This window comes from Curtobacterium sp. TXMA1, from assembly GCF_020162095.1.
GTDB lineage: Bacteria > Actinomycetota > Actinomycetes > Actinomycetales > Microbacteriaceae > Curtobacterium.
In genome coordinates this window covers 390930-448600 of the sequence record NZ_CP083910.1, presented here as the reverse complement: position 1 = coordinate 448600, position 57671 = coordinate 390930, and the positions used below count along the sequence as shown (strand labels likewise).

Sequence of the window (57671 nt, the reverse complement as noted above, 5' to 3'; positions counted from 1 at the left end):
AGTCGATCAGTGTGCGCGCCTACTCCTGGTGGTCCGGATCCAACGTTGCGTCTTGCAACGGCCAGGAGAACGGAGGTCTCGGCCCGGTCTCCCGGATCTCGGTGACACGTCCACGGACGTTCGCGGCGTCGTCGGCGTACGACAAGGCGGATGACTCGTTCACGATCTCGGGGCGCACGGTGGCGTCTTCGTCGCAGATCCAGGTCAGCGCGGACAACGGGAACACGTGGGAGACGGTCGGGAACGCCTCGAGCTACAAGTACGAGTTCAAGCTCGACCGGAAGTACACCAGTGGCACGTCGATCCGTCTGCGCGAGGGCAGCTCCGGGACCGGCTCCCCGGTCACCCTTCACTCGGCTGCCCTGACCGACGTCTCGGTCAGGAGGGACGGCCCGAAGCGGACGCTGACCGCGAAGGCGACCGCGAACGGCGAGGTGCACGTATCGAAGTCCGACGTCGCCGCGGATGACTACCAGGTGATCAAGGCCGGTGCCGACGGGTGGATCCGCGGCGCCGAGCTCGACAAGGTCCCCGGGACGGCGAACACCGCGACGATGTGGATCGGCGACAAGGGTGTGCGGACCGAGGTGAACCTGCCGCTGACCCTCGGCGCGAACGCGATCGATGTGAACGTCGAGAAGGGGACAGCGAACCTCGAGGGCTTCGTCCCCGAGGGCACCAACCTCCTCCAGGTCGAGTGGGGTTCCAAGACGAAGACGGTCACCGAGTTCACCGACGGGATGTTCCAGCAGGCACTCGACGACCTTGCGCTCGGCTCGAACCCGGTCAAGATCACCGCGCTCAAGGGCGCCACACAGCTCGGGACGTTCTCGCTCGACGTCGACCTGAAGGTCGAGGACGTCACCGCCAAGGCCACGTTCGACAAGGAGAACGTGGAGCGGACCGTCGAGCTGCGCGGAACCGCCACGCCCGGCGCGAAGATCGAGGTTCGTCGCGGCATGAATGTCGAGGCGACCGAGACCGTCGGCGCGGACGGTTCCTGGAGCGGAACGGTGAACCCGCCGAACATGACGGGCGTCGACACGCTCGACGTCGTCCAGGTGATCCGCGGCCAGGACAACGGCGCGATGGAGCTGCCGGTCAATTACGGCATCGGCACGACCATCACCTCGCCCGCCGACGACTTCGTCCTCCAACCCGGCAACGACCTGGTGCTCAAGGGCGTCTCCCAGCAAAATTCCCTGCTGCGCGTCTTCGAGAAGGACAACAAGGGGACCATCCTCGGCTCGACGACGGCGGACCCCGACGACGGTGGGTGGGCCATCCCGGTGCGCGGCCTCGAAGACCGCGAGTACGAGCTGGTCGTCGCGACGACCAGCATCGGCTACAACCTCACCACCACCGAGATCACGATCAACCCCGGCAAGAGTGTGGAGCTCGACCCGGCGACTGTGACCACGGAGTCCGTGAAGCCGGGTACGACGAACACCATCGAAGGCTCTGCGACGCCGGGCTCGTCCCTACGGATCCAGAACAAGTGGGGCACCGACCTGCTCGGTGAGGACGTACCCGTCGACAACAACGGCCGGTGGTCCTTCGATCGCGTGATCTCCGCCTCGGCGACGAACTTCGCGTTCAAGATCGTGCAGACCAAGGGCAGCCTCACCACCACCAGCGAGCTGTTCACGGTCACCGCTGACGACCCGGCAGCCAGCCTGGTCGACCCGACCGTGACGGCACCGACCGAGGTCGCCCTCGGCGTGAACAACACCTTCACCGGCACGGCCACCCCCGGCGCCTCCCTGAAGATCGTCAACGCCTCCGGCACCGACCTGCTCGGCCACCCGGTCACCGTCAACGGGAACGGCGACTGGACCTTCGACCGCGTCGTGTCCTGGAACGCCAAGAACTTCACGTTCTTCATCGAGCAGACCAAGAACGGCGCCACCAAGAAGACCGGCCCCTACGTCATCAACCCGGCCGACCCGGCAGCCAGCCTGGTCGACCCGACCGTGACGGCACCGACCGAGGTCGCCCTCGGCGTGAACAACACCTTCACCGGCACGGCCACCCCCGGCGCCTCCCTGAAGATCGTCAACGCCTCCGGCACCGACCTGCTCGGCCACCCGGTCACCGTCAACGGGAACGGCGACTGGACCTTCGACCGCGTCGTGTCCTGGAACGCCAAGAACTTCACGTTCTTCATCGAGCAGACCAAGAACGGCGCCACCAAGAAGACCGGCCCCTACGTCATCAACCCGGTCTCCAGCTGACACCGACATCCCACCGACCGAGTGCCCCTCCCTCCGGAGGGGCACTCGTGGTATATCGCTCGCTGCATTCAACATCTTCATCGTTAGCATGGCGGACATCCACCAGAACGGAGTCTTCCATGCGATTTCCCTCCTCGATCGTCGCGGTGAGCGCGGCGGTCGTCCTCGGCGTGGGCGCAGTACCCGCCCACGCCGACACCGCGCCGCGGGCCGTCGATCTCGATCTCGGAACCGCCGTGCTCCAGCGCGGTGACACCGGCGCTGTCGACATCGGGTTCAGCGAAATCGGCGGGCGTCCCGGAAGCGTCGAAGGCGAAGTCACGGTCACGGCCCCCGCAGGGACGAAGATCCCTGCGTCGGACAACGATGCGGTCGGACAGTACCGCAATCCCGGGTGGCCGGCCTGGCTCGCGACGAGCTCGCTGCGGCTGACCGACGCGCGCGTCAACGCATCCCGAACCCAGGCCACGTACCGGCTCCAGGCGCCGGCCGACTTCAACACGAACGTCCAGCTGCGGTTCGCGATCCCCGTCGAGGTCATGCCGACCGCGCCCCTTGACAGTCACCTGTCGTACACGGCGACCGGGACGCGAGCCGGCGGTCCGACCGGGTCCTGGAGTGTGAACGGTTCGACGCCGACCACCGTCGCGGCCGGGCTCGAGGGTACCGGCGGCTCGACGACGACCCTCCAGCGAGGCACGCCCACACCTGTCCCTGTCCGCGCCACGACCACGACGCGGTTCGGGGCCGTCGACGGAAGCGTCGTGGTCACTGCCCCCGCCGGCACCGTGTTCGCGCCGGACCAGACCACTGTCTCGGGCTGGTACGAGGAGACGGGGGGCGCTCGGCACGAGGACGGTGTGCTGCTGACCGGCGGTGAGCCGCTCGAGGGAGGCAAGCGGTACCGATGGAAGTGGCGCAGCGGAAGCACCTGGACGGTCGGCCCGGCCACCCGGCTCGGCTGGGACGTCGCGGTGCAGACTCCGCCCGATGCTCCGGCCAGCCCGGGGCGGCTCACGGCCATGTTGAGCGGAAGCACGGCGCAGGGCCCATTCTCGGCCGAGGCGACCACGCCGACGACCGTTCCCGTCAACGATGAGGTGCTCGTCGGAGCCGATGCGTCGCCGGTGTCCCTCGAACGCGGCGCGACGACGCCGGTCGAGAGCCGCCTCAGGACCACCGTCACCACGTCGAGCCCACTCGCGGGCTCGAACGCGCAGTTCACCGCGCCGGTCGGGACCACCATCGCAGACGACGCGGCCATCCGCGGCGCGTACCGGCTACCAGGCTCCGAGCAGTGGACGGCGTTCGACCGCGACCAACTCGTCGACGGGGCCTTGACCGACGATCGAACCGCCGTCACGTACCGGTGGGACACCACCGGGTGGAACCTCCCGGCAGGTACCCTCCTGCGGTTCGCTGTTCCTGTCGCGACTCCCGGTGACGCCCCGGCCGGTGACGGCGCGCTCACGATGACGGTGACCGGCAGCACGCCGGCGGGAACCTTCGCGGCGTCGTCGAGCACCTCGGTGCAGATCCCGGAGGCACCCGTGCTCGCTCCGGTCGATCTGCACAACGAACGAGTCGTGGCGGGATGGGACAACGTGCTGCGCGGGGACGCCGAGCCGAACGCGACGCTTCGGATCACCGATCGGTTCGGCGCGGAGCTCGCGTCGGTCACGGTCGACCCGAACGGCTCCTGGACCGCAGTGCTCCCGGTCGCCGTGAACGCCTCCGAACTCCGCCTCGGGTTGGAGCAGACACTCGGGGACACGACCGAGCCCGGCGGAGCGGTCACGCTGCCGTCGGTCGCACCGCCGAGCGTGGCCTCGTCGACCACGACCATGGTGCCCGGCCTGCTCAACCGCTTCGAGGGGACCGGCCCGGCGGGCGCCCGGTACCGCGTGGTGAACCGCTGGGGTACCGACCTCGTCCCGGGCACATCGGACATCCCAGCGGCCGGTTCGTGGCAGTTCGACCGAACCGTCTCGAACGGCGCGGTCTCCTTCGCCTTCCGACTGCAACTCGCGATCGACGGGTGGGAGGCGCGCACGCCGGACTTCTCGGCCTCCGCAGCATCGCTCGTGCCGGCGACCGTCACCACGAAGACGGTCGTTCCCGGCACGGAGAACCGCTTCGAGGGCACCGGTACGGCCGCCGCCACCTACCGGGTCGTGAACGACTGGGGAACGGAGCTCGTGCCGGGTGAACGCACGATCGGTGACGACCGACACTGGGAGTTCCGACGGGTGGTCGACCACCGTGCCCGAGACTTCCGGTTCCGCATCGAGCAGAGGCGCGGCAGCCAGGTCCTGCTCTCCGACCTGTTCGTGCTCCCGGCGGCGGAACGGTAGCGCGCAGCCGAGTGACGAACGGACGGCGGGGCGGCCTCGGGTCCGGGGCCGCCTCGCCGTCGTGGGCGAGGCGCGACTACGCCGGTGGCCCCTCACCTGCATCCCGGTCGAACCAGCGCCAGCCGCGGCGAGGCATCACCGCGACCAGGACGGTCCCCACGAGCAGGCCGTGCGACAGCATGGCGGTCAGGATCGACGTGTTCGACAGGGTGACGGCACTCATCACCACGAGCACGCCGACGACCGACGCCGGCACCCCCCTGCTCCACCGGTCGAGACACCGGAGCCACACCGCGAGCACCGCCGCGATGACGAAGAGGCCGACGGTCCCGAGGTTCGCGTACCCGTCGGCGAAGAGGTTCGCGTTGGCGTTCACCTGCGACCCGGGGAGCATGTACTGCCCGATGGTCTTCGTCGGTGTGACATCGTACGGAGACGTCACCCACAGCCGTGTGAAGGACTTCGCCCAGAGCGCGACCGGGTGGTCCGAGAAGTAGTCCGCGTACACCGAGGTCAACAACCCGGGCGTCACGATGAACCGCCGGGAGAACAGCGAGGTCCACGTGATGCTGCCCTGCAGGAGGTCCACGCCGGCACTGACGAGCATGAGGAGCACCGGACCCAGCAGGAGCGGTGCCCCTGACCGGGGCCGTCGACGACGGAGTACCACGGCGATCGCGATCATCGCGGGGATCGAGAAGAGCACGGTCTTGAAACCGGTCGTAGTGTAGATCACGAACTGCCCGAGCAACGCCAGGACGACGAGCGGCCACGTGCGACGGGCGAACGCGCGGATCAGGACGTAGACGTTGACGACGTACGCCTGACCGCTCAGCAGGTAGCCGAGCGGGCCGCCGGCGGAGAGGTCGTCCGCGTAGGCCGCACGGACGTCGTACACGTCGTCGAGGGCGACGAAATGCAGGCTGAAACCGGTGGTCACCGCCATGACCCCGTAGGTCGCCGCCGAGTACACCGCGCAGAGCACCCACGCGAGCGCGTTCCGGTCGACGACCCGGGAGCCGATCCGCACGGTGTCCAGCGCGGTCCCTCCACCGTCCACGGCCGGAGCCTGCTGGAGATCCTCGGAGCCGACGCGGTCTCCGCCCCACCCGACCGCGACGGCCGCGGCCGCGAACGCCGTCGCGAGCAGCAGCGCGAACCGCATCGCTTCGATCGACGTCAGGTACCCGGTGTAGCCGGGCATGAGGATCGCCGGAGCGACGCAGACGCCGAACAGCATCCACAGCACGATGTCGGAGGCGCGGGTGATCCGCGCTGGGAGCAGCAACGCCACCACCACGGCGACCAGGGTCGCGAGCACCTGGTCCTGCCAGGGCTGCGGCACCACGGTGTAGCCGGCGTAGGCGAACGGGCCGGAGATCAAGCCCGTGTAGACCGCGTGCAGGGTCGCGGCGTAGACCACGACGACAGCGGCGAGGGCCGTCGGTCGTGCGAGCGCCGCGGCTGCGCGGAACCCGGATGCGTGCGTGACACCCACGTCTCGGGCACTCGCGACCGTCACCGGGCCGGGTCCCCGAGGAGGGTCCGGTACATCTCCACGAGGACCCGTTCCTCGTGGTCCCACCGGAACTGCTCCCGAGCCGCCGCAGCTGCGGCGGCCCCGTGTCGGGCGAGGAGCTCGGGGTCCGTCGCGTAGTCGGCGATCGCGCGCGCCACAGCTGCCGGATCGGTGGGGTCCACGAAGGTGACACAGTCGTATCCGCACAGCATGCGCCTCCAGAGCGGGAAGTCCGACGCGACGATCGCCAGCCCGGCCGCCATGTTCTCGAACAGCTTGGTCGGGAGGCAGTCGAGGTGAGCAGACGTCGGCAGGAGGGTGACCACCCCGATGCTCGACGACGCGAGCAGGTCCCGCGCCGCGCCGGGTGAGACCTGTCCGTGGAGTTCGACCCGACCACGCTCGACCCCTCGGTCGAACCGGTCGACGAGCGCCGCCGGACGGATCGGTCCGGCCAGACGGAGACGCCAACCCTCGGGGAAGGACGGGTGCACGACGGCCTGCGCGAGGACCTCTGCGCCGCGGCCGACGTCGAGCGCGCCCACGAAGGCGATGGTGGGTTGACGGTCGTGGGCCTGCTCGTCGTCCTCTCGCAGGCGAGGGAAGTTGCGCACGAGGACGGTCTTGCGCCCGTCGAACCGATCGCCGATCGTCTCGGTCGCAGCGACGACACGGTCCGCTGTCCCGGAGACGTGGACGACCACGCGTGCGAGCACCCGCGCGAGTGCCGTTCCGACGCGACCGAGGTAGGCCTTCGTGCGCACCTGGTTCGGCAGGTCCTCGTGGGCGTCGAACACCACGCGACGGCCGAGCAGACGGAGGAGCGGGATGCCCCACACGAGTTCGGGGTCGTGAAGGTGCATCACCCTCGCACCACTGCGCCACCCGAGCCAGAGCGCCTGCGCGGAGCTCAACAGCACCCGTGCCGAGCGACGTCGACGAGGAACGGTCCGGACCTGGACCCCGGTGTCCGGCACGTCGAGGTCGCTCTCGACCGCGACGAGGAGGACCCGCCATCCGGCGGCAGCGAGCCCCGCTGCCTCGCGGAGGTGCACGCGGTTGTCCGTCCACGGGTGCGCACTCGAGATGTGCGCGATGTCCACGCGGCTCATCGAGCGGCCCCCGCGAGCTCGAGCACCTCGTCCGCGACGCGATGCGCGCTGTGTCCGTCTCCGTACGGTGTCGCACCGGTCACCGGTGTCGCGAGGTCGTCGAAGGCTGTCCCGATCATCGTCGGGTCGTCACCGACGAGGGCGTTCCACCCGAGGTCGACGGTCTCGACCCACTCGGTCTCGCTCCGGACGGTGACGGTCGGGCGCTGGAGCAGGAACGCCTCCTTCTGCAGTCCGCCGCTGTCGGTGACGACCCCGACGCTGTCGCGCACGGTCCGGACGAGCTCGGGGTAGCTCACGGGGTCGGCGACGACGAGACCGGCCCGGTCGAGGAGCAACCGGTGTCGCGCAGCGCTGGCCCGCAACCGCGGGTGCGCGAGCAGCAGTACGGGGCGGCCCACGGACGACAACCCGTCGAGCACAGCCGACAGCCGCTCCGGGTCGTCAGTGTTGGCAGGACGATGAAGGGTCGCGACGACGTAGGGGTCGGTCCCGATCTCGGCCGGGAGGCGCGGCGCGGTCCCGGCGACCGCGTCACGGACCGCGAAGAGCACGTCCGTCATCACGTCGCCGACGAGTCGGCTCCGCTCGCCGAGACCCTCGCGCTCGAGGTGCGTCATGGCGGCCGCGGTCGGCGCGAGGCACCGGTCGACGGTGTGGTCGGTAGCGATCCGGTTGATCTCCTCGGGCATCGTCCGCGCGAACGACCGGAGTCCGGCCTCGAGGTGCACCGTCGGGATGTGCAGCTTCACGGCTGCCAACGCACCGGCAAGGGTAGAGTTCGTGTCACCGTAGACGAGCACCGCGTCCGGTCGCTCGGCGCGGCACACCGCTTCGAGTCGTTCGAGCATCCGACCGGTCTGCGCGCCGTGGGTCGCAGACCCCACCTCGAGCTGGTGCGCCGGCTGCGGGATCGCGAGGTCGGCGAAGAACACGTCCGACATCGCCGGGTCGTAGTGCTGACCGGTGTGCACGATGACGTGCTCGCACCGGCCGGCGAGCGCACGCGCCACCGGGGCGAGCTTGACGAACTGTGGACGTGCGCCGACGACGCTCATGATCTTCACGGTCGGGTCTCCTTCTGCAGCGATGTGGGCGGGATGGGATCCGGGGGAGCGAGTCCGTCGAGCACGTCGGCGAGCCGCTCCGTGAGCACCGGGTAGGTGTACGCGGCATCGAGACGCTTGCGAGCACGCTCTGCGAGGGCCGCTCGGTCCTCGCGCCGCATGCGCACGACCGAAGCGATGCCCTCGGCGAGCGCCGCCGGATCGTCCGCGTCCACCGCGACGCCGGTCCGGTCGTCGAACACGGGCACGGGCCCGGCGGCGCCGATCACGACGGGACGTCCGATCCGCGCGTACTCGAACAACTTGTTGAAGGCGACACCCCAGCGGTAGAGCGGCAGATCACGCATGTTCGCCACGAGGCAGTCCGAGGCGCGACCGACGGCACGGGCTTTCTCCTGCGGAAGGCGACCGGTGAACTCGATGCTGGATGCCGCTGGGCTGGCTGCTGCTCTCCGTCGGAGACCGTCGAGCGCGGGGCCGTCACCGACCACCCGGAGCCGGACACGGACGTCGAGCCCGGTGATCGCCGGCTGCGACATCGCGTCGACGACGGCCTCGAGAGCGTTGGCTCGGCCGACGGTGCCGAGATAGGTGACGACGAACTCGCCCGGTCCGTGCTCGACCGGAGCGACGTCCCTGCAGGGCGCAGCGCTCGTGCCGTTCGAGATCCACGTGCAGGGCACGGTGGCGTCGAAGCGTGCGTAGTACTCACCGGCACCGGCGAGGGGGGACACGACGGCATCCGCCCGACGAAGCAGGGCGCGCTCGACGATGCGGAGTGCCCGCACCGGCAGCGATCCCTCGGACAGGCCGCCGAGGGCGATGAGGGTCTCGGGCCACAGGTCGCGCGGTTCGAACACGAAACGGGCGCCGGTCCGGCGCGCCAGCACCGCGGCGGCCAGGGCCGCGATCGGGTGGAACGAGCTCCCGACCACCACGTCCGGGCGAGGCAGGCCCCGCAGCACACCGGGCACGAGCAGCAGCGCACTGAAGACCGCCATGTCGAGCACACGTCCGATGGGACCGCCGTAGCGACGGCCCCGTACCCGGACGACCTCGTGGGTGCCCGCATCGCGACGCTCGCGCACGGTGAGACCGCGCAGTGTCTGCCGTCCGGACGGGTGCACGGTACTCGATCCAACGAGCACGGCGTGCCATCCGTGGGCGCCGAGGAGGCGTGCGAACTGCTCGTGCCGGGAGGTCCGACCGTCGCGCTCCGACTCTGCGACGTAGTGGTTCACGAACCACACGACGCGGCCGCTCACCGGACGCTCGCCTCGGGTCGGAGTTCGTGCATGGTCGCGCAGTCCGCGGCGCGGACGCCGCGGGCAGTCGCCACCACGACTGCCGTGCGGGCCAGGATCCGGAGGTCGAGGAGGACGGACTGTCGATCGACGTACTCGATGTCGAGCCGGAAGCGGTCCTCCCAGCCCAGGGCGTTGCGTCCGTGCACCTGCGCCAGACCGGTCAGGCCCGGACGCACCTCGTGTCGCCGGTGCTCGGTGGAGGTGAACCGTTCGCGGTAGGTGGTCGGCAGCGGGCGCGGACCCACGAGGCTCATCTCGCCGCGCAACACGTTCACGAGGCTGGGGAGCTCGTCGAGACTCGACGCCCTGAGGAAGCGCCCGAGACGGGTGAGTCGATCGGCGTCGGTCACGAGACCGTGCGCCGGGTCGGGGTGGTGCATCGTGCGCAGTTTGAGCATGGTGAACGGCACGCCGTGCTCCCCGAGGCGTTCCTGGCGGAACAGGACGGGCCTCCCGAGGCGGACGGCGACGAGCACCACGGCGATGCTCAACGGGACCATCGCGACCAGCAGCAACGACGACCCGACGAGGACGTCGAGGAGCCGCTTCGTCCGGGAACCCCGGAGACCGCAGACGTGCTCCGCGGCGGTCACGCTGCCCGCCTCCGCTTCGGCATGCGCGCTCCCACGCTCCGAGCGACCGGCTGCGCGCTGTAGGCGTACTCGGCGTAGCGGTCCTTCCCCGCACGGCTGCGGGTCATCGTCACGACGGCGCCCTGCACCGCGGCCCCGACGGTCCGCAGTGACTCGATCGACGCGGAGACGTCGGCACGGCGGACACGACCGGAGGCGACGACGAGGAGCATGTTCTGCACGGAAGCTGAGACGAGAGCCGCGTCGCTCACCGAGCCGAGCGGCGGTGTGTCGACCAGGACGTAGTCGAACTCCTCGGAGACCGACTCGATGAGCGCAGCGAAGGCGGGCGAGCCGAGCAGCTCGCTCGGGTTCGGCGGGATCGTCCCGGCCGGGAGCAGCTGCAGTCCGGAGGTCCCCCACGGCTGGAGGACGTCCTCGAGCTCAGCTCTGCCGATGAGCAGGTCCGACAGCCCGACGCTGCCCTCGACCCCCATGACGTTCGCCAGGTTCGGGCGCCGGAGGTCGGAGTCGATGACCACCGTCCGCTGGCCGCCCTCGGCGAGTGCCACCGCGAGGTTGGCGATCGTCGTCGTCTTGCCCTCGGCGGGTCGAGAGCTCGTGATGGCGACCGTCCGGGCACCCTGCGGACGGGACGAGAGGAACTGCACGTTCGTCCGCAGGCTCCGGAACGCCTCCGCGCGAACACTCGCACGCTCGTCGCGCAGGATGAGGGGGGCGCTTGGTCGCCTCCTGATCGAAGCCGATCTCGCCCAGCACCGCGAGGTCCCACAGCGACTGGACCTCCTCGCGACCGCGGACCTTCGTGTCGAGGGACCACCAGAGGAAGGCGGCGAGCGCGCCCACGGCACCACCGATCAGCGCGCCCAGGGTGACGTTCGCGGTCGTGCGGGGCTCCACGGGGGTGGTCGGTACGGTCGGCGGCGAGGTCTCGGTCACCCCCACGCCGGTACCCGCGGCGTCGGCGTTGGCGTCGAGGCGCTGTTCGACGACCTGCGTGAAGCTGCGCGCGACAGCCTCGGCGAGCGCAGCAGCGCGTCGTGGATCAGGCGACGTGACGGAGATCTCCATCACCACGCTGCCGGTCGGCGAGGTGGCCGAGACCGCCCCGGCGAGCGCACCGGCGGACGTCGACAGTCCGAGTTCCTCGATCACCGGGTCGAGGACGATCGGTTGCGACACGAGGTCGAGGTACGACCGGATGCGCTGCTGCGCGGCGTTCGAGCCCTGCGCGAGTTCGAGTGCCGACGTCTCGGCGTCACCCCCGACGGACACCCAGAGCTTCGTGGTGGCCCGGTACTGCGGCGTGACGGTGGCGGACAGGGCCATCGCCGCCACGCACCCCAGCAGGATGCCGGCGACGACGATGTACCACCGTGAGAGGAGCGCTCTGAAGAGCGGAGTCACCGGTGTCTTCCTTTCGAGAACGGGTGGACGGCGATGCACGGATCGGCATCGCTGGTGGGCACGGCGGTCCTGGACGGGGCGGCGGTCGACCCGCCGCCCCGTCGACGTCACCGCGCCGAGACGGTGTTCCCCTCGCCCTCGTCGCTCACCTCGGGCGCCGCACCGGTGTACGTGACGGTGTTGCCCGATCCGAGGACGGCGATCTTCTCGACACCGGGGTCGCCGATCGTGACGGTCGCGTTGCTCGCTTCGACCGTGAGCACCTTGACCGCGCCGAGCTCGTACGACTGATCGGACGTGATGATGTTGATGCCGTCGCAGTCGACGACGTGCACCGGCTCGTCGGAGTGGTCGACGGACACCTGAGCCGCGCCGTCGATGCACTCGTTGTAGGTGACCTTCGCGGATGCGGAGGCATTCGGCTTCGAGGACGCCGAGTCGGTCGGTGTCGGGGACTGGTCGCCACCGGAGCAGGACGAGAGCAGGATCGCGACGAGCGCGACGCCCGCTGCTGCGGTGGTGGTCCGGAAGACAGGTCGGAGGGACATGGGGTTCCTTTCAGGATGAGATCGAGCGGAGGAGTTCACCGCGCTGCGTCGTGCCGACGAGCCGCGGTGACGACGAGCACCCAGAGCACCGCGTAGGCGGTGGCCGCGAGCGCGACGTACGTCGTGAGGAGCAAGGGGGTGCTCGCCCCGGCGGAGACCGCCACGACGAGACCACCGGTGACGAGGAACGTCCGTCCGATGTCCCAGCTCAGCTGCGTGGCCTGGCGCTCGAGCAGCGGGAGCACCTGGGAGACGGGAGACGTGACGAGTTGGAGGGCGTGGACGACGACGAGGAGGCGAGCGAACTCACCAGCCGCTCGCCAGCTCTCTCCGAAGACCAGGGCGAACAGCTCGGGGCCGGCGACCGCCACGACCACGGAACCAGCGAGCGCCGGGACGAGGAGCCGTGTGGAGGTCCGCACGACCAGGGGCAGCAGATCGCGATCGGTTGCGCGGAGACCTTCCGCGAACTGTCCTGCGAAGGACTGTGCGACCGCCTCGGCGACGACTCCGACCGGTGTCGCGATGACTCGGACGCTGAGACCGACGAGTCCGGCGACCACGACACCCTGACCCGCGGCGATGACGAGCCAGGGGAGCTGCTGTCCCACCACGTTCATCAACGCCGAGCCGGGTGTGTACCAGACGAACCGACGGTAGCGGCGGAGCGTGGCGCGCAGCACGCGGAGCGGTACGGGGCCTCGTCCGTCGTCTCGACGCGGCCTGTTGCCGCTACCCAGGCTCGCCACCAACCGACCGACCGTGGGCGCGACCATCAGTCCGAGCGCACCCGTCGGAGCGAGGACGACCCCGCTCGCCACCTGGACGATGCCTTGCAGGGCGTTGCGCTTCGCGATGCGACCGTACGCTCGGGACCTCGTCAGGAGGGCGGCGACGACCCGCTGGACACCGATCGCCGCTGCACCGCACGGGATGACCCACCACAGGTCGGCCAGAGCCGGCGCGGAGAAGCGTTCGACGAGTTCGCCGCGTCCGAGGTACGCGACGAGCGCGACCACGATCGAACAGACCACCAGCGATGCGGCGGCGGACTGCGCGAGCGCATGGGCACCGGTGTCGCTCCGGGGCAGTGGGACCGCTCGCTCCAGGCCGAGTGTGACGACGGCGCCGATGATCGCCGTCGTGCTCGTGACCACCGCGAGCGTCCCGAAGTCGGACGGCGTGTACAGCCGGGTCAGCAGGGGCGACCCGAGGAGGACCACCCCCTGTCCGATCACACTGCCGGACAGGATCTGGCCCACCCCTGAACGCCAGGGCCGCCACGAGCCGGGAGTGCGGTGTGCCACGTCAGCCACGCGGCGGCGCACCGATGACACGCAGAGCGCATCGCCACGATGCCGCGTCCAGCGCGCGCCGTCCGTCGACGACGGCCAGGACCCCTGGGACGTCGTCCGAGGTCCAACTCCGGTACTCGGCGTGGTCGCTCTGCACGATCACCCCGTCGGCGTGCTCGCCACGGCGCGCCGGACGGAGACCGAGTGACTCGAGTTCCCGCGGTGTGTACAGCGGGTCGTGCACGGACACCTCGGCCCCGTGAGCGACGAGCGCCTCGACGGTCGGGAACACCCCGGAGAAGGCGGTCTCCTTCACGCCGCCTCGGTACGCAGCACCGAGGACGAGCACACGTCGCGAGCTCAGGTCGCCGAGTTCGGCTCGGAGGAGCTCGACGGCGTGCAGCGGCATCGTCTCGTTGCGTGCCCGTGCGGCGCGCACGATCGTCGCGTCCGCGTCGTTCCAGAGGTACAGCCGTGGGTAGACCGGGATGCAGTGCCCGCCGACGGCGATACCGGGCGTGTGCAGGTGGCTGTACGGCTGCGAATTGCACGCCTGGATGACCTGCTCGACGTCGACCCCCGCCCGCTCGGCGAACCGGGCGAACTCGTTGGCGAGCCCGATGTTCACGTCGCGGTAGGTGGTCTCGGCCAGCTTCGCCATCTCCGCAGCTTCTGCCGATCCGAGGTCCCACACGCCGTTCGGCCGCGGCAGGTCGTCCCGGTCGTCGAACTGCAGGACGGACTCGTAGAAGGCGACGGCGCGCGCCGCACCCCGATCCGACAGCCCGCCGACGAGCTTCGGGTAGCGCCGGAGGTCCGCGAAGACGCGCCCTGTCAGCACTCGTTCGGGAGAGAACACGACGTCGAAGTCGCGTCCCTCGACGAGCCCGGAGCGCACCTCGAGCCGTGGTGCCCACCGGCCGCGGGTCGTCCCCACGGGCAGGGTCGTCTCGTACGCGACCAGGGTGTCGGGGGTGAGGAGGTCACCGAGGGCGTCCGTCGCGGCGTCCATCCAGTCGAAGGCCGGCGAGCCGTCACCGTCGACGAAGAGCGGTACGACGACGACGATCGCGTCCCGGTCGGGTACCCCTCGGGAGTAGTCGGTCGTGGCACACAGTCGTCCGGCCGCCACGACTTCGGACAGTGCGGTGTCGAGGTCCGCTTCGCCGGGGAAGGGCACGGTGGCTGCGTTGACCGCGTGGACGACGCGTTCGTCGACGTCGATCCCGACCACGTCGTGGCCGGTCGTCGCGTACTGGACGGCGAGCGGGAGACCGATCTTCCCCAGACCGATGACGCCGATCTTCATGCTGGTGTCCCTTCAGACTGATCGCTCGGCGCGATCGGGTGGACGATGCTGGACGTGCGTGCGGACTCGATCGCCGCCTCGGCGACACCGAGGGTGTGGAGACCGTCGCGGAGGGGAACGATGCGGCTGCGATCCCCCATGACCGCGTCACGGAAGGCCTCGTGTTCTGCGAGGAGCGGTTCCCGCTTGGCGAACGCGAAGCGGGTCATGGGCCCCTCGGACACGCCGCGGAACGCCGAGACGGCTTCCCACTCAGTGGCGACCGTCCCGTTCTCGTGGAACCACAGGTCTCCGGAGAGCGTGTCGGCGACGAACGATCCACCTTCACCGGTCACGATCGTCACGCGTTCCTTGAACGGCGTCAGCCAGTTGACGAGATGGTTCGTGACGGTGCCGTCGGCGAGCGTGCCGGAGATCGCGACGAGGTCTTCGTGCTCGCGGCCGCTCTTGTGGGCGGCCTGGGCGAAGAGCCGGACGAACGGACTCCCGAGCAGCCACGAGGTCAGGTCGATGTCGTGTGTTGCGAGGTCCTTCACCACACCGACGTCCGCGATCCGGGCGGGGAACGGACCCTGTCGTCGGGTGACGACCTGGTACACATCGCCGAGCTCGCCGGCGTCGAGGCGGCGCCGGAGTTCCTGGAGGGCGCTGTTGTACCGCTCGATGTGTCCGACAGCGCCGACCAGGCCGGCTTCGTCGAACCGGGCCACCATGCGAGCCGCTCCTGCGACGTCTGCCGCAACGGGCTTCTCGACGAGGCAGTGGACACCCGCGTCGGCAAGCTCGAGCGCGACGCTCTCGTGGGCCGACGTCGGGACCGCCACGACGGCCGCATCGATCCCGAGGCGGAGCATCTCGGCGGTCGATCGCACCACCGGGACGCCGTCAGCGACGCCGTGTCGGTCGCCGAGGTCGTCGGCGACGCCCACCAGTTCGACACCGGGCAGGGACCGCAGCACCCGGGCGTGGTGCCGCCCCATCATCCCGAGCCCGATCACACCGGTACGCACGGCACCCATCAGGCACCCGCCCGGGACAGTGCTTCGACACCTCGGACGACTCGGTCCAGCTGTCGCTTGGTCAGGGTCGGGTAGACCGGCAGCGCGAGCACTTCGCGGGCGGCGCGCTCGGTCTCTGGCAGGTCGAGGTCGAGGTCGAAGGACGGCAGCCGGTGCACCGGCGTGGGGTAGTAGACACCGGATCCGACGCCGTACTCGAGCTCGAGTGCCCGGGCGAAGCCATCGCGGTCCTCCGGCACCCGCACCACGTACTGGTGGAAGACGTGCTCGGCGCAGGGCGCGGTGACCGGCGTCTCGATCGTGGTGATCTCACGTGAGAGGTACGCGGCGTTCGCCTGCCGTTGCGCGGTCCAGCCGAGGACCTTCCGGAGTTGCACGCGTCCGATGGCGGCGTGCAGTTCACTCATGCGCAGGTTGAACCCGACCACCTCGTTCTCGTAGCGGCGTTCCATGCCCTGGTTGCGGTAGAGCCGGAGGAGGCGGTCGAGGTTCGCGTCGTCGACGGTGATCATGCCGCCTTCGCCCGCGGTCATGTTCTTGGTCGGGTAGAGGGAGAACGCACCGGCGATCCCGAAGGTGCCCACGGCACGTCCGCGCCACCGCGCTCCGTGTGCCTGCGCAGCATCCTCGACGACGGCGAGTCCGTGCGAGGACGCCAGCGCCCCGATCGCCGTCATGTCGGCCGGGTGACCGTACAGGTGCACCGGCATGACGGCGGCGGTCCGCGACGTGATCGCTGCACGAACAGCCGCGGGCGACATGCAGTACGTGTCGGGATCGATGTCGACGAAGACAGGGGACGCGCCGACCAGTGCGACCGCGTTCGCAGTCGCGGCGAACGTGAACGACGGGACGATGACCTCGTCCTCCGGACCCACACCTGCGGCGAGCAGGGCGAGGTGCAGAGCGGAAGTCCCCGAGTTGACCGCGACAGCGTCGTGATCATCGACCAGGGTCGCGCCGAACTCGCGCTCGAACGCAGCGACCTCGGCGCCCTGCGCGAGCATTCCGCTCGCGAGCACTCCGTCGACGGCGCGACGCTCGTCGGTCCCTATGAGCGGCTTGGCTGCGGGGATGAAGTCGGACTCGGCGTCGACCGAGGCGATGAGGTCGGTCATGCGGAGACCTCACGGAGGGCGTCACCGTCGAGTCGGTACTCCGCGCCCGTCTCCGGACACGTGTGGAGGCCCTCGGCGTGGGCGACGAGGCGGTGGCCGGCTCGCCCCACCCATCCGATGCGGCGCGCCGGCACACCCGCCATGAGCGCGAAGTCGGGCACGTCACTCGTCACGACGGCGCCGGCAGCGATCATCGACCAGGATCCGATCGACGAGGGCGCGATGCACACCGCACCCGCTCCGATCGACGCGCCGTCGCCGACCGTCACTCCCACGGGCTTCCAGTCGTCCGCCGTCTGAACCGAGCCGTCAGGCCGGACAGCACGGGGGGTCCGGTCGTTCGTGAACACGACACCCGGCCCGATGAACACGCCGTCACCGATCACCGCAGGCTCGTACAGGAGCGCGCCGTTCTGGATCTTGCACCGGGCTCCGATGCGTACGCCCCTCGCCACGGTGGCGCCGCGTCCGACGACGGTCTCCGCCCCGATCGTGACGTCCGGTTCGACGTGCGTGTCGTCCCAGACGCGCGTTCCCAGACCGAGTCGAGCAGTCGAGGCGACGACGGCGCGCCGTGCGATGAACGGCGGTGCGGATGGAGCAATCAGGTCGGATCCTTCGGGCATGGGTTCTCCATTCGATAAGCGGTCAACGTCCTACGTTCAGAGTACAACATATCAGTTGCTATCTCAAAACACATGCTCTGCCGGCACATGATATATTGAGAGCGTGACTCACTCGATCCTCCTTTCTCCTCCCGATGTGGGTCCCGACGAGGCCGCGGCTGTCGCCAGGGCCCTGGAGAGCGGATGGGTAGCGCCCGCCGGCCCGGACCTGACGGCCTTCGAACGCGAAGCCGCCGCACGCGTCGGGAGCCCACACGCAGTCGCTGTCTCCTCGGGGACGGCTGCCCTCCACCTCTCGCTCCTCGCGGCCGGGGTGGGCCCCGGCGACGTGGTGCCCACGTCGACGATGACCTTCGCCGCCACCGCGAACGCGATCCGGTACACGGGCGCCCGCCCGGTGTTCGTCGACTCCACGGACATCGACGGCAACATCGACGTCGTACTGCTGCGCTCGGTCCTGCGACGCCTGCGGGACGGTGGACAGCGCATCGGCGCGGTCGTCCCGGTCGACCTCCTCGGCCACGTCGTCGACTACACCGCGATCAGTGCCCTGTGTGACGAGTTCGAGGCCCCCTTCATCGCTGACGCAGCCGAGTCCTTCGGCTCCCTCCACCGCGGCAGGCCGGTCGGCTCGTTCGGGTTCTCGTCGTGCGTCTCGTTCAACGGGAACAAGATCATGACGACCTCGGGCGGGGGCATGGTCTTCACGGACTCCCCCGACGTCGCCGAACGACTGCGTTACCTCGCCACGCAGGCCCGACAGCCCGTCGCGCACTACGAACACACGGAGGTCGGCTACAACTACCGCCTGAGCAACGTGCTGGCGGCGCTCGGCCGCGCCCAGCTCCGCCGCCTCGACTCGATGATCGAGCGTCGACGCGCCGTCCGAACCGCGTACCGCGACGTGCTCGACCGGATCCCGGGCGTCCGCGTGCTCGGCCGGGTGTCGCAGGACCAGCACGAAAACTGCTGGCTCACGGCCGTGGTCGTCGATCCGGATCGGGCGGGATGGGCCGCATCCGACCTCGCACGGGCGCTGGCAGCGGCGGACGTCGAGAGCAGACCGCTGTGGAAGCCGATGCACCTCCAACCCGCACATGCAGGTGCGGACGCAGCGGTGACCGGTGTCGCGGAGTCACTGTTCCTCCGGGGGCTCGCCCTGCCGAGCGGGTCGTCCCTGTGCGACGACGACCTCGACCGCGTCCTCTCCGTGATCCGGAGCGTCGCAGGATGACCGGCGGAGGACCGATCACGATCATCGGAGGCGGTGGCTTCGGTCGCGAAGCTGCAGACGTCGCGCGTGCTGCTGGACGCGAGGTCCTCGGATTCGTCGACGACGCTCCGTCACCCGGAGCACTGCCGGTGCTCGCGCGGATGGACCTCGCTCACCTCGGAGACCTGACGACGTGGCTGACGACGGCCAGCGGTGCCTCGTACGTGATCGCGATCAACGATCCCGCCGTCCGCGCAGCCATCGATCAGCGCGCGTCCGCGGCGGGGGCGGTCGCAACGACGCTCGTCCATCCGTCGGCCTCCCTCGGCACACTCGTCGAACTCGGACCCGGCACCGTCGTCTGCGCGTCCGTCGTCATCGGGTCGAACGTGCGCGCCGGGCGACACGTGCACTGCAACCCCGGCGCAGTGGTCGGGCACGACGTCTCGCTGGGCGACCACGTCTCCCTCAATCCTCGTGCAACCGTGTCCGGCGCGGTGTCGATCGGTGCCCGGACCCTGGTCGGCGCAGGCGCCGTCGTCCTCCAGGAGCGCATCATCGGCCCGGATGCCGTGGTCGCCGCGAGCGCATGCGTCACCCGGGACGTCACGGGCCGCACCACGGTGGTGGGCGTACCAGCCCGGACTCAGTGACCCGTCACCCACCCTCGACCGCCTCAGCACCTGGAGCACCGTGAACCACTCCTTCAGACCGACCACTCCGGCCCGCCGGAAGCGCCTCGCGCTCGACGACATCGACATCCCGCGCCTGATCGGCCACACCTCATGCCCGAGCGACCTCGAACTCGCCGCTGACTTCCTCCGTGGGCGCCGGGTCCTCGTCACGGGCGCCGGCGGATCGATCGGCAGTGAACTCTGCCGACAGATCCGCCGGTTCGAACCGGCCGAGGTGATCATGCTCGACCGTGACGAGTCCGCGCTCCAGGCTGTGCAGGTCTCGATCGCGGGGCACGGGCTGCTCGACACGCGCGACGTCGTGCTCGCCGACATCCGAGATCGAGCAGCCATCTCCGCCATCATGACCGAGCGCCGGCCAGAGGTCGTCTTCCACGCGGCCGCTCTGAAACACCTGCCGATGCTCGAGCAGTACCCGGACGAGGCGTGGAAGACGAACGTCGTGGGAACGCGCAACGTGCTCGAGGCAGCAGCCGCCGCACAGGTCCAGACGTTCGTCAACATCTCGACCGACAAGGCGGCGAACCCCACCAGTGTCCTCGGACGGACGAAGCGGCTGGGCGAGCGGTTGACCGCCTGGGCTGCGTCGACCACGGGCAACGACTACGTCTCGGTCCGTTTCGGCAACGTCTTGGGCAGTCGCGGATCCATGCTCCCACTCTTCGTCGAGCTCATCCAGTGCGGTCTCCCGGTCACGGTCACGCACCCCGACGCCACGCGGTACTTCATGTCGATCCCGGAGGCGTGCCACCTCGTCATCCAGGCGGGCGCGACTGCGGGCCCGGGAGAAGTCCTGGTCCTGGACATGGGAGAACCGGTCCGGATCCTCGACGTTGCGGAGAACCTGATCGCTGAACTCGACGCGGATGCGGACATCGTGTTCTCGGGACTCCGCCCAGGGGAGAAGCTCCATGAGGAACTCATCGGGGAAGGTGAGTCGGACGAGCGCCCGGTCCACCCGAAGATCTCCCATGCGTCGGTGCCACCGCTGTGCCCGACGGCCCTCGACGCAGAGCGGTGGGCGATCGACAGGGCCCCCGGCATCCGCGTCCCTGCCTGACCAACCGGCGCTGCCGCCCACGTCCGCGCGGGCAGCGCGCTCGGGGGGCACGGATGCCCCGTCAGCCGTCGCTGAACCGATCGATCGTGCCGCCACCGCCGACCGGTCGCGCGGCACCGGACCAGTCGTTCGCGAGGGCGGTGACGGTGCTTCCGGTGCCGCACACGAGGCCGACAGAACACAGCGTTCCGTCGGATGCCGGACGCACCCGCGTGGCCACCACCTGCGCGGACGTCCCGGCCGAGGAAGCCTCGATCGCAGCCGTCATCTGGGTCCGCTCCGTCCGTCTGAGTCCGGACACCGAGTTCCGTGTGACGATGACTGCGTCGTTGGAGTGGTAGAGGGAGATCGCAGCTCGCGCACACCTGTCCAGGTGGTTGTCGCTGAGCGTGAGGCCCCGGGTGAAGTAGGCGAGGATCCCTGCTTCGCGGGGTCCTCCGCCGTGGCCGACCACCTCGTTGCCCGTGACGACGGCATCGGTACGGTCGAGGTCGTCACCCAACCGACTTCCGGCTCCGCGGACGACGATCCCTGAGCCGGGCAGCAGGACCTCGTTGCGTTCTATCCGGTTGCGCGCGATCACGGCACGGTGGCTCCCGATCCGGTAGGACCGGTCGTCCGGATCCTTCGACGGCACGACGGCGATCCCCACTCGACAGTCCTGGACGGTGTTGTCGCAGATCGTCATGTCATCGCCCGAGTGCGTGTCGATGCCCTCCCACCGTCGGACGCCGGAGATCCGGTTCCGTTCGACACGGACGCGCGCACTCCGAGGGGCGGCCGAGAGATCGCATCGGTCGTCCCTCGAGACGATCACCCCGTAGGAGTTGACGTACCCGTCCGGCTGGTGGACGTCACGTACCTCGTTGTCGGCGACCTGCCCGTCGGTGCTCGAGAGCAGCATGATCCCCGCGTAGCCGAGATCGGTGACGGTGTTCCGCGCAACGACGAAGTCCCGGACGTGCTCGAACTGCAGCGCGTCGTACGAGAAGTCGCGCACCACGCAGTCCACGACGTGCACGTCCTCGAGCGGGTCCGCAGCGGTCCCGCGGACGTGCACACCCCGTCCGAGGCCCGCCGCCGTCGCACCCGCACCTACGAGGCGTGCACCGATGACCCTGACCGAACCGGTGAGTACCTCGATCGCGGTGGCGTCGCGCGTCATGGTGATGGACGACCCCGGCTCGAAGACCAAGGTCAGCGGACGGTCCACCACCAAGGGTGTCGACCGCGACCACGCGCCGCGGAGACGGAGGGTGGAACCCGGAGGAGCAGCCAGGACAGCACGCTCGAGATCGTCGTCGCTCACCCCTGGACCAGCGCCGTCGGAGCCGGACCGGTCAGGCGTGGTGGGACGCGTCGCATCCCGGGCATGGTCGACCACGAGGGTCACGCATGCTCCGACCGAATGGTGCAACAGGGACCGGCGAGAGAACCGCATGCGGTCACCCTCCCGCGGCAGCTCCGCCGCATCCGAACATTCCGCATGTCGGATGGCTGCCGCTGTTCGGACGGGAACGACACTCGGTGCTGCTCGGCCCGCTACCCTCGGACCCGTGCGATGGAGTCGAGTGGGCTGGCCCGGGGTCGGGTACGTCTCCCTCGAGGACGTCGAGGGCTACCCCGAACACCTCGCCCGCCTGGTCACCGACGCACCCCCGTCCGTCGCGGCCCTCGCCTCCGTGACGTGGAACGAGGCCCGCATCGCCGAGTGGCACGAGACCGTCGCCGCGACACCGTCCGGAGCCCCGGACACCGCCGGCATCGACGAGGCGCCCACCCGCACCGTCCGGGCCGCCGTGGTGGTCCGGAACGACGAGGTCCTCGACACCCCGGGCGGCCTGTGGCGCCGCTGGAACCACGCCCGCGTGACCCTCGAGTTCCACCGCGCCGTGCTCGAGCCCGCGGACACCGCACCCCTCGCCGTCACGGCCGGCGACGTGCAGGTCTCCCGCGGCGAGATCGCCCACGTCGACGCCGACGTCTGGGAACTCCGGCTCCTGCTCTCCCCCACCGGCGAGCTCGCGGTGCACTTCCGCGACATCGTGATCGAGGTCCGTCCCGTCGCCGAGTCGGCGTGGTCCGAGCTGCGGGAGCGCCCCGCCCACGGCTGGCACGGCCCGGTGCCGGACGGCTGGCTCGAGTGGGCAGCCCCGGCGGTGCGCGCAGCGGGTCACGGGGACGTCGGCGGGCTCTCGCTCGAGCTCGACGGGTTCGGCGCGGACCCGACCGGCATCGACGAGGTCGACCAGCGCTGGGGTTTCGCCCCGCTGCACGCGGCCGCCTGGTTCGACCGGCGCGGCACGACGGAGGCACTGATCGAGCGCGGCGCGGACGTTACCGTGCTCGACGCCGAGGGCCGCACGGCGCTCGACCTCGCCCGCGAGCGCGGGTCGCGCAAGGCGGAGGAGGTGCTGCTGGCCTGGTTCGACGCGCACGCCGTCGGCGAGGCGTACGTCGCCGACGACCCCTCGAGCGACGAGGCGACCCGCTGACGGTACCCGCGGCCCCGCGTGCCACGTCGGTGGAGCAGGAACTGTCGGGAGCGTCGGCCGGACTCGACGGTTGCTGCTCCACGACGGCGGAGCAGCAACCGCAGAACGCACGGGAGGCCCGTGGCGGATCCGCCACCCCTCCCTCGCGGGCTCGGTCGGCGCGCCCCGCGCAACGCTTCGCGTTGCCGCTGAGCGGGGCGCGCCCGTCCGACAGGGGGTCGCGTCAGTCGCGACGCGTCTCGAGCGCGTTCGCCTGCGCGACCCTGCCGTACCAGCGCGCCGAGTCCTTCGGCGTCCGCGCGAAGGTCTCGCGGTCCCACGCGACGAGTCCGAACGTGGGCCGGTAGCCGGACGCCCACTCGTAGTTGTCGAGGAGCGACCAGTGCTGGTAGCCCAGGACCTCGATGCCGTCCTCGATGCAGCGGTGGATCCCCTCGAGGGCACCCTGCGTGTAGGCGACCCGGCGGGAGTCGTCGGCGGTGGCGATGCCGTTCTCGGTGATCATCAGCGGCACGTGGCCGGACAGCTCCCACGCGCTGCGGAGTCCGTCGGCCGAGGCCTCGGGGTAGAACTCCCACCCGGTCAGGGTCGTCTCGACGTCGTCCGACACGGGCAGCGGACCGGAGGGCCCGATGAACGTTCGGGTGTACGCCTGCACGCCGAGGAAGTCGTCCCCGGCGGCCTGCTCGAGGTACCAGTCGTCACGCGGGTAGCCGTACTCGCGGAGCATCTCCTCGGAGCCGGGCTCGCCGTTCGCGCGGAACGCCTGCGTCGCGATCGTCCAGCCGGACTGGATGCCCGACACCTGGGACAGGACCTCGCGGGATCGCCGGTGCGACGCGAGCAGCTGGTCCGCCACGTGGAGGTCGGGGTTCGGCAGGCCGTACGCGACGAGGTTCGACGCGTCCTCTCCCCCGCGAGCATCGCGGCGATGTTCGGCTCGTTGATCGTGCAGACGTAGCGAACGCCGTCCTGCACGACCGGGAGCGCTGCCTCGGTGTACCGGGCGAAGAGGTCGGCGGCGTCGTCCGCGCGCCAGAAGCCGTCGCGCTCGAACCACCGCGGCACGGTGAAGTGCATGAGGGTGACGATCGGTTCGATGCCGGCCTCGTGGCACGCCTCGACCATCCGGCGGTAGTGGTCGATCTCGGCGCGGGAGACGTGGCCGCGCTCGGGCTCGATCCGTGCCCACTCGATGCTGAACCGGTACGAGTTCAGCCCGAGGTCGGCGGCGATGCGGATGTCCTCGCGGTAGCGGTGGTAGCTGTCCGCGGCGTCGCCGGAGGGCTCGACGATGGTGGTGTCGGGCTCGTGCTCGTGCACCCACCAGTTGCTGTTGACGTTGTTGCCCTCGATCTGGTGGGCGGCGGTGGCGGCACCCCAGAGGAAGCCGTCGGGGAACTGCAGCGTGGTGATGATGGGTCCTTTCGGTGCGTCGGCGTCAGTGCGCCGACAGGAAGTCGTCGAACAGGGCGATGGTCGCCGCGGGGTTCTCGACGTGGGGGCCGTGGTAGCTGGTGGGGACGACCTCGTAGCGAGCGCCGGTGTCCTCGGCCATCTGCCGCTGCCACGGGATCGGCCAGGCGCCGTCCCACTCGCCGTGCGCCACGAGGACCGGGAGCCCGGTCGCGCGGAGCTCGGCCGACGAGTCGGTGTGGTCCTCGAGGATGTGCCCGCCGGCGACGACGCTCAGCGGGCTCGTGGCGTCGAAGCGGTCGCGGACCATCCGGACGTCGTCGGGGAGCTCCTCGTCGGGTCGGGACGCCCAGAGCGGGTTCGTGGCGTCGAACAGCTGCCGGAGGTTCCCGCCGGTGTCGTGCAGGATCGTCAGCTCGGTGACCTTGCGGTAGGGCCAGCCGTACGGGCCGGAGCAGAACTGCACGACGCTGCGGAACGACCCCGGCGAGGCGATGGCGGCTGCGCGGGCGATCACCCCGCCGAGCGAGTGCCCGATCAGGTGCACGGGCGCCCCGTCGTCGAGCAGGGCCGCGACCCGGACGACGTCGGCCGCCTCCTCGTCGAGGGAGTAGTCGGACGGGCTGCCGGGTGCCGCGGAGTCGGCCTGACCGCGACGGCTGATCGCGACCGCGGTCCAGCCGGCATCACGCAGCAGGGGCATGAAGGTGCGCCAGTCCTCCTTCGACCCGGTGTACCCGGGGACGATCAGGACCGTGCCCTTCGACTCGCCCGCGGGGACGACGCGGTAGGCGGTGAGCCGCCCGACGGGGAGGTCGATGCCGACGACGTCGACGCCCTCGGGAGTGGGGAGGTGACCGAAGGGGGCAACGGCGGGGAACTCGTGGACTTTCATGCGAGCAGTGTCCGCCGCGGGTTCGGCACCGCGTCCAGCAGTGCGACCGTGTAGTCGTCCTGGGGGTGCTGCAGCACCTCGGCCGTGCGACCACGCTCGACCACGGCGCCGTCGTGCAGCACCATGATGTCGTCGGTGATGAGCCGGGCGCTCAGCAGGTCGTGCGTGATGTAGAGGAGCGAGACGCCCCACTGCTCCCGCAGGTCCTCGAGCAGCGCGAGCACGCCGGCCCGCAGCGTGACGTCGAGCATCGAGACGGGCTCGTCGGCGATGATCACCTGCGGGTCGCTCGCGAGTGCCCGGGCGATGACCACGCGCTGCCGCTGCCCGCCGGAGAGCTGGTGCGGGAGCTTCTGCGCGAACTGCTCGACGGGCGTCAGGCCCACGGTCTCGAGGATCTCGAGCATCCGACGACGGGCATCGCGCCCGCGGAGTCCGGTGTAGTTCGCGATGGGTCGGGACAGGATGTACTCCACCGTGTGCAGCGGGTTGAGCGCCGCGTACGGGTCCTGGAACACCATCTGCACCTCGGAGCGCAGGTCCTTGAGCCCGCGTCGCCCGAGCTTCGCCACGTCGGTGTCGCCGAAGCGGACCGTGCCGCGGGTCGGCTGCTCGACGCCGGTGAGCATCTTCGCGATGGTCGACTTGCCCGAGCCGGACTGTCCGACCAGGGCGAGCGACTGTCCGGGCTCGAGGACGAACGACACGTCGCGGACGGCCTGCACGGGCTGCTCGCCGCGGCGGGGCGCCGGGTACGTCTTGACGAGGTGGTCGACGACGATCGGGTTCTTCGCGGCGGAACGCTCACGGGAGCCGACGGTGCTGAACGAGGACGTGGTCTCCTGCCGGGTCTGGTCCGTACCGCGCAGCGAGCGGTCCGGGAACCCCGGCAGGCTCACGACCGAAGCACGCGGGTCCGCGTAGTGCGACAGCAGCATCTTCGTGTAGTCGTCCTGCGGGTCGCGGAGGACCTCGAGCGACCGGCCGTCCTCGACGATCCGCCCCTCGTGCATGACGAGCACGCGCTCGGTGGCCTCGAGCACGATGCCGAGGTCGTGGCTGATGAGGATCGCCGTGAAGCCCTCGGAGCGCTGCAGCTCGATGATGGTGTCCATCACGGCGTGCTGCACGAGGACGTCGAGGGCCGTGGTCGGCTCGTCGAACACCATGAGCTGCGGTTCGAGCGAGAGCGCGAGCGCGATCGAGACGCGCTGCCGCATGCCGCCGGAGAGCTCCCCCGGGTACCGCGCGAGCATGGTCTCGGGCAGCTTCACCTTGCCGATCAGCTCGCGCATCCGGGCGTCCCACCGCTCGCGCGGCACGTGCCCGTGCGCCCGGAAGACGTCGATGAAGTGGTTGCGCACGGTCCGCACCGGGTTGAGCGCGTTCATGCCGGACTGCAGCACCATCGCGAAGCCGCCCTGGCGCTGCTGGCGGAGCGCTTCGTCGTCGAGGTCGCGGATGTCGCTCCCGCCGAAGACGATGCTGCCGCCGTTGGTCCGCGCCGGCGGCTTCTGCAGCCGGGTGAGCGCGTAGCCGAGGGTCGACTTGCCGGAACCGGACTCGCCCACCAGGCCGACGAACTCGCCCTTCCGCAGCTGGAAGGAGACGTGGTCGACGGCCTGGACGGCCGTCTGGCCGGCAGACTCGTAGACGACGGACAGGTCGCGGACGTCGAGCAGGACGTCCTGCGTGGCGTCGGACGGGAGGCGCGTGGCGGCGCCGCCACGAGCCTCCAGGCCGTCGCCGGTCACGTCGGGTGTCTGGCCGCTCATGCTGCTGCCTCCTTCTTCCGGCGCGCGCCCTCGCGCAGCCGCGGGTTGGACACGGCGTCGACGCCGAAGTTGATCAGGGTGAGGCTCATCGCCAGCAGGGCGATGCAGAGACCCGGCGCGAACAGCAGGATCCACTGGCCGGTGAGCAGCGCGTTCGAGTTCTGCGCCCAGTAGAGGATCGTGCCCCAGCTGACGATCGACGAGTCGCCGAGCCCGAGGAACTCCAGGCCGGCCTCGGCGAGGATCGCGCTCGTCGCCGCACCGAAGAAGCTGCCGACGATCAGGCTCGTCATGTTCGGCAGGATCTCGCGGAAGACGATGCGGGTCGCGCCGTCGCCGGAGAACTGCGCGGCGGTGACGAAGTCGCGGCTCCGGAGGGACTGCGTCTGGCTGCGGAGGACACGGGCGCCCCAGGCCCAGCCGGTGACGACGATCACGGCGATGATGACCGTGATGCCACCGTTCTGCAGGTAGGCCGCGATGACGATCATGAGCGGCAGGCCGGGGATGACGAGGAACAGGTTCACGATGAACCCGATGACCTCGGCGACCCAGCCGCGGATGTACCCCCAGCTCAGGCCGATCGCGACGGCGACGAGCGTGGACAGGAAGCCCGCGACCGCGCCGACGAGCACGGAGACCCGGGCGCCGTAGATGAGCTGGGAGAGGACGTCCTCGCCGGCGGCGGTGGTGCCCATCCAGTGCGCCCAGGTCGCGTCGGCGTTCCGTTCGAAGCCGTTCTGGCTGGCGCCGTAGGGGGCGAGGAGCGGTGCGGCGATCGCCACGAGGACGAAGAAGGCGAGGATGCAGATGCCGACGCGGGCCTTGGTGTTGCTCCAGACGACGCCGAGCTGGCGGGCTGCGGCCTGCAGCTTGCTCGGGGCTTGTTGGCCTTGCTGCTGGCCCGGGTCTTGCTGCTGGGTCCGTACTGCGACGGTTGCGTTGTTCGTCATCGGCGCGTCCTCGGGTCCAGGACGCCGTACAGGACGTCCACGATGAAGTTGGCGATGAGCACCGACACGGTGATCATCAGGAAGAGGGCCTGCATGAGCGGGTAGTCCTGCCCGATCACGGCGTTGAACAGCAGGTAGCCGATGCCCGGGTAACCGAACACCTGCTCGACCAGGACCGAGCCGCCGACCACGCCGCCGAGCGCCAGACCGAAGCCGGTCAGGTTCGGCAGGATCGCGTTCCGCGCGGCGTACCGGACGGCGACCGTGCGGCCGCGGAGACCGTTCGCCTCGGCGAAGGTGACGTAGTCGTCGCCGAGGGTGTTGATCATCGCGTTCCGCATGCCGATGATCCAGCCGCCAAGGCTCGTCACCAGGATCGTCACGGCCGGCAGGATCGCGTGCCGCAGGACGTCTCCGATGTACGTGCCGTTCCAGCCCGGGACGCTCGTCGCCGACGATGCCCCGGTGGTCGGGAACCAGTGCAGGACGTAGCCGAGGAAGAACAGCAGCAGGAGCGCCGTCCAGAAGTACGGGAACGTCGACATGAACGAGCCGGACAGGGTCGGGAGCGAGTCGAGCCAGGTGCCGCGCTTCCACGCCGCCGCGACGCCGATCAGGGTGCCGATCACGAACGCCAGGATCGTGACGGTGCCGACGAGCACGAGCGTGTACGGCAGGGCTCGGCCGACCAGGTCACCGACGGGCTGCGGGTAGAACGTGTAGCTCGTGCCGAAGTCGAGCGTCACGACCTGGTGCAGGTAGCTGACGTACTGGTCCCAGAGGTTGCCGGAGGGGACGCCGAGCTGGGCCTCGATGGCCTTCTTCGTGGCGTCGGTGACCGGGCCGTTCTGGCTGAGCTTCGCGAGCGCCGCGTCGGACGGGCTGCCCGGCATGAGTCGCGGGAGCACGAAGTTCAGCGTGACCGCGGCCCAGAGGGTCAGGACGAAGAGGACGAGTTTCTGGAGGATGTACTTCACTTGCCTGCCTCCTTCTGCTCCTCGAGGATCTTCTTGCCTGCTTCGCTGTCACGGAGTCGGAGCTTCGTGAAGATGAGCAGCGGTGCCGAGTCGTAGTTCTGCGGTGCCATGTACGGGTCCTCCGCGCTCGGCCACCCGACGAACTTGCCCGTGTTGAACAGGCCCCACAGTCCGCCGTAGTACATGCCGATCACGGGCAGGTCGTCGTACACGACCGTCTGCAGCTGGTTGAGGATCCGCTGCTGCTCGGCCCGGTCCGTCGTGGCCTTGTACGCGTCGAGGAGCTGCTGCGTGTCGGCGTTCCGGTACCGCTCGAAGTTGTTCACCGTCGACTTGCCGACCGGCTGGTAGAAGTCGCTCGACAGCAACGAGTTGTAGGCCTGGAAGACGTCACCGTTCCCCATGCCGCCCATCGCCATGTCGAACTGGCCGTTGTTGATGTTCTGCTGGTACCCCGCGGGCTGTGGCGCCTGGATGTCGACCTTGATGCCGATCTTCCCGAGGTCGCGCTGCACCTGCTGGGCGGCACGGAGCCAGTCGGAGTAGCCGTTCGCCGTCATCAGGTTGATCTCGAGCTGCTTGCCGTCCTTGACGAGCTTGCCGCCCTGCTGCTCGTAGCCGGACTTCGCGAACTCGGCCAGGGCCCGGTCGGTGTCCTGGGGGATCATCCCCTTGTCCGGGATCGAGGGGTCGAGGTACTGCTCCTGGTTCGGCAGGATCAGGCCGGTCTGGCCGGCTGCGCTGAGGTTGCCCTCGGATGCGGTCTCGGCGATGCCGTCGCGGTCCAGTGCGTACGAGATGCCCTTGCGCACGTTGACGTCGTCGTACGGGGCCTTCGTCAGGTTCGGGATGAGGCCGATCACACCGCCGGCCGGGAACCACCACTGGTTCGTGTCGGACGCGGCGCCCCACGTGCCCTTGACGTCCGAGATGAACGAGTACGCCCAGTCGTAGCCGCGGGTGACCGTGTCGAGCTGCGTGTTCGTCGCCGGCAGGACCAGGTGCTGGATCGCGATCTTGTCGGCCTGCCAGTACCGAGGGTTCTTGTCCATCGAGTACTGCTGGTCGGAGTAGTTGCCGAGCACGAACGGGCCGGTGCCGACGGGGTTCGGGTCACGCCAGGTGACCGGGTCCTTCACATCGCCGTAGTGGTGCTCGGGGAGGATGTACGTCGCGCCGATGATGTTGAGGCTCGGGACGTCATCGCCCTTCAGGTGGAAGACCAGGTGGTCGCCGTCCCGCTCGATGCGGTCGATGTGCTGCCAGGCGCCCTTGACGTCCATCGCCGGGAACTTCTTCAGCAGGTCGAACGTGAAGAGGACGTCCTCGGGAGTGAACTCCGTGCCGTCGGACCACTCGACGCCCTTCCGGATCGTCATGTCGATCGTCCGGGCGTCGGGCAGCTCCCACGAGCTCGCGAGCCACGGGGTGCCCTTGCCGTCGAGGGGGTTGATCTCGATGAGCGGCTCGTACATCCACTTGCTCGCGGTGCGGGCGTTCGGGATGTAGGGGTTGAAGTTGCGGTCGAACAGCGGGTTGCCGCGGTCCGCGTTGATGAGCATCGTGTCCTTACCGATGCTCGGGTCCGGCTGCGAGCGGACCTGGATGCTGCAGCCGGTGGCCACGAGGGCCACGACCGCGAGTCCGGCGATGGCGGCGGCGATGCGGCCGCGGCGTCGGGCGGGGGTGCGTGGCGCCGGTGGCGTCCGCCGTCCGTCCGGGCGCGGGTCGCGGTGCCCGCGCGTGCGCTGTGGGGGAAGCGTCATTGCTCGGTCGACCTCCGTGTCGAGTGTGTGCTGCGCTCAATGTATGCGCTTACATCGCGCTCCGCAACTGCGGTCCCTTCTGGTGGTCGCCACGACCGAGGGCCGTCCAGGAGAGTTCCGGTCGCACGACATGCCGCCCGTTCGCCGCACAGACGGCAAGTCGTGCGACCGGAGCGGCAGTCGGCGGCAGGTCGTGCGACCTGAGCCAGGGCCAGACCCCGACCCGGCGACCACCTACAGCGTCGGCGGGCAGCTCTCGCGCAGCAGGACCTCGACCGGCAGCCGCACGGCGCGGGGCGGCCCGTCGGGGTGCTCGAACCGGTCGACGATCGCCCGCACGGCCGCGCGACCGAGCTCGCCCATCGGCTGGTGCACCGTCGTGAGCGGCGGCACCGAGAACCGTCCGGCGTCGATGCCGTCGAACCCGGTGACCACGACGTCCTCGGGTACCCGCAGACCCCGTGCCCCCGCGGCGTCGAGCACCCCCAGCGCCGACTGGTCGTTCGAGCAGATCACGGCACGGGGCACGTCGACACCGTCGAACAGGGCGGACGCGAGCTCCCGCGCCCTGACCCGGCCGAAGTCGCCGTGCACCACCCGGACGTCGGACACCGCCGTGTCGTGGTCCGCGAGCGCCTGCCGGAACCCCGCCCACCGCTCCATGTCGTCCGGCGAGTCGATCGGCCCCGCCAGGTAGGCCAGCGACCGGATGCCGAGCCGCCCGATCACGTGCGACGCCAGCGTCCGCATGCCCGCCGCGTTGTCGACGCTCACCGAGTCGAAGCCGTGCGAGCGTCGGTCGTCGGCGAGCACCACGACCGGGATCCGGCGTGCGACGTGCTCGAGCAGGTCGTCGGGCACCGTCTGCGCGAGCACCGCGAGGCCGTCCACCCGGCCCGCGACGTCGTTCACGATGACGTCACGCGAGGACCCGCGCCCGGCGGCGACCATGAGCGCCAGGCCGCGCTGCCACGCCTCGGTCTCGGCGCCCCGGAGGACCTCGTCGAAGTACAGGTTCGACGAGAACGGCTGCGTGACGTGCCGGCGGTCGTCGACCACGCGGACGCCGCCGTCGGTCACGAGGTCGGGTCGCTCGTCCGGCACGACGTCGAACCCGGGCAGCAGCAGACCGACCACGCCGGTCCGCTTGCCGGCCAGGGCCCTGGCGTTGCCGGACGGCACGTAGCCGAGGGTCCGGATCGCCGCCTGCACCCGGTCACGGGTGCCCTCGCGGACGGCGTCGGGCGTGCGGAGCACGCGGGAGACGGTGGCGATGGAGACGCCCGCCTCGGACGCGACGTCGTAGACCGTGGGAGGTGCGGTGCGCTGCGCGCTCATGCCGTGCCTCCCGTCCGACGCCCGTCGCGGCCGCCGCGCCGGTGCGCGGCCGGACCATCCTAGGCACGGCACCGGAATCAGCTCCTCACAGGTCGGTGCCGACCCTTGCGCCGCGCGGACGGACGGGCGCAGACTGTTGCGACCTCAGAACGTCCCGTGAGGAAGCGCACCACGACGGTGCCCACGCACACAGGAGGAACTCTCGATGTCCCAGCAGACGCGGTCCGGCAGCAAGCACGCCATCCGACTCACCACCGACGAGGCCGAGGTGCGCGACGCACTCCTCGACCACACCGAGCACGGCGCGGCGTGGGCCACCCAGGACATCGACGGATCCGAGGAACCCACGACCAGGGCCTGACCGGCCGGGAGGCACCGGTCAGGTCCGCTTCGTCGGTCCGGCCGGTGCGGCTGGGTCAGTGCGGCTGGGTCAGTGCAGCTGTGTCAGTGCGGCCAGGTCGGTGCGGCCTCGTCAGTGCACCTGCGTCGCGGTCGGTGCGGCCTCGTCAGTGCGCCTGCGTCGCGGTCGGTGCGGCCTCGTCAGTGCGCCTGCGTCGCGGTCTGCTGGCCGTCGCCGAGCAGCTCCGGACTGCCGACGATCGCCATGCCCGCCCCGCGCAGGCGCCGCCGCTCCTGGGTGATGAACGCGAGCAGGCGGTCGTTCGTCCCGGCGACGTGCGCTGCGAGCAGCTCCGCGGCCCGGTCGGCTTCGCCGGAACGCACGGCGTCGAGGATCGCGCTGTGCTCCTCCCACGCGGCCTCGCGGGCCTCGGCGGTGCGGACCTCGATCCACCGCGTCCGCTCGAGTCGGGTGAGTGCGTCGGCGATGGCGTCGGTGACGAAGCGGTTGCCGCCGAGCGCCGCCAGGTCCAGGTGGAACGTCGAGCCCATGCGGATCCCGGCCTCGCGGTCGGGCGTGCTGCGGAGCTGGTCGAGGTGTGCCCGGACCTCGTCGAGCTGCTCGGCGGAGGCGCGCTCGACGGCGAGACGCGCCGCGGCGGGCTCCAGCACGCCGCGGAGCTCCGCGAGCGAGGCGATCTCGTCGAGGTCGATCGGCGTGACCGTCCACGTCCGCCCCTCGTGGAGGATGAGCCCCTCGCGCTCGAGCCGCGACAACGCCGCGCGCACGGGGTCCGCGACGCGTGGAAGCGCCCCTCGAGCCCGCGCTCGGAGATGCGCTCACCGGGGGCGATGTCGAGGGTCAGGATCGCCGCACGCAGGTTGTCGTAGAGCTGGCTCGTCTGCGACACGGGCGCGGCGGTCTCGGTCGTCTCGGTCACGGCGGACCAGCGTAGTGCAGATCGACGGGTGTTGGTATACCGTCCTGGTACACCAACCACTCCCGATCGGAACGCCGTGCCCGCGCAGACCTCCACCGCAGCTCCGGCCGTCGTCCCCGCCAGGGCGTGGACGATGCTCGCGCTCGGCGTCGCCGCACAGGCCGCCGGGACCCTCGTGGTCTCCGCACCGGCGCTCCTCATCCCGCACCTGCTGGCGCAGGGGATGCCCTTCGCGTCGGCGGGGCTGTTCGCCGCCGCGCCGACGATCGGCCTCGTCCTCACCCTGATCGCATGGGGCGCGGTCACCGACCGGGTCGGCGAGCGCGTCGTCATCGCCGGCGGACTCGCGCTGACCACGCTCACCGTCGTCGCCGCGTGGGTCACGGCCGGTGACCCGCTGCTGCTCGGCGTCGCGTTCCTGGCAGCGGGGATGACGAGCGCGTCGACGAACGCGGCGAGCGGACGGGTCGTCGTCGGGTGGTTCCCGAAGGAGCGGCGCGGCCTCGCGATGGGGATCCGGCAGATGTCGCAGCCGCTCGGGGTGACGCTCGCCGCCATGACGGTGCCGCTGCTCACCGAGACGCACGGGGTCCGGACGGCCCTCGTGCTGCCGTTCGTGCTGTGCGCGGTGCTCACCGTGCTCTGCGCCGTCGGCATCGTCGACCCGCCACGACCGGTGCGCGCAGCGGTGACGTCACCGGCCCCGGGCGCCGGCCGCGCGAACCCGTACCGGGCGTCGGGCTTCCTGTGGCGGGTCCACCTGGTGTCGGTGCTGCTCGTCGTGCCGCAGTTCACGCTCTCGACGTACGGCCTGGTCTGGCTCGTCGGGCTCGGGTGGTCGACACCGGCGGCGGGGCTGCTGGTCGGCGCCTCGCAGTTCGTCGGCGCGGTGGGTCGGATCCTCGTCGGCGCGTGGAGCGACCGTGCGGGATCCCGGGTGGGGCCGCTGCGCATCGTCGCCGTGGCGGCGGCCGCGGTGATGGGCGCGCTCGCGATCGTCGACGTGTCGCACTGGGCGCCCGCGGCGGTGTTCCTCGTCGTCGCCACGAGCGTCACCGTGGCGGACAACGGGCTCGCCTACACGTCGGTGGCCGAGGCCGCAGGGCCGTCGTGGTCCGGACGGGCGCTCGGCGCGCAGAACACGGGGCAGTTCCTCGCGGCGAGCGCCGTCGGCCCCGGTGTCGGCGCGCTCGTCGGGGTGCTCGGCTTCGCGGCGTCCTTCGCGATCGTGGCCGCGCTGCCCCTGCTCGCGCTGCCGGTCGTCCCGCGCACCGACGTCTCCCACGACTGACGCCCGGCGGCCTCGGCGGCGAGCGCGCGGGACTGTTCCGCAACACGCAACGTCGGCGACTCCTCGCAGGGCTGTACCGCTGCGAGCAGCCGCCGACGTTGCGTTCCGCGTCAGGGGTCGAGCGGGAAGGAGGCGCGACCGACAGGGATCAGGCGGGGACCGCGGGACCGACGGGCCAGCGCAGGAGCGCGGACGCGGGGGCACCGCTCGGCAGTGAGGCGGCGTTCACCAGCACGAGTTCGGCGTCGGTCAGGACGATCGCCCGCACGAGCGCGCAGACCGCGGGCACCTGCCCGAGCACCGTCGCACCGGCCGCCTGCTCGGGGGCGGTGGCGACCCACGGCGCAGCGTCGAGCGCGTACAGCGTCCGGTCACCGAGGGCTCCGGCGTCGAGCGCGACCACCGCGGCCTGCGCCTGCTGCAGCGCGGACACCACGGACCCGAGTCCGCTGACGCTCTCGTTGTCCCCACGACCCTCGTGCGTGCGAAGGAGGTCCTGCACGTCGTGCCGCCGCGATGCCAGGACTCGGGCGAGCGCGAGGTCCACGTGCTGCACGAGCGCCTTCTCGGACGCGTCGTCGGCACGCGGGTCGACGGCGACCTCGGTCACCAGTGCACGGGTCGACGTGGAGAGCTCCCCGCGCAGGAGCTCGCGGGCGCGGACGTCCCCGGCGAGCACGATGAGTCGGGGCGAGGTCGCGCGGACGGTCTCCTCGATCGCGGCGGCGACCTCGCCGGCGGTCTGCTTCCAGATCTCCTCGGCGTGCTGGTGCCAGTGCGGCTGCTTCCACCCGGCGCCGGACTTCGCCTTGTGCAGGGTGTCGGTGCGGCCCTGCACGCGCTGCTCGTCCTCGGCGGCGCCGGTGGGAGCGTGCCCGAGTCGGTAGCTGCGGAAGCCGCCGCCCTCGCGGCCGACGGTGACGACCGTGAACGGCAGGTCGAACGGCCGGTGTGCGAGCAGGGGCAGCAGGTCGGGGACGGCGCCGGTGCCGATCGACTCCTGGCCGTGCAGGTGCCCGGGCAGCACCTCGCTCAGGACGAGTTCGTCGTCGCGGACGAGCACGTAGCGGGCGACCGGTGCAGGAACACCCGGTTGCTCGACGAGCTCCTCCTCGATGATCTGCGCGGCCCGCTCGGAGCACCCCTGCCCGGCGAGCGCGTCCGACACGGTGCGGCGCTGCAGGGCCGCGATGCGTCGGGGGTCCTCGCGGTTGCCGGACGCGTCGACGTACGCCCACGCCCACGTGCCCTGTGTCTGGAGCGCCTGGACGACCTCGGGCTGCAGGGCGCTGGTCTCGCGGGTGGTCTGGACCATCAGCGATCGCCCTCCTCGTCGGTCTCGGTCGTGAAGACGGTGTCGGAGCCGGACCCGTCCGCGGTGGTGTCGGTGGAGTCGTCCAGCAGGGAGCCCTCACCCTCGCCGTCGTAGCCCGAGGCCGCGACCGTCTCGGCGTCGTCGGTGTCGTCGGGGACCGGTTCGGCCTGCCGGAACTCCTCGACGTGCGCGTTGCTGCCGTGCCCCTGGACGATGCTCTGCGCCTCGTGCGCGAGCTGGTCGTCGAGCTCGGGTCCGTGCGTGCTGTTCCCGCGATCGGTCATCGTCTGCCCCTCGTACGTCAGTGCCGCCGACGACGCTGTCGGGCCGCCTGCGGCTTCGGTGTTCTGCGTGCTGCCCACGGTGCGCGCTCGGGACTGACCACGTTCGGAGGTCGGAGCGAACACGCAGCCAGCCGTGCTCGCTCCGAGCCCGGCCACGATCCGGTCACGACCTGCCGTGAACACTTCGTGAATGCACAGCAGCACTCGGTTTCGTGCTTTGCTGGCTGCGACCCCGCTCAACGACGAACCGGAGCCGTGATGACACCCATCCCATCGAGAACCGTCCTGTCGCGACGGAACCTGCTCGGACTCGGACTCGGAACAGCTGCGGCGGGGTTGCTCGCCGGGTGCGCCGTTCCGGGGTCGACGAACGTCAACAAGGCTCCGCTGGTGCCTGCGGCCGCCGGTGGCGAGACCGTCCAGATCACCTACTGGGCGTGGCTGAAGGACCTGCAGAAGGTTTGCGACGTCTGGAACGCGAAGAACCCGCGCATCCAGGTGACCGCGAACTGGATCCCCGGCGGCAACTCGGGTGGGTACCAGAAGATGTACTCCGCGCTCGCGGCCGGCGGCGGTCCGGACATCGGACAGGTCGAGTTCCGGCAGATCCCGGAGTTCATGCTCGCGAACGGCCTGGTCGACCTCGCCCGGTACGGCGCGAAGGACGTGCAGTCGGAGTACGACGAGGCAGCGTGGTCGCAGGTCGAGTTCGTCGACGGCGTCTACGGCATCCCGCAGGACACCGGCCCGATGGGCTTCTACTACCAGACGGCGATCCTGGAGCAGGCCGGTGGTCAGCCCCCGACGACGTGGGACGAGTGGCGCGACCTGGCCGACAAGGTGCGCGGGACGGGCAACGGGAACTACCTCGAGGTGTTCCCGGTGGCCGACGCCTCACCCTTCGCCGCGTACGCACAGCAAGCCGGCGCGCGCTGGTTCAAGACGGACGGCGACGCCTGGGTGGTCGACATGACCGACGACAAGACGATGATGGTCGCCGAGTTCTTCGACGGGGTGATCGACGACAAGTTGGTCGACACCAGCGCCGGGGCGTACTCCCCCGGCTGGTACGCCGCCGCCGCGAGCGGCAAGATCGCGGCCGTCACGAGCGCGAGCTGGGGCGACGCACTGATCCAGTCCGTGCAGGGCGGCGAGGGCAAGTGGAAGGTCGCGCCGATGCAGACCTGGGGCGACACCGGCTACGGCTCGAGCTCCATCGGCGGTTCGACGGCCGCCGTGCTGGCGAACGCGAAGCACCCGAAGGAGGCGCTCGAGTTCATCACCTGGATGACCACCTCGAAGGAGGGCGTCGACGCGATGATCAAGTACTGCGGCATCGGGTGGTCCCCGGCCAAGGACTACATCGGCGCTGCCCGTCAGCAGCCGTCCGAGTGGTTCTCCGGGCAGGACTACAACGAGGAGGTCTTCGCCCCCTCGGCCAAGGAGCAGAACCTGGAGTGGTCGTGGTCGCCCGTGACCCAGTCCGCGTTCACCAGCCTGCAGAACCAGTTCCGCCGCAAGCTCACCGGTGGGCTGAAGCTCACCGACGCCGTCGAGCTCGCCCAGCAGGAGATCGTCCAGTCCTTCAAGGACAAGGGCCTCAGCGTCAGGACCGCACGATGACCGCCACCCAGCCGGGCTCCGGCTTCCGCACGAGCACGAAGGCCACGAGCGCCCAGAAGCGCGCTCCGTGGATCCTGCTCGCCCCGTTCCTCGCCCTGTTCGTCCTGACGTTCATCATCCCGATCATCAGCGCGCTCTTCCAGAGCTTCACGACCGTCGACCGCGAGGGCCTGTTCGGCGAGGACGGCGTCACCGGCCGCTTCGCCGGCTTCGACAACTACGTCACCGCCCTCAACGACGCCGGGTTCGTCGGGTCGATCTGGCGCATGCTCCTGTTCGGCATCGTGCAGGTACCGGTGATGATCGTCCTCTGCACGATCCTCGCGCTGCTGCTCGAGTCGGCGAGCGCCCGCTGGCCCGCCTTCTTCCGCGCGGTCTACTTCATGCCGTACGGCGTCCCCGGCGTCATCGCGACGATCCTGTGGTCGTTCCTCTACGTGCCCGGCCTGTCCCCGATCGTGTCGCTGCTGCAGTCGATGGGGCTGCAGCCGGACTTCCTCGGCGCGAACAGCGTGCTGTGGTCGATCGCGAACATCGTCACGTGGACCTACACGGGCTACAACATGCTCATCATCGTGGCGCAGCTCAAGTCGATCCCGGGCGAGGTCTACGAGGCCGCGAAGATGGACGGCGCGAACGCCTTCCAGGTCGCGTGGCGGATCCAGATCCCGCTCATCGCGCCGGCCCTGGTGCTCACGACGGTCTTCTCGATCATCGGCACGCTGCAGCTCTTCGCGGAGCCGCAGATCCTGTCGACGGTCGCGCCCGCCATCGACACCGAGTACACGCCGAACTACGCCGCGTACACGAACGCCTTCGCGTTCAACGAGTACGGCGTCGCGAGCGCGCAGGCCGTGATCATCGCCCTGGCGGCGTTCATCCTGTCGTTCGCGTTCCTCGCGCTGACGAACCGCGCGCCGAAGAACGAGCGCGACCAGAAGAAGCGGGCCAAGCGCGACGGCCTGGAGGCGCGGCGTGCGCTCCAGACGCGCGGCACGTCCGCCACCGGGTCGCGACCCGCCACCGGCGTCGCGAACCGCAGCACGACCACCGGAGCCGCGCCGCGCCTCCAGTCCGGCAGCAGCCGACAGAACGGAACGAAGGGGGCGGGAGCATGACCAGCGAAGCCATCGAAGCACCGGTCACGAAGCGGGCCGCCGAGCCCGTCGACACCACGTCGATCACGGCGCACCAGCGCCGGAAGCTCGACCGGTCCCCGCGCTCGCAGATCGTCGTCACCGCGATCCTGGTGATCGTCGCGGTCTACTTCCTCGTGCCGCTGTACTGGGTCGTCATCGCAGCGACGAAGACCACCGGTGCCCTGTTCGCGACGAACGGGTTCTGGTTCGGCGGCGAGTTCGCGCTGTTCAGCAACATCCAGCAGGTGTTCTCGTACGACGGCGGCATCTTCGTCCGGTGGATCGCGAACAGCATCCTGTACTCGGGCGTCGGCGCGGTCCTCGCGACCTACTTCGCCGCGGCCGGCGGGTACGCGCTCGCCAAGTACGAGTTCCGCGGGCGGCAGCTCGTGTTCGGCACGATCCTCGGCGGCGTGCTCGTGCCGGGGACCGCGACCGCGCTGCCGCTGTTCCTGCTCTTCTCGACGATGGGCCTGACCGACACGTACTGGAGCGTGCTCATCCCGAGCCTCGTCTCCCCGTTCGGCCTGTTCCTGTGCCGGGTGTACGCGGCGGCCTCGGTCGACACGGCACTGCTCGAGCAGGCACGCATCGACGGCGCGGGCGAGCTGCGGATCTTCCACACGATCGTGCTCCGGCAGATGACCCCGGCGCTCGTCACCGTGTTCCTGTTCCAGGTCGTCGGCATCTGGAACAACTTCTTCCTGCCGCTCATCATGCTGGCGGACCAGAAGCTCTACCCGATCACACTGGGACTCAACAACTGGCGGGCACAGGTCGATCGTCTGCCAGAGTTCTACCAGCTCACCACCGGCGGCGTGCTCGTCTCGGTGATCCCGCTGGTGATCGCGATCATCGTCCTGCAGCGCTTCTGGCGCGGGGGCCTCACGGAAGGATCGGTCAAGGGTTGACCATCGCTGCTCACTCCCCCTCCACCTCGGCCACGCCCGAGCCCGACGGGCGCGACGCGCTCGCGGCTCTCGCCTCGACCGAGCCGGGCTCGGACACCCGGCTCGCGCCGAGGGCCTGGCTCCACACGGACGCGCCCGCCCTGTCGCTCGACGGGGACTGGGACTTCCGGTGGTCGCCGGTCGCGGACGTCCCGGTGCCGGGGGCGCCCTCGGCTTCGCCCGACGGGGTGGACGCGGAGTGGGGCAGCCTCCCCGTGCCGTCGCACTGGGTCCTGCACGGGCACGGTGCGCCGAGCTACACGAACCTGCAGTACCCGTTCCCGATCGACCCGCCGCACCCGCCGGAGGAGAACCCGACCGGCGACCACCGGCGCACGTTCGAGGTGCCGTCGTCCTTCGGTGCGGCGGCTCGGGTGCTGCTCCGCTTCGACGGGGTCGAGTCGCACTTCCGGGTGTGGCTGAACGGATCCCTCGTCGGGTGGTCGACCGGGTCGCGGCTCGCCACCGAGTTCGACGTGACCGACCTGCTCCGCCCGGACACCAACGAACTGCTCGTCCGGGTGCACCAGTGGTCGGCGGCCTCGTACCTCGAGGACCAGGACCAGTGGTGGCTGCCCGGCATCTTCCGGAGCGTCACGCTGCTCGCCCGACCGACCGCGCCGATCGACGACGTGTTCGTCCGCGCCGGCTGGACCTCGACCCTCGGTGAGGCCGCGACCGCGGGCACGGCGGCGTCCGGCCGGCCCGAGACCGGCACGGGGACGGTCACGTTCCCGACGCTCGACGCCGCGTTCCCGGTGCGCTTCCGGGTGCCGGACCTCGGCGTCGACGTCACGTGGGCCGCGGCCGACGACGTCGTACCGATCACGCTCGAGGGCGTCGAGCCGTGGAGTGCCGAGGTCCCGAAGCTGTACGACGCGACCGTGTCGACCGGCTCCGACGCCGGCGGTCGCTCGGGCGGCGAGACCGTCTCGCTGCGCCTGGGCTTCCGCACGGTGTCGATCGAGGGCGACCGCTTCCTGGTGAACGGCGAGCGCGTGGTGTTCCACGGCGTGAACCGGCACGAGACCCACCCCGTGCGGGGCCGCGTCTTCGACGAGGAGCACGCCCGCGCGGACATGGCGCTCATGAAGCGGAACAACGTCAACGCGATCCGCACGTCGCACTACCCGCCGCACCCGCGCGTGCTCGACCTGGCCGACGAGCTCGGGTTCTGGGTGGTCCTGGAGTGCGACCTCGAGACGCACGGGTTCCTGTTCACCGACTGGGTCGGGAACCCCTCCGACGACCCGTCCTGGCGCGACGCGTACCTCGACCGCATCGCGCGGACCGTCGAGCGCGACAAGAACCACGCGTCGATCGTGATGTGGTCGCTCGGCAACGAGTCCGGCACCGGGCGGAACCTGGCGGCGATGTCGCAGTGGGTGCACGACCGCGACGCCGAGCGCCCGGTGCACTACGAGGGCGACTACACGGGCGCCTACACCGACGTGTACTCGCGGATGTACCCGACGCTGCAGGAGACCGAGTCGATCGGCGGCGGCCCGGAGACCCCGCTGCTCGGGTGCGGCCCTGCCGAGGCTGCACGGCAGCGGACGAAGCCGTTCCTGCACTGCGAGTACGTCCACGCGATGGGCAACGGCCCCGGGCAGATCCAGGAGTACGAGGACCTGGTCGACCGGTACCCGCGCCTGCACGGCGGCTTCGTGTGGGAGTGGCGGGACCACGGGCTGCTCGCGACGACCGCGACGGGCGAGGACTACTACGCCTACGGCGGCGACTTCGGCGAGGTCGTGCACGACGGCAACTTCGTGATGGACGGCCTCGTGCTGCCCGACGACACCCCGACCCCCGGTCTCGCGGAGTTCGCGGCCGTCGTCGCCCCGATCCGGTTCTCGGTGTCGGACACCACCGTGCTCGTCGAGAACCGGTACCACTCCGCGTCGACCGCGGGGCTGCGGTTCCGCTGGACCCTGTCGCGGAACGGCGTCGTGGAGTCGAGCGGTCGCTTCACCCCCGGGGTCGTCGCGGCCCGACGGTCGGCGACCGTCCCGGTGCCCGACGAGGTCCTCGCGGCCGTCGCGGACACCGACTCCCTGGCGCCCGGTGACGAGCTGTGGTTCGACGTGACGGCGGAACTGGCGGGGCCGACGGCGTGGGCGGACACCGGCCACGTCGTCGCACGCACGCAGCGGCTCGTGGCGAGCCGCGTGGCGGACGTGCCCCGGGCCTCCCGGCAGGGCTGGGACGGCGACCGTCTCGGCGAGGGCACCTTCACCGCGCGCGGGGACCTGGTGTCCTGGAAGGGACACGAGGTGGCGGGGCCGCGCCTCGAGCTGTGGCGTGCACCGACGGACAACGACAGCCTGGCCTCGCAGGGCGGCTACGAGACGGCCGACCCGGTGCTGACGAAGGGGGTCGGCGATCCGGACGCCCCAGCGTCGGCGGCCCGCTGGCGCGAACGTGGACTCGACCGGTTGACGCACCGACTCGTGTCCGTGACCCGGAGCGAGCACGGGCTGGAGCAGCGGGTCCGTGTGGCGGCGGCGAACAGCGGGTGGGGCGTCGACGTCACGCACCGCTGGACGCTGACCGACGACGGGCTGCTGCTGCAGACCGATGCGGTGCCGTTCGGGGCGTGGGACGTGACCTGGCCGCGGATCGGCGTGCGGTTCGACCTGCCGGCGTCGGTGCTCGACGGTGATGCCTCGTGGTTCGGGACCGGACCGGCGGAGTCGTACGCGGACTCGTCGCGCGCAGCCCGGGTCGGGCGGTTCTCGGCACCGGTGCGCTCGCTGACGGTGGACTACTCGATGCCGCAGGAGACCGGGCACCGACCCGCCCTGCGCGCCCTGTCGGTGGGTCCCTTCACGGTGTCGACCGTGGGGGCGCACCGCGCGGGCTTCACGCTCTCGCCGTGGACCGCCCAGGAGCTCGGGCGCGCGATGCACCCGTACGAGCTGCCGACGCCGGAGCACGCGTACCTGTACCTCGACGCGGCGCAGCACGGGCTGGGGTCGCGGGCGTGCGGGCTCGACGTGCTGCCGGAGCACCAGCTGTGGCCGCAGGCGTTCTCGTGGAGCGTGGTGCTCGGGTAGCGGGCGCGGCGCGGGCGCGGTGCGCCGCCGCTGGTCTCGAGGCGCGACATCTCGCGGCGCGGCTTGCTCGCGCACAACCGGAGGCACCTCGCGCCACGGACTTCCGTGGCGCGAGGTGCCTTGCGTTGTGCTGGTCGAACCAGGGATCCGACATCGAACCAGGCCCGAGGGCTGGTTCGATGTCGGATTCGTGGTTCGACGGTGGGCCGGGACCGGCGCGCGACGACGCCCGGCGCGGCGCGGCGCTACTCCCCCGCGGTGAGCGCGCGCAGCGCCTCGGGGTCGGACGCGTCGAAGAACTCCGTCAGGCGCTCGGGCTCGCCCGGCTCCTCGATCGCGGACGCCGCGCGGCGCAGGGCGAACAGCGCCCGGAGCACGCCACGGTTCGGCTCGTGCGACCACGGCACCGGCCCGGCACCGCGCCAACCCGCCCTCCGCAGGGCGTCCAGGCCCCGGTGGTACCCGACCCGGGCGTAGGCGTAGGACTCCAGGGTCGCGCCCCGCTCCCAGGCCTCGTCGGCGAGGAGCGCCCACGCCAGGCTCGAGGACGGGTGCGACAGGACGACGCTCGACACCGGGGCGTCGGCGGCGAGGGCGGCGGTCACCTCCGGCTCCTCCGGCAGCAGGGTCGCGGGGTTCGCGGTCGGGTTCGGCAGCAGGTTCTCCGGCATGCCCCAAGCCTGTCACCTCCCGCCCCGGAAGCGGTACGGTGGATGACACCTCGTCGTCACGCGGGGCCGCCGGGGCGGGAGACCGACCGGTAGCACGGGTGGCGGACACGGGGGTCCCCCGACGGAACGAGCAGCCGTGCAGTCGACCACCGGTACCGCGCAGTCCTCGCGCTGACACCGTGATCGTCGCGCCCCGTCGGGCGCTGCCGCGTCGTCGACCCCTCCGGTCGCTGCGGGTCCGGTGTCGTGCGCCCAGCTCACGATCCGGGAGGCACCCCCATGCCGGCAACACCGTCCGTCGTCCTCGACGACCTCACCTTCACCTGGCCCGACGGCTCCGTCGCGCTCGACCACCTCACCACCGCCTTCGGACGCGGCCGCACCGGTCTGGTCGGGAGGAACGGGGCCGGCAAGTCGACGCTCGTCCGGCTCGCCACGGGAGAACTCCTCCCCACGACCGGCTCGATCCGCACCTCCGGCCCGGTGGACCACCTGCCCCAGCGGCTGCACGCCCACCCCGGGGACACCGTGGCGGACCTGCTCGGCGTCGGGAGGACGGTCGCCGCGCTGCGGGCCGTCCTCGGCGGTGACGCGAGCGAGGAGCGGCTCGACGCCGTCGGCGACGACTGGGACGTCGAGGAACGCGCCGCCGCCGCGCTGGCGTCCGTGCCGGGGCTGGACGGCGACGACCTCGACCGCCCCGTGACGACGCTCTCCGGCGGGCAGGCCGTGCTCACCCGCGTGGCGGGCATCCGGATGCGCCGGGCCCCGATCGTGTTCCTCGACGAACCCACGAACAACCTCGACCGCGGCGCCCGGGCGGCACTCCTCGACCTCGTCGACCGGTGGACGGGGACGCTCGTGCTCGTCAGCCACGACCGCGAGCTGCTCGACCACGTCAACGAGACCGTCGAGCTGCGGTCGGGATCGGCCACGGTGTTCGGTGGGACGTTCAGCGCGTACGAGGAACACCTCGCCGTGCAGCAGGAAGCGGTCGCCCGCGAGGTTCGGGTCGCCGAGCAACGGCACCGCGCGGAGCAGCGACAGCGCATCGAGGCCGAGACGACGATCGCGCGCAGAGCGAGGGCGGGCGAGCAGGCCGGCCGCTCGATGCCGAGGATCCTGGCGAACGAGCAACGGAAGAAGGCGCAGGAGACCGCCGGACGACTGCGGGTCGCCCACGGGTCGGCCGAGGCGCAGGCGCGGGCCGCGGTGCAGGAGGCCGAGCTGCGGCTCCGGGACGACGAGTCGCTCCACGTCACGCTGCCCGACCCGCATGTCCCGTCGTCGAGGCGCATCGCGACGATCACCGTCCGCGGCCGGTCGGTGGTCGTGCAGGGCCCCGAGCGCATCGCGGTCGCCGGTGCGAACGGCGTCGGCAAGTCGACGTTGCTCGAGCAGCTCGTGGGGTCGCCAGCGGCGCGTGCACACCCCCTGCCGGACACGTCCGCGACCCCGCACGTCGATCGGGTGGGGTACCTGCCGCAGCGGCGGGACGCGCTCGACGACGACGCGACGGTGCTCGCGAACCTGCGTCGGGCGGCGCCCCACGTGCCCGACGGCGAGCTCCGCAACCAGCTGGCTCGGCTCCTGGTCCGCGGCGACACCGTCGACCGTCCGGTCGCGTCACTGTCGGGCGGCGAGCGCTTCCGGGTGGCGTTGGCGACCCTGGTGCTCGCGGACCCACCGCCGCAGCTGCTGGTGCTCGACGAGCCGACGAACGACCTCGACCTGACGAGCGTCGACCAGCTCGTGGAGGCGCTCCGGGCGTTCCGCGGCGCGCTCGTCGTGGTCAGCCACGACGAGCGGTTCCTCGAGCGGCTGGCGTTGACGACGAGGATCGAGCTCGGGTGACGGGGTCAGCGCTTCCGGGTCGGACGGATCGCGAGCGACTCGATCGTGCCCCGCTCCGGCAGGTCGACCACGGTCCGGACGGCCGCGGCGACGTCCTCCGGCGCCAGGTAGTAGGCGGTGTCGTAGTTCTCGCCGAGCTTCTCGGTCAGCGCCCGCTGCATGTCCGAGTCGGTGCGGCCCGGGTGCACGCTCGACACCCGGACGCCGTTGCCCCGTTCCTCTTCGCGAAGGGCGTCGGCGAAGGCCCGGAGCGCGAACTTCGACGCCGCGTACACGCCACCGCCCGGGCCCGCGGTGAAGCCGGACCCGCTGTTGATCGGCACGACGATGCCCCGCGCTGTCCGGAGGGCGGGGAGCGCCCGCCGCGTGAGCTCCGCGACCGCGAAGACGTTCGTGGCGAACACGGACTCCCAGACCTCGCGCGGGGTGTCCGCGACACTGGTGCCCTGCTCGACCCCGGCGCTGTGCACGAGGACGTCGAGCGACGCCGGCAGCTCCGGCACGTCGCCGGCACCGAGGTCACCGACGAACGGCGCGGCACTCGGCAGCTCGTCCACGAGCGAGCCAACCGCGTCGGCGGCACGCCCGCCGACCAGGACGTGGTGGCTGCGTCCGAGCTCGAGCGCGATCGCGCGGCCGATCCCGCGCGTGGCCCCGGTGACGAGGGCGGTCGGACGGTCGGCGGCAGGTGCGGTGTCGGTCATGCGTCCACCCTACGGAGCGGACGTGACGGGCCGGTGCCGTGCCTCCAGGCTGTGGACACCGGCGCCCATCGGGCGGGCTGTGCAGGACCGGCCGACCGCCCGCTCAGTCCTTCGTGCGCCCCGCGCTCTCGCGGATCCTGATGCCCTCGAGCACGTCCTTGGCGCGCTGCTCCTCCTGCTTGTCGATCTGCCGGGTGTCGCGCTCGGGGAGCTGGATGTCCTCCTCGGCCCGGATGCCCGCCTGCAGCTCGCGCCCGCGTTCGATCTCCGCGTCGAACTCGGCGCCGAACAGCAGCGCGTTGTTCGTGATCCAGATCCACAGGAGGAACACGATGACCCCACCGAGGGAGCCGTACGTGGCGTTGTAGTTCGAGAAGTTCCCGACGTAGAACCCGAACCCGACGCTCGCGACGATCCAGATGGTGATGGCGACGAGCGAGCCGCCGCTCACCCACCGGAACTTCGGCTGGCGGACGTTCGGCGCCCAGTAGTAGAGCACCGCGACGATGACGATCATGATCGCGAGCAGGATCGGCCACTGCACGATGAGCAGCACGGTGGCCGTGACGTCGCCAAGACCGACGAGGTCGCCGAACGCCCGGGCGAGCGGCCCGGAGACGAGCACGAGCAGCCCGATCACCAGCAGCACGACGGTGAACACCGTGACGCCGAGCATGGTCGGGCGGAGCTTCCAGATCGGCCGACCCTCGCGGACGTTGTAGATGCGGTTCATCGCCCGGCCGAACGCGCCGACGAAGCCCGAGGCGGACCACAGGGCGCCGAGCACACCGACGATGAAGGTGATGGGCGCCGCCGGCGAGCGCACGAGTCCCTCGACCGGATCGCGCAGGAGGTCCGCGACCTGTCCGCCACCGACGTTCGACACGACGTCGAGCAGGGTGTCGATCGTGTCCCGCGGGTTCGACACCAGGCCGAGGATCGAGACGATCGCCAGCAGGCCGGGGAACAGCGCGAGCACCGTGTAGTACGTCAGGCTCGCGGCGAGGTCGGTGCACTGGTCGCTCGTGAACTCGCGCAGGGTCTTCTTCAGCGTGTACGTGAACGACGGCTTCGTCAGGTCGGTGGGGCTGTCGGGCTTGCGGGGGTCGTCCGGTTCCGGCTTGTGCTGCATGTCCCGCTCGAGGCTCTTGTCCTTGCGTGCCATGGTCTAGCCCTTCGCCTTCGCGAGGGCCTTCGCCGTCGCCTTCGACCGCTTCGCGGCCTGCTTCCGGTTCGCCGTCGCACGGCGCTGGACGGCCGCGATGCCGACCCGCTGCTTCACGCGGTTCTTGTGCGCGGGGTCACGCTCGAGCGACTCCTCCGCTGCCTTGCGGCGGGCCTTCCGCCCCTTCCGGCCGCCCTTCGCCTGGTCCGCGTCGACCTCGCCGCGCGCGCCGAACGGCAGGAGCGCGGTGAAGGCCGTCGGCGCGGCCGGCTTGTCGAGGTGGCCCGCATCGGTCCGTCCGATGCGGGTGCCGAGGACGATCGCCGCGATGCCGGTCGCCGCGGTGATGCCCATCGCGATGAGCGGGGTGGGGTCGCGGTGCCACCGCTGCCTGGCCTTCGCCACCGCGAGCCGCGTGCGGGCGGGGACGTCGGAGCGCCGCCTGATCTCGCTGACGCTGTCGGTCAGGCGTTCGCGGGTCCGCACGTTCGCGAGTTCCAGCTCGGGGATGCTGTCCTTGGCCATGCTTCGTGCCTACCAGTCGGTGCCCGGCACCGCACCGAGGAGCCGCGGTCTACGGTGCAGGCCATGCTCATCCGGGACGTCGCCGAGGGGATCCACCGCCTCGAGATCGCGCACACGAACACCTACCTGGTCGAGACGGGTGACCGCCTGCTCGTCATCGACGCCGGGCTGCCCGCCGCCTGGCCGCACCTGCTGCTCGCCGTGCACGACCTCGGGTACTCACCTGACCGGGTCGAGGGCCTGCTGCTCACGCACGGGCACTTCGACCACGTCGGGACCGCCGCCCGGATGCACCGGGAGTGGGGCACGCCCGTGTTCGTCCACCCGGGCGACCGGGAGCTGGCGGCGCACCCGTACTCGTACCGCCCGCAGACGAACCGGTTCGGCTTCGTCGCCCTGCACCCGGGAGGGCTCGCACCCCTCGGTCGGATGCTCCTCGCCGGCGCGGCGACGGTGGACGGGATCGCCGAGACACAGCCGCTTGCGTCCCGCGCAGAGGTGCCCGGATCGCCGTGGATCATCGAGACGCCCTGGCACACCGACGGGCACGTGGCGCTGCACTTCGCGGACCGCGACGCGCTGATCTCCGGCGACGCCCTGGTCACCTTCGACCCGTACACCGGCGGGATCGGGCCCAGGGTGGTGGCACCAGCCGCGACGGCGGACGTCGACGAGGCGGTCGCGTCGCTCGGTCGGCTCGAGGACACCGAGGCCCGGCACGTCCTGCCCGGCCACGGCCCGGCGTTCGGCCGGGGCGTGCGCGCCGCGGTCGCGCAGGCCCGGCGCGCGGCCGGCGCCGGGTAGCGGTCGACGAGCCCGGCGCGTGGACCTGTTCGCGAGAGCGACAGTGTGCGCCGAACGGTCGGCGGCAGGCTGTCGCTCCCGCGGTGGTGAACGGGAGCGGCTGCCGGACGGGAGGCGCGTGGCGGGCCCGCCACGCGCCTCCCGTCCGACACGGCGTGCGTCCCCGCGTGCCCGTTCCTTCCCAGAACGGTTGCGATGGCTTGTGGGAACGGGCGTACCTGGTCGATCGGGACGACCAAGTACGCCCGGTTCCACCCGGTACGCCCGGTTCCACGAGATGTGCACGGGAGCGCCGAGCCGGCGCTGGCGAGGGCCCGCTACGCCCTACTCGGGCAGGACCACGTCCTCGGGGCGGCCCGACGCTGCCGAACGCCCCGCGGCCTCCATCAGCGCCAGGCTCCGCAGGTTGTCGCGGCCGCTCGTCTCCGGCGCCGGACCGCCCTCGACCGAGCGCGCGAAGGCCTGCAGCCCGCCCTGCCGGTCGGTGTGCTCGAGGGTCGGCAGCTCGACGGGCTCGGCCTCGGCGTCCTGGTCGGCCCGCAGCGTCACGCGGTCCCCGGCGACCTCGCTCGGCGACCCGTCACGGCTCGTGAACCAGATCTCGCCGTCCTCGCCCTGGATGCTCCACTCCCCCGCCCACGCGGTGCGGGGAGCGCGCGAGAGCCAGCTGCCTCGGTAGCTCACCACGAGACCGTCCTCGAGCTCGATGATCATCGACGTCACGGCCTCGTCCTGGTACTTGCTGTACGACGGGTACGAGGCCCGGGCGTACACGCGGACGGCCTCCTTCCCGGTGATCATCCGGAGCAGGTCGAAGTGGTGGATCGCCATGTCGTTGATCATCGGGTGCGGGAACCGGTAGTGCGGGTAGGTCTCGACGGGCTGGTCGTTGTCCCACTGGCGGAAGTCGATGCTGATCGCGGAGAGCTCGCCGAGCTCCCCCGCTGCGAGCAGGTCCGTGACCGCCCGGGGTGCCGGGTACCAGCGGTAGTTCTGGCTGACCTGCAGCACGAGCCCGAGTTCCTCGGCGCGGCGGACCGCGGTGAGGGCTTCGTCGGTGGAGTTCGCGAAGGGCTTCTCGACCAGGACGTGCTTGCCGGCCTCGAGGGCCTCGAGCGCGAGCGGCACGTGCGTCACCGCCGGCGCGGTGATGACGACGGCGTCGGCCTCGACCCCGGCGAGCGCCTCGGTGAGCGAGGCGAACGCGGCCGAGGCGGGCAGTCCGAGGTCCTCGCGCACCGCGTCGAGCGTCGCGGGGACCGGGTCGACGAGCCCGACCACCTCTACTTCGGTGACCTGCGGGATGGCGGTGCGGGCCCAGTTGCCGCCCCACCCTCCGAGACCGACGTGGATGATGCGGACCGTCATGCGTGCACTCCTTCGTGACCGGCGCCCCACGACTCCCGCGGCGCGTGCGTCCAGTCTGTCAGGCCCGCGACGGGTGTCGTGCAGCCGCACCCAGCAGCCAGCGCGCCAGACGCAGGACGCCGATGGCGTGCGACGTCAGTGCGTCCAGGCGTAGGCGATGAGCGCCATCGTGACGATGAACCCCGCCAGGTAGTTGATCCAGAGGAACCGCTTCCACCCCGCGTTCGCCGCCTCGGCTCCGGCGTCGGTGACGTTCCACCACGGCAGCACGTTGAGCGCGTACGGCACGACCACGATCGCCGCGATCGGCCCCGGGAAGTCCGAGAACAGCAGTGCGACGCCCGCGACGAGGTACGCCACGAAGGCCAACCGCACGGTCGCGCGGGCGCCGATCACCGTCGCGACGGAACCGATGCCGCCCGCCCGGTCGGCCAGCACGTCCTGCACGGCACCGAACGCGTGCGAGGCCACGCCCCACAGGAAGAACGCGATGCACACGGCGACGAGCGCCCCGGTCCAGTGCGGTCCGGCGAGCGCCAGCCCGTACACCGCCGGCGACACGAAGTGCGTCGACGACGTCAACGAGTCGAGGAACGGCTTCTCCTTGAAGCGCAGCCCCGGTGCGGAGTACGCGATCACCGCGAAGACGCTGATCGCGAGGACGAGCCACGACCAGGGCCCGTTGCCGCTCAGGGCGCCGAGCACCACGAGCGCGATCAGGAACGGGACGTTCGTGACGACGACGGCCCACAGCGTGGTGCGGTGCACGCTCTTGTCGAGCAGCGCACCCTCGACCCCGCCCTTCCGCGGGTTCCGCAGGTCGGACTCGTAGTCGAACACGTCGTTGATGCCGTACATCGCCAGGTTGTACGGCACGAGGAAGTACACGACCCCGACGAGGAACGCGACGAGCGAGAACCCGCCCCCGCCGTCGACGCCGACCCCGCTGCCGAGCAGGTACGCGGCACCGAACGGGTACGCGGTGTTCACCCAGCTGATCGGCCGCGACGACACGAAGAGGGCGCGGGCCGTCGACGGTCTGGAGGCACTGCTCACGGTCACGGGGTCTCCTCCGGTCGACGGGGTGGCTGGGTCGGCGTTCCGACCGTACCGGTCCCGCGCCCCGCCCCGCGGACGGTCGGGTGGACGGACGACCGATCACGCGGCCGCTCCAGCAGCACCCAGCAGCTCGGCAGCAGCAGGACCGCGCCGATCGAGTACGCGAGGTCCTCGACGGGGAACAGCCCGACCCGGGCGCCGGAGATCAGCGCGTCGTCGTACGCGACGATGCCGAGTCCCACGATCACGTTGTTGAAGACGCCGGTCATCACGAGCAGCACGACGCCGGCCACCACGGCGCTGACGACACCGCCGACGATGCCTGCCCGCCGTCGACCGGTGCCACGGCGTCGGGCGGCGACCACCCCGGCCGCCACGGCGACGAGCGCGGCGAACGCCAGGAACGGCACCGCGAGCAGGGCGTACGTCGTCGGCCCGGTCACGAGCGCGACTCCTCGTCGACCCCGCCCGGTGCCCCGGCGCGGTCGAGCCGCCGGGCGACGACCGGACGCAGGGCACCGAACAGGTCCATCGTCGTCCAGCACAGGAGCACGAGGAAGAAGACCTCCTCCAGCGGTACCTCGGGAGCGAGCAGCACGCCGGTGAGCAGGTTGTTCCGCCCGATGAAGAAGATGCCGAGGTGCACGCCGACGATGTCCCACACCAGGAAGAACGCGAGCCCGACCACCATCACCGCAGCCGCGCGCAGGGGGCTCCGCCAGAAGAACAGCCGGTGGCGGGCGTCGAGCACCGCGATCCCGGCGATCGACACGAGGAGTCCGGCGAGGTACGCCCCCGGCATCAGCCCGTGGTCCGGGCGGACGCCGACGTCGACGACGCGGCCGGACCCGACGCCGGAGCCGGCAGCGGTGTCGGCAGCGGTTCGGTCGACGTGTCGCCGTGGATGCGCTTGAGCAGCACCTCGGCGCTGATCAGGCACATCGGCAGCCCGATGCCCGGCGTGGTCGACGCTCCCGCGTAGTAGAGCCCGTCGACCTTGCGGGAGACGTTCGCCTCGCGGAAGAACGCGCTCTGCGCCAGCGTGTGCGCCGGTCCGAGCATCGAACCGCTCCAGGCGTTGTAGTCGTCGGCGAAGTCCTGTGGGCCGATCGTGCGGCGCACCCGGATGCGGTCGCGCAGGTCGGGCACACCGGAGCGCTCGGCGATGACGTCGATCGCGCGGTCGGCGATCCGCTCGACCTCGGCGTCGCCGGCACCGTCGATCCCGCCCTTGCCGATGGACAGGTCGGCGGGCAGCGGCACCAGGACGAACAGGTTGCTCGACCCCTCGGGCGCGACGGTGTCGTCGGTGAGCGAGGGCGCGCAGACGTAGATCGACGCCGGGTCCGGCACGTGCCGGTCCTTCCCGAAGATCGCGCCGAAGTTCGCCTCCCAGTCGGCGGTGAACACGAGCGTGTGGTGCAGCAGCCCGGGCACGGGGCCGTCGACGCCGAGGTAGACGAGCACGGCGCTCGGCCCCGGGTCGCGCTTCCGCCAGTGCGGCTCCGGGTACGTCCGGTGCTCCGCGTCGAGCAGGTGCAGCTCGGTGTGGTGCAGGTCCGCGGCGCTCACCACGAGGTCGGCGGGCACGGTGTGCTCCGCTCCGGACGCGTCGCGGTGGACGACACCCGTGACGTGGCCGTCCTCGACCACGATCCGCTCGACGGGCGCACCGGTCGTGATCGTGGCGCCCTCGCGGCGGGCGACCCGTTCGACGGCCGCGATGACCTCGGTGATGCCGCCCTTCGGGTAGAGCACGCCGTCCGCCAGGTCGAGGTGGCTCATCAGGTGGTACATGCTCGGCGCGGCGTACGGGCTCGTGCCGAGGAACACCGCCGGGTACCCGAGGACCTGCCAGAGCCGGCGGTCGCGGACGGCCTTCGACGCGAACGTCGACAGCGGCTGCAGCAGGAGCCGGGCGAGCTTCGGCAGGCGTCGGAGCACGTCGGGGGCGGCGAGCTTCGTCAGGTCCGCGAACGTCGTGTACAGGAACCGGCGGACCGCTATCGCGTACGTGTCCTCGGCCGAGTCGAGGTACTTCCGCAGTCGCTCGCCGGCACCGGGCTCGACCGACTCGAAGAGCGCGATGTTCGCCTCGCGGTCGGCACGCAGGTCGATGGGCTCGTCGTCGCCCTCGCTGTAGACGCGGTACCCCGGGTCGAGCCGCACCAGGTCCATCTCGGCCTCGGCCGTGGTGTCGAGCAGCCGGAAGAAGTGGTCGAACACCTCGGGCATGAGGTACCAGGACGGACCGGTGTCGAACCGGAAGCCGTCCCGCTCCCACGACCCGGCGCGGCCGCCGAGCTGGTCGCGCTGCTCGAGCACGGTGACGGCGTAGCCGTCGCGGGCGAGCAACGCGGCGGACGCGAGTCCGCTGATGCCGCCGCCGACGATCACGGCACGTCGGGCCGGCACCGCGCGCTGCGCCGCGGGTGCGGACGGACGGGAGGCGCGTGGCGGGGTCATGCACGGCCTCCAGACCGGTGGTGGGCTGCGCGGGACGGCAGCGGGGCGCGTCCGGCGAGCACGCGCGCGGCGAGCTGCGCCTTCACCGGGTTCGGGACGCGCACGCGCGTCGTCACCAGGCGGTCCGCCGGGCAGGCGGCGATGCGGTCGTTGAGCTCCTGGAACAGCGCGTGCGCGAGGCCGACCGCCTTGCGGGCGTCGACCGGGAGCAGCGGGACCGTCAGCGCGGCACGGTCGAGGTCCGCCTGCACGTCGGCGACCAGGCGGTCCTTCGTCGCCTCGTCGAAGGTGCGGACGTCGACGCCCGGGAAGTACGAGCGCCCGAGCACCTCGAAGTCGGCGTGCAGGTCGCGCAGGAAGTTCACCTTCTGGAAGGCCGCTCCCAGCGCCCGCGCGCCGTCCACGAGCACGGCGTCGTCGAAGGTCGGTCGGCCGGCGCGGTGCACGAAGGCCCGGAGGCACATCAGGCCGACGACCTCGGCGGAGCCGTACACGTACCGGTCGAACGACTCCTGGTCGTGCTCGGTCTGCTCGAGGTCCATCCGCATCGACGCGAAGAACGGCTCCGTCAGCTCCGCCCCGAAGCCCGTCGTGCGGGCCGTGCGGGCGAAGGCGTGCACGACGGGGTTCACCGAGAAGCCGAGGCGCATCGCACGCTCGGTGTCGGCCTCGAGCTCGTCCAGCACCGTCCGGGCCAGGTCGTGGTCGAGCCCGGCCTCGGTCGCCGGGCCGTCCACGACCTCGTCGGCGACGCGCACCAGGGCGTAGACGTTGCGGATGTGCTCGCGGGTGTCCTTGGTGAGCAGTCGGCTCGCCAGCCCGAACGAGGTGGAGTAGCGCTCGATGACGACCCCGGAGGCGGCCTCGGCCGTCGCGTCGTAGAGGGGCAGACGCGGTGGTGCGGTCTGGGTCACCGCACGCGCTCCAGCAGTTCGGACACCAGGTGCTCCAGTCGTTCGGCGAGTTCGTAGGGCAGGGCTGCGAGCTCGGCGCGGGCGAGGGCGGCGTGCTCGGCGATCCGGGACTCGGCCGCCGACTTCGCGCCGCAGGTCTGCAGGGTCGCACGGAGCTCGGCCGCGCGTTCCTCGCTCAGCTCGGGGTCGCCGAGGTAGGGCGCGATGTCGTCCCAGCAGTCGGTGGTCGCGGCGTAGGCGATGAGCATGGTGCGCTTGCCCTCACGCAGGTCGCCGAGCACCGACTTGCCGGTCACGGTCTCGTCGCCGTACACCCCGAGCAGGTCGTCGACGATCTGGTAGGCGATGCCGATCTCGCGGCCGAAGGCGCCGAGGGCCTCGACCACGGATTCGGGCGCACCGGCGAGCACGGCGCCGGACTGCAGCGGGGCCTCGAAGGAGTAGACGCTCGTCTTCGCCCGTTCCATGGCGAGCACCTCGTCCACGGACGGCATCACGCCGAGCGCGAGGTCGACGTCGGTCATCTCTCCGGCGGCGCTCGCGAAGACCGCGTCGTCGAGGAGCTCGAGCAGGCGAGCGCGACGGTCACCGGTGACACCGGACGCCTCGATGAAGCGGGTCGTCGCGGCGAGCGCGAGGTCGCCCGCGATGACCGCGGCGCTCACTCCGCGGTGCTCGGCGGTGGGCAGCGCGAGGCCACCCGTGGTGCCGGTGTCGCGGAAGGACCCGGCGACGTTCGGCTCCCCGCGGCGCGACCAGTCGCGGTCGATGACGTCGTCGTGCACGACCAGGGCGGTGTGCAGCAGCTCGTAGGCGGCTGCGACGTTCGCGGCGGCGTGGGCGTCCGTGCCCCCGAGCCCGGCGTACGCGGTCAGGACCATGCGAGGACGGAAGCGCTTGCCGCCCATGCTCGCTCGACGGAGCACCCGCCAGAGTTCCTCGGACGGTCTGCCGAACCGACGCGCACGGGCCGACGACACCGCGAAGAAGCGCTCGATGCAGTCGTCGACCAGTGCGAGGTCGATCTGCGCCACGGTGGCCGCTTCCTCGCTCATTGGCCTAACCTATCGGGGCAGATGAACACTTTCCCGGAATCCGTCGTCCTGCTCGCCGAAGACCGCACTCCGATCGGCACAGCCGAGAAGTTCGCGGTGCACACCGAGGACACCCCGCTGCACCTGGCGTTCTCGTGCCACGTGCGCAACACCGAGGGCAAGGTCCTCGTGACCCGCCGCGCGCTGTCGAAGAAGACGTGGCCGGGGGTGTGGACGAACACGTTCTGCGGGCACCCCGGACCGGACGAGGCGTTCGAGGACGCCGTCGCCCGCCGGGCATCCCGCGAGCTCGGCATCACGGTCCGCGACGTCGAGCTCGTGCTGCCCGACTTCCGGTACCGCGCGGTCGACGCGTCGGGCATCGTCGAGAACGAGGTCTGCCCGGTGTTCCGCGCGGTGACCGACGACGTCCCGGCACCCGCGGACGACGAGGTCGCCGAGTACGCCTGGGTCTCCGAGGACGAACTGCGGGCGTCGGTCGCCGCCGCGCCCTTCGCGTGGAGCCCGTGGCTGGGGTGGCAGCTCACCGAGCTCGAGCAGCAGGGGCTGCGCGTCACCCGCTGAGCGGTCGCTCACTCGACGCGTGCCGCACCAGCGGGTAACGTGGCCCGCTGGTCGCGCCCTGGCGACCACGGACGACCGGAAGGGCAGGTGAGGCGCGATGTCGGGTGACCATCCTCGATCGGGCCGGACGACCGCCCCGGTCGCCACCGCGCCCGTTCGCTGACGCACGCCAGCGCTCCGGCCCTGCCGGCGCCCGTGCACGCCCTGCTCCGTCGAGGAGCATCGCGCCTGCCTGCTCCCGAGCACGAGGAGCACGACATGGCACGCATCGACGACGCCGTCTACATCGGAGGACGACGTGTCCCCGGTCCCGCGACCCTTCGCCCCGCCGCGGATCTGCACACGGCTGCGGATCCGCACGCGGTCACGGCGGACGACGGCGCGCTCGCGTGGATCGGCCTGCTGCGCCCGGACGACGCCGAGCTCGAGGCGGTCGCCGCGGAGTTCGACCTGCACGAGAACGCCGTCGAGGACGCCCGGAAGGGACACCAGCGCGCCAAGCTCGAGCGGTACGGGGACACGCTCTTCCTGGTGCTCCGTCCCGCACGGCACCGCGCGGACACGAACGAGGTCGAGTTCGGCGAGGTGCACCTGTTCGTCGGACGGCAGTTCGTGGTGAGCGTCCGGCACGCCGAGGAGCCCGACCTCGCCGCCGTGCGCTGCCGGGTCGAGGCGGACCCGGAGTTCCTCGCGATGGGGTCCGAGGCCGTCACCGCGGCCGTGCTCGACGAGATCGTGGACGGGTACGCCCCGGTGGTCGAGGTCATCCAGGACCAGGTCGACGCGATCGAGGACCAGCTCTTCGCCGGCCAGGTCGACCCCGGCGTCTCGAAGCGCATCTACCAGCTGCTCAGCGAGGTGCTCGGGTTCCAGCGCGCGACGGCCCCGGTGCCGGCGATGGTGCGCGGGCTGCTCCGGGGCGCCGAGAAGTACGGCGTCGACGACGAGGTGCAGCACCGCCTGCGCAACGTGCTCGACCACGCACTGCGGGTGACCGAGCGCGTGGACTCGTTCCGGGCGCTGCTCGAGAACGCCCTGACGCTGCACTCGACCCTGGTCACGCAGGAGCAGAACGAAGCGATGCGCCGGATGACGAGCGCGTCGCTGGCGCAGGGCGAGGAGAGCCGGCAGCTGGCTCGGGCCGCACACCGTCAGGGCGAGGAGGTCAAGAAGATCTCGTCGTGGGCGGCGATCCTCTTCGCGCCGGGGCTCATCGCGGGCGTGTACGGCATGAACTTCGACCACATGCCGGAGCTGCACTGGGAGTACGGCTACCCGGTCGCGATCGTGGCGATGCTCGCCCTGGCGGGGATCCTCTGGCTGGTGTTCCGGAAGCGCAACTGGCTCTGACCCTCGCGGTGCCGAGATCGACGACGGGCCCGTCACCCCGAGCGGGGTGACGGGCCCGTGCGCCGCCGAGCGGGAGATGCTCGGCCGCGCCGAGCGCCGGAGCTGCTCAGCCGCGCCGAGCGCGGGAGCTGCTCAGCCGC

At 71.1% G+C, this 57671-nt stretch carries 50 protein-coding genes and 2 pseudogenes (2 of these 52 cut by a window edge); 16 read left to right on the top strand and 36 right to left on the bottom strand.

Features of this window, described 5'->3' with window-relative positions; translation table 11 throughout:
* Together LCG91_RS02305 and LCG91_RS02300 are read left to right on the top strand one after the other, a co-directional pair.
* On the top strand, positions 1–2234 hold the 3' portion of the coding sequence (locus LCG91_RS02305; protein WP_224442347.1) for a hypothetical protein. It extends 238 nt beyond the left edge of the window; 2234 of the gene's 2472 nt are visible here — the last part of the coding sequence; the start codon falls outside the window, past its left edge; its stop codon occupies positions 2232–2234.
* Between the two features lie 119 nt (positions 2235–2353).
* Complete coding sequence (locus LCG91_RS02300) at positions 2354–4588, top strand: Ig-like domain-containing protein (RefSeq protein WP_224442346.1); 2235 nt, start codon at positions 2354–2356, stop codon at positions 4586–4588.
* A 76-nt stretch (positions 4589–4664) separates the two neighbouring features.
* Here LCG91_RS02300 and LCG91_RS02295 read toward each other — a convergent pair whose 3' ends face one another.
* The 12 genes from LCG91_RS02295 to LCG91_RS02240 all read right to left on the bottom strand — a co-directional run bounded on the left by LCG91_RS02295 (position 4665) and on the right by LCG91_RS02240 (position 17508).
* Positions 4665–6086: a hypothetical protein gene (locus LCG91_RS02295; RefSeq protein WP_224442345.1), complete on the bottom strand. Its 1422-nt coding sequence runs from the start codon at positions 6084–6086 to the stop codon at positions 4665–4667.
* Positions 6087–6106: 20 nt separating this feature from the next.
* Complete coding sequence (locus LCG91_RS02290) at positions 6107–7219, bottom strand: glycosyltransferase (protein ID WP_152999016.1); 1113 nt, start codon at positions 7217–7219, stop codon at positions 6107–6109.
* Positions 7216–8277, bottom strand: a complete 1062-nt coding sequence (wecB, locus tag LCG91_RS02285; protein WP_202596765.1) for a non-hydrolyzing UDP-N-acetylglucosamine 2-epimerase — start codon at positions 8275–8277, stop codon at positions 7216–7218. The genes LCG91_RS02290 and wecB overlap by 4 nt, the downstream gene beginning before the upstream one ends.
* Before the next feature lie 5 nt (positions 8278–8282).
* Positions 8283–9551 carry a glycosyltransferase family 4 protein gene (locus LCG91_RS02280; RefSeq protein ID WP_058728686.1) on the bottom strand — a complete coding sequence of 423 codons (1269 nt, stop codon included), beginning with the start codon at positions 9549–9551 and terminating at the stop codon, positions 8283–8285.
* Positions 9548–10186, bottom strand: a complete 639-nt coding sequence (locus LCG91_RS02275; RefSeq protein ID WP_058728685.1) for a sugar transferase — start codon at positions 10184–10186, stop codon at positions 9548–9550. Before LCG91_RS02275 ends, LCG91_RS02280 begins: the two co-directional genes overlap by 4 nt.
* Entirely contained in the window at positions 10183–11037 is an 855-nt protein-coding gene (locus LCG91_RS02270; protein ID WP_224443192.1) for a CpsD/CapB family tyrosine-protein kinase, read from the bottom strand. The genes LCG91_RS02275 and LCG91_RS02270 overlap by 4 nt, the downstream gene beginning before the upstream one ends.
* Positions 11038–11700: 663 nt before the next feature.
* Positions 11701–12141 (bottom strand): DUF3060 domain-containing protein, encoded by a 441-nt coding sequence (locus tag LCG91_RS02265; RefSeq protein ID WP_058728683.1) that lies wholly within the window; start codon positions 12139–12141, stop codon positions 11701–11703.
* A 35-nt stretch (positions 12142–12176) separates the two neighbouring features.
* Positions 12177–13403: a lipopolysaccharide biosynthesis protein gene (locus tag LCG91_RS02260; RefSeq protein ID WP_058728682.1), complete on the bottom strand. Its 1227-nt coding sequence runs from the start codon at positions 13401–13403 to the stop codon at positions 12177–12179.
* A 46-nt stretch (positions 13404–13449) separates the two neighbouring features.
* The gene (locus LCG91_RS02255) at positions 13450–14745 is read right to left on the bottom strand and encodes a nucleotide sugar dehydrogenase (protein WP_058728681.1); all 1296 of its coding nucleotides are present in this window, start codon (positions 14743–14745) and stop codon (positions 13450–13452) included.
* Positions 14742–15764 carry a Gfo/Idh/MocA family protein gene (locus tag LCG91_RS02250; RefSeq protein WP_058728680.1) on the bottom strand — a complete coding sequence of 341 codons (1023 nt, stop codon included), beginning with the start codon at positions 15762–15764 and terminating at the stop codon, positions 14742–14744. The genes LCG91_RS02255 and LCG91_RS02250 overlap by 4 nt, the downstream gene beginning before the upstream one ends.
* Positions 15764–16882, bottom strand: a complete 1119-nt coding sequence (locus LCG91_RS02245; protein WP_058748523.1) for a DegT/DnrJ/EryC1/StrS family aminotransferase — start codon at positions 16880–16882, stop codon at positions 15764–15766. The genes LCG91_RS02250 and LCG91_RS02245 overlap by 1 nt, the downstream gene beginning before the upstream one ends.
* Positions 16879–17508: an acyltransferase gene (locus LCG91_RS02240; protein WP_058728678.1), complete on the bottom strand. Its 630-nt coding sequence runs from the start codon at positions 17506–17508 to the stop codon at positions 16879–16881. The genes LCG91_RS02245 and LCG91_RS02240 overlap by 4 nt, the downstream gene beginning before the upstream one ends.
* Positions 17509–17611: 103 nt before the next feature.
* Here LCG91_RS02240 and LCG91_RS02235 point away from each other — a divergent pair, with 103 nt between their 5' ends.
* The 3 genes from LCG91_RS02235 to LCG91_RS02225 are packed head-to-tail and all read left to right on the top strand — an operon-like array spanning position 17612 to position 20476.
* A complete protein-coding gene (locus LCG91_RS02235; RefSeq protein WP_152999015.1) occupies positions 17612–18742 on the top strand; it encodes a DegT/DnrJ/EryC1/StrS family aminotransferase in 1131 nt (376 codons plus the stop codon).
* Complete coding sequence (locus LCG91_RS02230) at positions 18739–19374, top strand: NeuD/PglB/VioB family sugar acetyltransferase (protein ID WP_058728676.1); 636 nt, start codon at positions 18739–18741, stop codon at positions 19372–19374. Before LCG91_RS02235 ends, LCG91_RS02230 begins: the two co-directional genes overlap by 4 nt.
* A gap of 40 nt (positions 19375–19414) precedes the next feature.
* Positions 19415–20476 (top strand): UDP-N-acetylglucosamine 4,6-dehydratase family protein, encoded by a 1062-nt coding sequence (locus LCG91_RS02225; protein ID WP_411955822.1) that lies wholly within the window; start codon positions 19415–19417, stop codon positions 20474–20476.
* A 61-nt stretch (positions 20477–20537) separates the two neighbouring features.
* Here LCG91_RS02225 and LCG91_RS02220 read toward each other — a convergent pair whose 3' ends face one another.
* A complete protein-coding gene (locus LCG91_RS02220) occupies positions 20538–21671 on the bottom strand; it encodes a right-handed parallel beta-helix repeat-containing protein (RefSeq protein WP_161968376.1) in 1134 nt (377 codons plus the stop codon).
* Between the two features lie 361 nt (positions 21672–22032).
* Between LCG91_RS02220 and LCG91_RS02215 the strand changes: the two genes are divergently transcribed.
* Positions 22033–22971, top strand: a complete 939-nt coding sequence (locus LCG91_RS02215; protein ID WP_224442343.1) for an ankyrin repeat domain-containing protein — start codon at positions 22033–22035, stop codon at positions 22969–22971.
* 223 nt (positions 22972–23194) lie between these two features.
* Here LCG91_RS02215 and LCG91_RS02210 read toward each other — a convergent pair whose 3' ends face one another.
* The 8 genes and pseudogenes from LCG91_RS02210 to LCG91_RS02175 form a co-directional block, all read right to left on the bottom strand.
* Positions 23195–23830, bottom strand: a complete 636-nt coding sequence (locus tag LCG91_RS02210; RefSeq protein ID WP_224442342.1) for a family 1 glycosylhydrolase — start codon at positions 23828–23830, stop codon at positions 23195–23197.
* A gap of 119 nt (positions 23831–23949) precedes the next feature.
* A pseudogene (locus LCG91_RS02205) lies at positions 23950–24327 on the bottom strand (family 1 glycosylhydrolase); the annotation flags it as partial.
* 85 nt (positions 24328–24412) lie between these two features.
* Entirely contained in the window at positions 24413–25282 is an 870-nt protein-coding gene (locus LCG91_RS02200) for an alpha/beta fold hydrolase (RefSeq protein WP_224442341.1), read from the bottom strand.
* Entirely contained in the window at positions 25279–27057 is a 1779-nt protein-coding gene (locus tag LCG91_RS02195; protein ID WP_224442340.1) for an ABC transporter ATP-binding protein, read from the bottom strand. Before LCG91_RS02195 ends, LCG91_RS02200 begins: the two co-directional genes overlap by 4 nt.
* Positions 27054–28010 carry an ABC transporter permease gene (locus tag LCG91_RS02190; protein ID WP_224442339.1) on the bottom strand — a complete coding sequence of 319 codons (957 nt, stop codon included), beginning with the start codon at positions 28008–28010 and terminating at the stop codon, positions 27054–27056. Before LCG91_RS02190 ends, LCG91_RS02195 begins: the two co-directional genes overlap by 4 nt.
* Positions 28007–28987, bottom strand: coding sequence for an ABC transporter permease (locus LCG91_RS02185; protein ID WP_111226808.1), 981 nt, complete (start codon positions 28985–28987; stop codon positions 28007–28009). Before LCG91_RS02185 ends, LCG91_RS02190 begins: the two co-directional genes overlap by 4 nt.
* Positions 28984–30753 (bottom strand): ABC transporter substrate-binding protein, encoded by a 1770-nt coding sequence (locus tag LCG91_RS02180; protein ID WP_224442338.1) that lies wholly within the window; start codon positions 30751–30753, stop codon positions 28984–28986. Before LCG91_RS02180 ends, LCG91_RS02185 begins: the two co-directional genes overlap by 4 nt.
* Positions 30754–30987: 234 nt before the next feature.
* A complete protein-coding gene (locus LCG91_RS02175) occupies positions 30988–32091 on the bottom strand; it encodes a LacI family DNA-binding transcriptional regulator (RefSeq protein ID WP_224442337.1) in 1104 nt (367 codons plus the stop codon).
* A 205-nt stretch (positions 32092–32296) separates the two neighbouring features.
* On the opposite strand from LCG91_RS02175, the gene LCG91_RS02170 reads away from it, so the two are divergent.
* Positions 32297–32452 carry a hypothetical protein gene (locus tag LCG91_RS02170; RefSeq protein WP_161968377.1) on the top strand — a complete coding sequence of 52 codons (156 nt, stop codon included), beginning with the start codon at positions 32297–32299 and terminating at the stop codon, positions 32450–32452.
* A gap of 179 nt (positions 32453–32631) precedes the next feature.
* Here the strand turns inward: LCG91_RS02170 and LCG91_RS02165 are convergent, their stop codons facing one another.
* Entirely contained in the window at positions 32632–33219 is a 588-nt protein-coding gene (locus LCG91_RS02165; RefSeq protein WP_224442336.1) for a GntR family transcriptional regulator, read from the bottom strand.
* Positions 33220–33504: 285 nt separating this feature from the next.
* On the opposite strand from LCG91_RS02165, the gene LCG91_RS02155 reads away from it, so the two are divergent.
* Complete coding sequence (locus tag LCG91_RS02155) at positions 33505–34662, top strand: MFS transporter (protein ID WP_224443191.1); 1158 nt, start codon at positions 33505–33507, stop codon at positions 34660–34662.
* A 148-nt stretch (positions 34663–34810) separates the two neighbouring features.
* Here LCG91_RS02155 and LCG91_RS02150 read toward each other — a convergent pair whose 3' ends face one another.
* Positions 34811–35977: a Vms1/Ankzf1 family peptidyl-tRNA hydrolase gene (locus LCG91_RS02150; RefSeq protein ID WP_224442335.1), complete on the bottom strand. Its 1167-nt coding sequence runs from the start codon at positions 35975–35977 to the stop codon at positions 34811–34813.
* Complete coding sequence (locus LCG91_RS02145; protein ID WP_153001641.1) at positions 35977–36261, bottom strand: hypothetical protein; 285 nt, start codon at positions 36259–36261, stop codon at positions 35977–35979. Before LCG91_RS02145 ends, LCG91_RS02150 begins: the two co-directional genes overlap by 1 nt.
* Before the next feature lie 258 nt (positions 36262–36519).
* On the opposite strand from LCG91_RS02145, the gene LCG91_RS02140 reads away from it, so the two are divergent.
* The 4 genes and pseudogenes from LCG91_RS02140 to LCG91_RS02125 all read left to right on the top strand — a co-directional run bounded on the left by LCG91_RS02140 (position 36520) and on the right by LCG91_RS02125 (position 43032).
* Positions 36520–37884 carry an extracellular solute-binding protein gene (locus tag LCG91_RS02140; protein WP_058728664.1) on the top strand — a complete coding sequence of 455 codons (1365 nt, stop codon included), beginning with the start codon at positions 36520–36522 and terminating at the stop codon, positions 37882–37884.
* Positions 37881–38798, top strand: a pseudogene (locus tag LCG91_RS02135) (carbohydrate ABC transporter permease); the annotation flags it as partial. The gene LCG91_RS02140 and the pseudogene LCG91_RS02135, both read left to right, overlap by 4 nt.
* A gap of 200 nt (positions 38799–38998) precedes the next feature.
* The gene (locus LCG91_RS02130; protein ID WP_082687346.1) at positions 38999–39934 is read left to right on the top strand and encodes a carbohydrate ABC transporter permease; all 936 of its coding nucleotides are present in this window, start codon (positions 38999–39001) and stop codon (positions 39932–39934) included.
* Positions 39935–39936: 2 nt separating this feature from the next.
* On the top strand, positions 39937–43032 hold the full coding sequence (locus LCG91_RS02125) for a glycoside hydrolase family 2 TIM barrel-domain containing protein (protein WP_224443190.1): 3096 nt from the start codon (positions 39937–39939) through the stop codon (positions 43030–43032).
* Positions 43033–43277: 245 nt separating this feature from the next.
* Here the strand turns inward: LCG91_RS02125 and LCG91_RS02120 are convergent, their stop codons facing one another.
* Positions 43278–43703 carry a DUF3151 domain-containing protein gene (locus LCG91_RS02120; protein WP_224442333.1) on the bottom strand — a complete coding sequence of 142 codons (426 nt, stop codon included), beginning with the start codon at positions 43701–43703 and terminating at the stop codon, positions 43278–43280.
* 279 nt (positions 43704–43982) lie between these two features.
* Between LCG91_RS02120 and LCG91_RS02115 the strand changes: the two genes are divergently transcribed.
* Complete coding sequence (locus tag LCG91_RS02115) at positions 43983–45557, top strand: ABC-F family ATP-binding cassette domain-containing protein (RefSeq protein ID WP_224442332.1); 1575 nt, start codon at positions 43983–43985, stop codon at positions 45555–45557.
* Between the two features lie 5 nt (positions 45558–45562).
* Here LCG91_RS02115 and LCG91_RS02110 read toward each other — a convergent pair whose 3' ends face one another.
* The 3 genes from LCG91_RS02110 to LCG91_RS02100 all read right to left on the bottom strand — a co-directional run bounded on the left by LCG91_RS02110 (position 45563) and on the right by LCG91_RS02100 (position 47951).
* On the bottom strand, positions 45563–46261 hold the full coding sequence (locus LCG91_RS02110) for an SDR family oxidoreductase (protein WP_224442331.1): 699 nt from the start codon (positions 46259–46261) through the stop codon (positions 45563–45565).
* Between the two features lie 103 nt (positions 46262–46364).
* Positions 46365–47426 carry a YihY/virulence factor BrkB family protein gene (locus LCG91_RS02105; protein ID WP_186315239.1) on the bottom strand — a complete coding sequence of 354 codons (1062 nt, stop codon included), beginning with the start codon at positions 47424–47426 and terminating at the stop codon, positions 46365–46367.
* Between the two features lie 3 nt (positions 47427–47429).
* On the bottom strand, positions 47430–47951 hold the full coding sequence (locus LCG91_RS02100) for a hypothetical protein (RefSeq protein WP_224442330.1): 522 nt from the start codon (positions 47949–47951) through the stop codon (positions 47430–47432).
* A 63-nt stretch (positions 47952–48014) separates the two neighbouring features.
* Here LCG91_RS02100 and LCG91_RS02095 point away from each other — a divergent pair, with 63 nt between their 5' ends.
* Complete coding sequence (locus LCG91_RS02095) at positions 48015–48755, top strand: MBL fold metallo-hydrolase (protein WP_224442329.1); 741 nt, start codon at positions 48015–48017, stop codon at positions 48753–48755.
* Between the two features lie 324 nt (positions 48756–49079).
* On the opposite strand, the gene LCG91_RS02090 is transcribed toward LCG91_RS02095, so the two are convergent.
* From LCG91_RS02090 to LCG91_RS02060, 7 genes are all read right to left on the bottom strand, one after another.
* Positions 49080–50123 carry a Gfo/Idh/MocA family protein gene (locus LCG91_RS02090; protein WP_224442328.1) on the bottom strand — a complete coding sequence of 348 codons (1044 nt, stop codon included), beginning with the start codon at positions 50121–50123 and terminating at the stop codon, positions 49080–49082.
* A 135-nt stretch (positions 50124–50258) separates the two neighbouring features.
* Positions 50259–51185 (bottom strand): prenyltransferase, encoded by a 927-nt coding sequence (locus tag LCG91_RS02085; RefSeq protein WP_224442327.1) that lies wholly within the window; start codon positions 51183–51185, stop codon positions 50259–50261.
* A complete protein-coding gene (locus LCG91_RS02080; RefSeq protein WP_224442326.1) occupies positions 51182–51625 on the bottom strand; it encodes a lycopene cyclase domain-containing protein in 444 nt (147 codons plus the stop codon). The genes LCG91_RS02085 and LCG91_RS02080 overlap by 4 nt, the downstream gene beginning before the upstream one ends.
* Entirely contained in the window at positions 51622–51984 is a 363-nt protein-coding gene (locus tag LCG91_RS02075) for a lycopene cyclase domain-containing protein (RefSeq protein ID WP_224442325.1), read from the bottom strand. The genes LCG91_RS02080 and LCG91_RS02075 overlap by 4 nt, the downstream gene beginning before the upstream one ends.
* Positions 51984–53648 (bottom strand): phytoene desaturase family protein, encoded by a 1665-nt coding sequence (crtI, locus tag LCG91_RS02070; protein WP_224442324.1) that lies wholly within the window; start codon positions 53646–53648, stop codon positions 51984–51986. The genes LCG91_RS02075 and crtI overlap by 1 nt, the downstream gene beginning before the upstream one ends.
* The gene (locus LCG91_RS02065; RefSeq protein WP_058728655.1) at positions 53645–54562 is read right to left on the bottom strand and encodes a phytoene/squalene synthase family protein; all 918 of its coding nucleotides are present in this window, start codon (positions 54560–54562) and stop codon (positions 53645–53647) included. The genes crtI and LCG91_RS02065 overlap by 4 nt, the downstream gene beginning before the upstream one ends.
* Entirely contained in the window at positions 54559–55617 is a 1059-nt protein-coding gene (locus LCG91_RS02060) for a polyprenyl synthetase family protein (RefSeq protein ID WP_224442323.1), read from the bottom strand. Before LCG91_RS02060 ends, LCG91_RS02065 begins: the two co-directional genes overlap by 4 nt.
* Positions 55618–55638: 21 nt before the next feature.
* Here LCG91_RS02060 and idi point away from each other — a divergent pair, with 21 nt between their 5' ends.
* Both idi and LCG91_RS02050 read left to right on the top strand, forming a co-directional pair.
* Positions 55639–56181 carry an isopentenyl-diphosphate Delta-isomerase gene (idi, locus tag LCG91_RS02055; RefSeq protein ID WP_058728653.1) on the top strand — a complete coding sequence of 181 codons (543 nt, stop codon included), beginning with the start codon at positions 55639–55641 and terminating at the stop codon, positions 56179–56181.
* 258 nt (positions 56182–56439) lie between these two features.
* Positions 56440–57531, top strand: a complete 1092-nt coding sequence (locus tag LCG91_RS02050; protein WP_058748556.1) for a magnesium and cobalt transport protein CorA — start codon at positions 56440–56442, stop codon at positions 57529–57531.
* A gap of 132 nt (positions 57532–57663) precedes the next feature.
* On the opposite strand, the gene LCG91_RS02045 is transcribed toward LCG91_RS02050, so the two are convergent.
* A protein-coding gene (locus LCG91_RS02045; RefSeq protein ID WP_224442322.1) for a cell wall-binding repeat-containing protein crosses the window boundary here: on the bottom strand, positions 57664–57671 show its 3' portion. It continues 1744 nt past the right edge of the window; the window shows 8 of its 1752 coding nt (coding positions 1745–1752); its start codon lies off the right edge, out of view — the gene reads right to left on this strand; the stop codon is at positions 57664–57666.

Excerpts from the sequence above, each read along its gene's own strand:
- LCG91_RS02300 (WP_224442346.1), top strand. The coding sequence starts at position 2,354 with ATGCGATTTCCCTCCTCGATCGTCGCGGTGAGCGCGGCGGTCGTCCTC.
- LCG91_RS02290 (WP_152999016.1), bottom strand. The coding sequence starts at position 7,219 with ATGAGCCGCGTGGACATCGCGCACATCTCGAGTGCGCACCCGTGGACG.
- wecB (WP_202596765.1), bottom strand. The coding sequence starts at position 8,277 with ATGAGCGTCGTCGGCGCACGTCCACAGTTCGTCAAGCTCGCCCCGGTG.
- LCG91_RS02265 (WP_058728683.1), bottom strand. The coding sequence starts at position 12,141 with ATGTCCCTCCGACCTGTCTTCCGGACCACCACCGCAGCAGCGGGCGTC.
- LCG91_RS02255 (WP_058728681.1), bottom strand. The coding sequence starts at position 14,745 with ATGAAGATCGGCGTCATCGGTCTGGGGAAGATCGGTCTCCCGCTCGCC.
- LCG91_RS02250 (WP_058728680.1), bottom strand. The coding sequence starts at position 15,764 with ATGGGTGCCGTGCGTACCGGTGTGATCGGGCTCGGGATGATGGGGCGG.
- LCG91_RS02245 (WP_058748523.1), bottom strand. The coding sequence starts at position 16,882 with ATGACCGACCTCATCGCCTCGGTCGACGCCGAGTCCGACTTCATCCCC.
- LCG91_RS02240 (WP_058728678.1), bottom strand. The coding sequence starts at position 17,508 with ATGCCCGAAGGATCCGACCTGATTGCTCCATCCGCACCGCCGTTCATC.
- LCG91_RS02230 (WP_058728676.1), top strand. The coding sequence starts at position 18,739 with ATGACCGGCGGAGGACCGATCACGATCATCGGAGGCGGTGGCTTCGGT.
- LCG91_RS02200 (WP_224442341.1), bottom strand. The coding sequence starts at position 25,282 with ATGAAAGTCCACGAGTTCCCCGCCGTTGCCCCCTTCGGTCACCTCCCC.
- LCG91_RS02195 (WP_224442340.1), bottom strand. The coding sequence starts at position 27,057 with ATGAGCGGCCAGACACCCGACGTGACCGGCGACGGCCTGGAGGCTCGT.
- LCG91_RS02190 (WP_224442339.1), bottom strand. The coding sequence starts at position 28,010 with ATGACGAACAACGCAACCGTCGCAGTACGGACCCAGCAGCAAGACCCG.
- LCG91_RS02180 (WP_224442338.1), bottom strand. The coding sequence starts at position 30,753 with ATGACGCTTCCCCCACAGCGCACGCGCGGGCACCGCGACCCGCGCCCG.
- LCG91_RS02175 (WP_224442337.1), bottom strand. The coding sequence starts at position 32,091 with ATGAGCGCGCAGCGCACCGCACCTCCCACGGTCTACGACGTCGCGTCC.
- LCG91_RS02170 (WP_161968377.1), top strand. The coding sequence starts at position 32,297 with ATGTCCCAGCAGACGCGGTCCGGCAGCAAGCACGCCATCCGACTCACC.
- LCG91_RS02155 (WP_224443191.1), top strand. The coding sequence starts at position 33,505 with ATGCTCGCGCTCGGCGTCGCCGCACAGGCCGCCGGGACCCTCGTGGTC.
- LCG91_RS02150 (WP_224442335.1), bottom strand. The coding sequence starts at position 35,977 with ATGGTCCAGACCACCCGCGAGACCAGCGCCCTGCAGCCCGAGGTCGTC.
- LCG91_RS02145 (WP_153001641.1), bottom strand. The coding sequence starts at position 36,261 with ATGACCGATCGCGGGAACAGCACGCACGGACCCGAGCTCGACGACCAG.
- LCG91_RS02140 (WP_058728664.1), top strand. The coding sequence starts at position 36,520 with ATGACACCCATCCCATCGAGAACCGTCCTGTCGCGACGGAACCTGCTC.
- LCG91_RS02130 (WP_082687346.1), top strand. The coding sequence starts at position 38,999 with ATGACCAGCGAAGCCATCGAAGCACCGGTCACGAAGCGGGCCGCCGAG.
- LCG91_RS02120 (WP_224442333.1), bottom strand. The coding sequence starts at position 43,703 with ATGCCGGAGAACCTGCTGCCGAACCCGACCGCGAACCCCGCGACCCTG.
- LCG91_RS02115 (WP_224442332.1), top strand. The coding sequence starts at position 43,983 with ATGCCGGCAACACCGTCCGTCGTCCTCGACGACCTCACCTTCACCTGG.
- LCG91_RS02110 (WP_224442331.1), bottom strand. The coding sequence starts at position 46,261 with ATGACCGACACCGCACCTGCCGCCGACCGTCCGACCGCCCTCGTCACC.
- LCG91_RS02105 (WP_186315239.1), bottom strand. The coding sequence starts at position 47,426 with ATGGCACGCAAGGACAAGAGCCTCGAGCGGGACATGCAGCACAAGCCG.
- LCG91_RS02100 (WP_224442330.1), bottom strand. The coding sequence starts at position 47,951 with ATGGCCAAGGACAGCATCCCCGAGCTGGAACTCGCGAACGTGCGGACC.
- LCG91_RS02095 (WP_224442329.1), top strand. The coding sequence starts at position 48,015 with ATGCTCATCCGGGACGTCGCCGAGGGGATCCACCGCCTCGAGATCGCG.
- LCG91_RS02090 (WP_224442328.1), bottom strand. The coding sequence starts at position 50,123 with ATGACGGTCCGCATCATCCACGTCGGTCTCGGAGGGTGGGGCGGCAAC.
- LCG91_RS02075 (WP_224442325.1), bottom strand. The coding sequence starts at position 51,984 with ATGCCGGGGGCGTACCTCGCCGGACTCCTCGTGTCGATCGCCGGGATC.
- crtI (WP_224442324.1), bottom strand. The coding sequence starts at position 53,648 with ATGACCCCGCCACGCGCCTCCCGTCCGTCCGCACCCGCGGCGCAGCGC.
- LCG91_RS02060 (WP_224442323.1), bottom strand. The coding sequence starts at position 55,617 with ATGAGCGAGGAAGCGGCCACCGTGGCGCAGATCGACCTCGCACTGGTC.
- idi (WP_058728653.1), top strand. The coding sequence starts at position 55,639 with ATGAACACTTTCCCGGAATCCGTCGTCCTGCTCGCCGAAGACCGCACT.
- LCG91_RS02050 (WP_058748556.1), top strand. The coding sequence starts at position 56,440 with ATGGCACGCATCGACGACGCCGTCTACATCGGAGGACGACGTGTCCCC.